A 56,653-nucleotide genomic window follows, 5' to 3' on the forward strand; every position below is an offset into this window, starting at 1 on the left:
CTGATTCCCGGAACGATCGCATAGCCGGTATGGCCGCCCCTGGCACTGTCATACATCACGCGCAGGATCGACGGGTCGGTGCCGATGTCATGCTCGCCGATGGTCAGTTCGGTCACCGGCACACCTGCCTCGACCATGGCGCGGGCCCGGTAGAAAACATCCCACCCGTCCGATCCGTCGCCGTTGAGCGTGGTGATGCGCTGTGAAAGTGCTGGAATGGAGACCTCCGAAACGTCTGCCCCCTTCTGCCCAGTCCTCGGGGCAAGGTCCAGTGCCCGCGCCCCTTGAACCTCTCCGCGCAAGAGGTCACCTTTGGTCTGAGCAGGAGGCCGCAATGCCGCATGACCACGCGCATCATCACATCGATCCGAAAGCCGGCGATGGCCGCCTGATCGGGGCGGTTGCAGTCAATCTCGGACTGACGGTCGCGCAGATCATCGGCGGCATCCTGTCCGGCTCGCTCGCGCTGATTGCCGACGCGCTGCACAACCTGTCGGACGCGGCGTCGCTGGTCATTGCCCTGATCGCGCGCAGGATCGCCCGCAAGGGGGCCACCGCGACCATGACCTATGGCTATGGACGGGCCGAGGTCGTCGCGGCGCTGGTCAACTACACCACGCTGATCCTGCTGGGGATCTACCTTTGCTACGAAGCGGTGCTGCGGCTTTTCGATCCGCACGCCGTCGATGGCTGGCTCGTGGTGATCATCGCCGGGATCGCGCTGGTGGTGGATCTGGTGACGGCGGCGCTGACCTGGGCGATGGCCAAGGACAGCGTCAACATCCGCGCGGCCTTTCTGCACAACCTCGCCGATGCGCTGGGATCGGTTGCGGTGATCGTCGCGGGCACGCTGATCCTGCTCTTTGACTGGCAGATCATCGACCCGCTCGTCACCTTCGGGATCGCAGGTTACATCCTGTGGATGTCGTTCTCCGAGATCGGCGGCGTGATCCGCATCCTGATGCTGGGCAGTCCGGCGGGCATCGACACCGACCGCCTGATCGAGGACCTGCGGACCGTGGACGGGGTGCAGGATATCCACCACGCCCACCTGTGGCAGATGCAGGAACACGAGCCCGCGCTCGAGGCGCATGTCGTCGTGGCCCCGGGCCGCTGGAGCGATGCCGACCGGATCAAGGCCGCGCTCAAGGACAGGCTGGCCGGGGCCGGGGTCAGCCATTCGACACTGGAACTGGAATGCGCGCGCCATGCCTGTACCGATTCCCAGCGCATCGGCCACTCTTGATCGGCCACTCTTGACGGATCGCCGGGGCGCCGGGTATGTCACACGCATGACCCGTATCGCAACACCCCTCTGCTGCATCATCCGCTAATCCATCTGGCGGGCCGGTCTTCTATTCCCATATCGAAGTGAAGTTGCTACTCCCGCCGCAATCCGGCCCGCGAGGAGCATCCATGACCATCCAACTGACCAACACCGCGACGCGCAAGAAAGAGCCGTTCGTCCCGCTCGATCCGGAAAACGTGCGGATGTATGTCTGCGGGCCCACCGTCTATGACCGCGCGCATCTTGGAAATGCGCGCCCCGTCATCGTGTTCGACGTGCTCTACCGTCTGCTGCGCCATGTCTACGGTGCGGATCACGTCACCTATGTCCGCAACTTCACCGATGTGGACGACCGGATCAACGAAACAGCCCAAAAGCGCCGCGCGGCAGGGGCGGATGGAACGCTTGAGGCGCTGATCCGCGAACGCTCGGACGAGACGATCAGCTGGTATCACGCCGACATGGACGCGCTTGGTGCATTGCGCCCCGATCATGAGCCCCGCGCGACCCAATATGTTGACCAGATGATCGCCTTCATCGAAGACCTGATCGCCAAGGGTCACGCCTATGCCGCCGAAGGTCATGCGCTCTTTGCGGTGGATAGCTGGCCCGAAGGTTATGGCAAACTGTCCGGCCGGTCGGTGGACGACATGATCGCCGGTGCGCGGGTCGAGGTGGCCCCCTACAAGCGCAATCCGATGGATTTTGTGCTTTGGAAACCGTCGACCGATGATCTGCCCGGATGGGACAGCCCGTGGGGCCGCGGCCGCCCCGGCTGGCACATCGAATGCTCTGCCATGGCGCATGAGTTGTTGGGCGAAACGTTTGACATCCACGGCGGCGGCAACGACCTGATGTTCCCGCACCACGAGAACGAGATCGCTCAGTCGAAATGCGCGGGCCACGGTTTTGCCCGGTACTGGCTGCACAACGAGATGTTGCAGGTCGAGGGCAAGAAGATGTCCAAGTCGCTGGGCAACTTCTTTACCGTGCGGGATTTGCTGGACCAAGGCGTGCCGGGCGAGGTGATCCGGTTCGTGTTCCTGTCGACGCATTATCGCAAGCCGATGGATTGGACGGCGGAGAAGGCTGAGCAAGCGAAGAAAACTTTGCGGCGTTGGCGCCAACTTGTGAAGGATGTCGAGCCGAGCTCTCCCGCAAAGGATGTTGTCGATTTTCTGAGCGACGATTTGAATTCTGCTGGTTCGATAAATTTCCTCCGAAACATTGGGCAGGTCTTGTTCCAAAAATCTGGAAGTTGGACCCCTTCATGTGAAACGCTTGGTGATCCCGAATGGTGCAAGTTGGCACGAGAATTCAAGGCATCAGCGCAGATGATGGGTCTGCTGACCGACAATCTCGGCGGCTGGGACAGCTTATCTGTTGATCTCGCGCCCTATGCGGAGCGGCTCGCCTCCCTGCGTGAAATGGCGATGCAGACGAAGAATTTTGTAGCCCTTGACGCGATGAAAACTGCTTTGACAGAGGCTGGGGTCGAGGTGCGTATGTCCAAAACCGGGGTGGAACTGGTTCCCGGTTCGGGGTTTGATCCGTCTAAGCTGGAGGGCGTTTAATGGCCCACTGTGTCAACGCTTCAGCCCGGCGGTACGCCGGGCAGCCCCCGACCGCCCCGTTTTGCCGAAGGCAAACCTTTGGTTTGAAGGGCGGGGGCTTCTCCCCCGCCTGCGGCCCGGTGCTGCCCTTTGAACTTTGCGTCCACGCAGGGTCGGGCGCGGCCCTCACCACAAAGGCCACCAAATGACCAAAACCCGCCTGACCCTTTACGACACCACACTGCGCGACGGGCAGCAGACCCAGGGCGTGCAATTCTCGACGCCCGAGAAACTCCGCATTGTCGAGGCGCTCGACGCGCTTGGCATCGACTATATCGAAGGCGGCTGGCCGGGGGCGAACCCCACCGACAGCGCGTTCTTCGAAGAGGTCGGCCACACCAAAGCCACCGTAACCGCCTTTGGCATGACCAAACGCGCCGGACGCTCTGCCGAAAATGACGATGTGCTGGCCGCCGTCATGAACGCCGGCACCAGCTCGGTTTGTCTCGTCGGCAAGACGCATGATTTCCACGTCACCGCCGCGCTTGGCATCACGCTTGATGAAAACACCGAGAACATCCGCGCCTCGGTGGCGCATATCGTGGCGCAGGGCCGTGAGGCGCTGTTCGATGCCGAGCATTTCTTCGATGGATACAAGGCCAACCCCGACTACGCGTTGGCAGCCCTGCACGCCGCCCATGACGCGGGCGCGCGCTGGGTCGTGTTATGTGACACCAATGGCGGCACGCTCCCCGACGAGGTATCGAGGATCACTCAAGCGGTGATCGCCTCGGGTATTCCGGGCGACCATCTGGGGATCCACACCCATAATGACACCGAAATGGCTGTTGCGGGCACCCTTGCCGCCGTCGATGCGGGCGTGCGGCAAATCCAGGGCACGTTGAACGGGCTGGGCGAACGCAGCGGCAATGCCAACCTGACGGCGCTTATCCCGACGCTGCTGCTCAAGGAACCTTACGCAAGCACCTATGACACCGGTGTGACGCTGGAGGCGCTGGCGGGGATGACCCGAATCAGCCGGATGCTCGATGAAATCCTGAACCGCGTGCCGCTGAAACAGGCGGCCTATGTCGGATCATCGGCCTTTGCCCACAAGGCCGGGCTGCACGCCAGCGCGATCCTCAAGAACCCGACCACCTACGAACATATCGACCCGGCCACCGTCGGGAACCGCCGGGTCGTCCCGATGTCGAACCAGGCGGGCCAGTCGAACCTGCGTCGCCGGCTGGCCGAGGCGGGGATCGAGGTGCCGGACAAGGACCCGGCGATGGCGCGTATCCTCGACCGGATCAAGGCGCGCGAATCCGAAGGCTATTCCTACGACACCGCGCAGGCGAGTTTCGAGCTGATCGCCCGCGACGAGCTGGGCCAATTGCCCGACTTCTTCGAGGTCAAGCGCTACCGCGTCACGGTCGAGCGGCGCAAGAACAAGTACAACCAGATGATCTCGCATTCCGAGGCGGTGGTCGTGGTCAAGGTGGACGGCGAGAAAAAGCTGTCGGTCAGCGAATCCATGGACGAGGCAGGTAACGACCGGGGTCCGGTCAACGCGCTGTCCAAGGCGCTGTCCAAGGATTTGGGACGCTACCAGAACATCATCGACGAACTGCGGCTGGTCGATTTCAAGGTGCGGATCACGCAAGGCGGGACCGAGGCCGTGACCCGCGTCATCATCGACAGCGAGGACGGCAGGGGCCGGCGCTGGTCCACGGTCGGTGTCAGCGCGAATATCATCGACGCCAGCTTCGAGGCGTTGCTGGACGCGGTACGCTGGAAACTTGTGCGTGACGTTGGGCTATTGGACTCCGCATGAGATTTGACTCCGATCTGACCGCCTGCGCGCAGCTTGTCGAACGGGGTGATCGTGATCGATTTGCCGCGGCAATGGCCGCGCCCGTGGATGCCCGGAAGGTTTTGTTCCCGATCTATGCGTTCAACATCGAAGTGTCCCGCGCGCCTTGGGTGACCCAGGAGCCGATGATCGCCGAGATGCGGTTGCAATGGTGGACCGACGCCCTGGAAGAAATCGCCACCGGCGGAGGTGTTCGCCGGCACGAGGTTGTTTCGTCTTTATCCCATGTGCTCGATGCCGCCGGGGCGCGGATGTTGCAGCGGGTGGTGACGGCGCGACTTTGGGATGTCTATCGCGATCCCTTCGAAGATCAGGCCGCATTTTCACGATATATCGAAGACACCTCGGCGACGCTGATGCTGGCCGCATCCACGGCGCTGAGCGACGCGGCACCACCGGCGTTGACGGACCTGGGATATGCGGCGGGGCTCGCGCAGTTCCTGCGCGCCGTCCCCGAACTGGAGACGCTTGGACGCCGGCCCCTGGTGGACGGTCGCCCGGAGGCCGTCCGCGAACTGGCCCGCGACGGCCTGGATCGACTGTGGCGCGCGCGCAAGGCGCGGGGCAGGGTCCCGGATCGGGCGCGTGCGGTGGCGCTTGCCGCATGGCAGGCAGAGCCGATCCTGAAACAGGCCGTGGCCGATCCGCGCCGCGTGGCGGATGGGACGCTCGGACTGTCCGAAGCGCGGCGGAAAGCGCGGTTGATGTGGGTCGCGGCGACCGGCCGCTGGTAGCGGCTCAGGCGGCGTCTTCCTGCGGGTGCAGCATCAGCCAGATCAGCGCGCCACCCGCCAGCATCAGGAAGGGCGCCATGGCCATGTTCACCGCACTCCAGCCTTCGGCGGGCGTGCCGCCCGAACAATTGAGCAAGCCGCCAGACGCCAGCGAGGCCAGCGTCACGCCACCGAAGACCAGAACATCGTTCATACCCTGCACCCGGCCGCGCTCGTGCGGTTCGTGTGCGGCGGTGAGCATGGCGGTGGCGCCGATGAACCCGAAATTCCAGCCGAAGCCCAACAGGATCAGGGCGACGTAGAAATTCGCGATATCGACGCCTTGCAGGGCCACAGCACCCGCCGCGGCCAGGATCACGAGGCCGGTTGCGACGATCTTTTCGACGCCGAAGCGCACGATCAGGTGCCCGGTGAAGAACGAGGGCGCGAACATCGCCAGCACGTGGGCCGACACGATGTCGGCGGCGTTCCCGGCAGAGTACCCGCAGCCGACAACGGCCAGCGGAGTCGAGGTCATCACGAGGTTCATCAGCGCATAGGTGACCATGGCGCAGATGATGGCCACCGCGATGCGCGGAGTTTTCAGCAATTCCAGCCGCGTGCGGCCCTTGGGGTCATCTGCATGCGGGGCTTTCGGCTTTGGGATGTCGATGAACAGGAACAGCGCGGAACCCACGATGTTCAGCACGATCACAGCGACATAGGTGCCGAGGAACGGCACGACATAGGTATCTGCGGTCGCCTTGACCAATTGCGGCCCGATGACGGCGGCGGCCAGCCCGCCTGCCATGACATAGGAAATCGCTTTGGGCCGGAACGCGTCCGTCGCTGTATCTGCGGCGGCAAACCGGTAAAACCCTTGCGCGGACATGTAGATGCCGGTCAGGAAGCTGCCCAGCAGGAAAACCGGGAAGGATGCGGTATAAAGCCCGTAGGCCCCGATCATCCCGCCCAGAGCGCCCCCGATGGCGCCCACAGTGAACCCGGCGCGACGGCCGTATTTCTGCATGAAGGACGAGATCGGAGTGGCCGTCACCATAGAGCCAAGCACGATGAGCGAGATCGGCAGCGTCGCGAAACATACGTTGGAGGCCAGGGATTGCCCTGCCAGCCCGCCAACCGTGAACAGCATCGGCATCTGCGCCCCGAGGATCGCTTGCGCCAATACAAGCACCACAACGTTGCGCTTGGCGCGACGGTTTTGTGTGGCATCGTCCGGGGCGGCATGGTCAAGTAATGTCATGCGTGCAGCCCTAGGCTTAAATTCAGAATCCTGCAAGTTTGACCTTGGCAGCGTGGCGCTTTGCCTCGTGGCGGAGCAGGGGTCAGTGGATGGCTGACGTAGCCGGACCAGAGCATCGCGGTGATGGGCGGGTTGCCATTATCGGGGGGTCTGCAGAAGCGCAGGAACTGGCATTGCGGCTTGGCCGTGACACGCGGCTCTGGCAGTCCGCACGCAATCGTCGTTCCGGGCAGGGGGTGTCCCGGTCGATCAACCTGCGGTCGATGGCCGCAGGTGCGTCAGCCTTGGTGATCGCGCCGCATCCCTGTGATCTGGACAGCCTGCGGCTCGGGCTTCGATTGGCAGAAGAGACGGGCCTGCCTCATGTCACGCTGGCACGCCGGGAATGGCAGGCCGACCGGCGTGACAGGTGGATCACGGTCCGCTCGGTGCAGCAGGCTGCGGAAGTGATCGCGCCAGCCACGCGGGTTCTTGTCACATTGGGGCGTCCGGCCCTAGGGCAGCTTCGGGCGCTGCGACAGGCGCATCTTCTGGTGCGGCAGCTGACCCGGCATGACGATCCGTTCCCGATGAGACACGGCCGGTATCTGCATGGCGACGCGCCGTTTTCGGTTCCGGACGAAGTCGCTATGATGCGCAGGGTCCGGATTGACACGGTGCTGACGTGCAATGCAGGCGGGACGGGCGGCTGGCCGAAGGTCGCGGCGGCCCGGCGATTGGGAATGCCCGTCGTGATGGTTGCGCGGCCGCGGATCACCAGTGGCCCGGTTGTGCGGTCGGTTGCGGCCGCGATTCAATGGTTGGAGGCAAGGACGTGGTTGGACGCCTGATCGAAACCGAGGCCTGCGTGGCCGAAGGCGCGGAGTGGCTGGCCCGGAATGAGCCGCGGTTCGCGTGGGCGCTCGAACAGACAGGGCCTCTTCCGCTGCGCCGCCGCCCTGACGGATTTGCCCAGCTCTTGAGCGCGATTGTCAGCCAGCAGGTCAGCGTTGCTTCGGCGCGCGCGATCTGGGGCAAGCTGGAGGCGGCGGGCGCAGTGACGCCGGAGGCGGTCTTGCGCCTTGATCAGGACGGGTTGCGCGACCTTGGGCTAAGCCGGCAAAAGGCCCGGTATGCCTGCGCGTTGGCCGATGCCGGGATAGATTATGACGCGCTGCGCACGGCCCCGGATGATGCCGTGGTCAAGACATTGACAAAAGTGACCGGGATCGGCGTCTGGACAGCTGAAATCTACGCCATGTTCTCGCTCGGGCGTGCGGATGTTTTCGCACCGGGCGATCTGGCCTTGCAGGAAAGCGCGCGGATGCTGTTCGATCTGCCCGAGCGTCCGAAGGAAAAGCCGCTGCGAACGATGGCCGAGGCCTGGAGTCCCTGGAGATCGGTTGCGGCACGGGCGCTCTGGGCCTACTACCATGTCGCAAAGGACCGAGAGGGGATCGCATGACACGGGTGTTGAACGCAGGCCGCAAGGAACCGGTATCGGGCGAGACCCGCTCTGTCGTGGTGTTCCTGCACGGCTATGGTGCGAATGGGGCCGACCTGCTGGGGCTGGCCGATCCGCTGGGCGAACATCTGCCGGACACGCTGTTCGTGGCGCCCGATGCGCCCGAGGCCTGTGCCGGCGCACCGCTTGGCTTCCAGTGGTTCCCGATCCCGTGGATCGATGGATCGTCCGAAGAGGAATCAATGGCGGGCATGTCCCGCGCGGTTGATGACCTCAACGCCTTTCTGGACGCGCTGATGGTGGACGAGGATGTGCTGCCGGAACAGGTGGTCCTGTTCGGATTCAGCCAGGGAACGATGATGGGGCTCCACGTGGCGCCGCGCCGCGAGGACCCGGTGGCGGGCATGGTTGGCTTCTCGGGCCGACTGCTTGCGCCGGATTTGCTGGTCGACGAGGTGACCAGCCGCTTCCCGATCCTGCTGGTCCATGGGGATCAGGACGACGTGGTCCCGCCGCAATCCTTGCCTGACGCGGCGGAGGCGTTGCAGAATGCGGGCTGGGAAGATGTGTTTGCGCATATCATGAAGGGCACCGCGCACGGCATCGCGCCGGACGGCCTGTCCGTTGCGCTTGCGTTCATGCGAGACAAATGCAGCCTTTAGAGTATCCGTCTTCATCAGGACGGGCGGTCGATTGGGCATGCGCTATCGCACGACACCGGCCGCATCCACCAGTTCCAGAAAAGCGGGATTGCGCTTCATCAAGGTTGCGTGCCGGTTGGGAAATCGGCGTCGGAGCCTGTCCAGATAGGTCAGGCATTCCTGCTGTTTGCCAAGCCGCCGGCTCAGCCAGATGCAGCGCGTGAGCGGCGCTGGATTGTTCGGATGCAGAACGTGTTTGCGGTGAAAGCCGTGATACATCCCGGCAATGTCGTTCTGTGCTTCGCTCAGGTGGATATAGAGATCGATCAGCCGGTCCTTGTCGCGCGCGGGCACTGAGTCCAGCGCGCGCAGCACTTCGGCCCTCACGTCCTTTGCAGAGATGTCGAAGCGGGCCCGAGTGCCTATCAGATCATCGATCAGGTTATAATACCGGGCGCGATAGGCGTCGAAGCTGTAGCCTTGAACCATGTCGCGGCACGCCGCAGCATAGCGGAGCTGGTCGGCGTGAACCTTCAAGATCGCTTGCGAGATCGCATCGAGATCGCCCGGCGCCACAAGCTCACCATTGATGCCGGGATGGATCATTTCACGCGGCCCGTAATCCACATCATAGCTGATCACCGGGCAATCGCAGGTCAGCGCCTCCAGAATGGCAAGGCCGAAACCTTCGGTCATCGTGGGGGCGAGCGATAATAGCGCGCCGCTGAAAACCCTTTCTGGCGCATCTGTATGCCCCATCAGGATCACCCGGTCTCCGCAGTTGTAATGGTCGATCAATTGCTGCAACCGCGCCTCGTCCACGCCCCTGCCATATATCAGGTAATTGCACTCGGGCACGAGGTGCATGATCCGGCGGAACGCTTCGATGCATTGGTGGATCGGCTTCCAGGTCAGATCAAGCCGCGACACCGTGCAGATATCCGCGCGGTTGTCGTGGCCCGTGGACCGGATGTCGGTGTAATGCGGGATCACGCGGATCGGGGCGGCGAGCTGCATGTCGGCCTCGACCCGGTGCTTGTGTGCCTGGGTGGCGGTGACGATGGCGTCGCCGCGAAACGTCTCGATCATGACCTTGGAGCGTGATGCAATTTTGCCTTGAGGATCGCGATGATCGCCATGCAGGAACATGACTTGTTGCGCCTGGATTGGCCCGCACAGGTGGGTCGAGGTCAGGCCATCGATAAAAACGATACAGTCTTCCGGGAAATGGGTCTCGGCTAGGGCCTGTCGATGCGCGATCTCGTCATTGAAGCGCTGGCCCAGGGTGAAATCCACGATGTCGATCAAGGCGCCGTTTTCGCGCCGGGTCCGGTAAAGTGGGACTGCGCCGGCAAATGCCGTTTTTTCCACGATGCCATCCCCGTAGGCGACGCGGCTTTCGACCAAGGTCGCGCCAAGGTATTTCAGCCGGATGTTGCGCGTGGGATCGGTCAGGATCTGACGTGTGGTCAGTGTACCGGCGGTGCTCTGGGATACCGAGTCGCGCATGACGCAAGTCTGGCCATCCAGGTAGCGGATCTGTGTTTTTTTGCCCTTGTGCCTTTTTTGCGACGTCCATCTGGGCGCTGTGGGAATTTTGCAATCCGTAACCGGCTTGGGCGGAGCGCAAAATTCATAAATCGACCGGTGGTCAATCCTTTGGTCGAGCATACCCTGCGTCACCAGATCGGAAAACGCGATCTTTTGTGCGCAATCATGTTTCATGTTCAGCAGCGTCACCGCCGTGTCCGGCCGATCCGCAAACAGGTTCATCCGTCGGAAAATCGCGTGAACCTTGCCGCCCGGCACCGTTGAGCCCAGCCTCGTCAGGATAGATACGATGTGGGTCGCGGACTGGCCGGGCAAAGATCGCTCCTCCTTACGCACCGTCAGGACCGGCGCGCAGCGGCCCGAACGAAACGGGATGTGTCAGCCGCGCCAAATCCAGCCACCACCAAGGATGCGGCTGCCGCCGGTCTCGTAGAAGACGCAGGCTTGCCCCGGTGACACCCCTTCTTCGGGGGTCAGAAGCTCCACCTCGGCCTCGGTATCCGACAGCGGGCGAAGGATTGCCTCACGAGGCGGACGCGTGGAGCGAACTTTGACCGAGACGTGCCATTCGGTCCGTGAGTTGAAGCGCGCATCCCCCAACCAGTTGATCTCGCGCACGGGCACCACGCGTGTCGACAGCATCTCTTTCGGGCCGACGATGACCCGCTTGGCGTCCACGTCCAGCTTGACCACGTAAAGCGGATCGCTCAGCCCGCCGATCCCCAGGCCCCGGCGCTGGCCGATGGTGTAGTGGATCACGCCGCTATGCTGGCCCAGCACGCGGCCATCGACATGCACGATCTCGCCCGGTTCTGCCGCACCGGGGCGCAGCTTCTCGATCACGCTGGCATAATCGCCGTTCGGCACGAAACAGATGTCCTGGCTGTCGGGCTTGTCCGCGACTTGCAGGCCGTAGCGCGCCGCAAGTTCGCGGGTCGCATCCTTGGACGGCAGGTGACCCAGCGGAAAGCGCAGGTAATCAAGCTGTTCCGGCGTGGTCGAGAACAGAAAATAGCTCTGGTCGCGGTTCGCATCCTCGGCGCTGTGCAGTTCCGGGCCATGTTCGCCCATCTTGCGCTGGATGTAATGCCCGGTTGCCATGCAATCGGCCTCCAGGTCGCGCGCGGTTTCCAGCAGGTCCTTGAACTTCACCCGTTCGTTGCAGCGGATGCAGGGCACAGGGGTCGCACCCCCGAGGTAGCTGTCGGCAAATTCGTCGATCACCGCGTCCTTGAAGACGTTTTCATAGTCGAGAACGTAATGCGGAAAGCCCATGTCCTCGGCCACGCGGCGCGCATCGTGGATGTCCAACCCGGCACAGCACGCACCCTTCTTGGCCAGAGCCGCGCCGTGATCGTAAAGTTGCAGCGTCACGCCGACGACATCATATCCCTCCTCGGCCAGTTGTGCCGCGACCACCGAGCTGTCCACGCCGCCTGACATCGCTACGACAACGCGCGTCTCGGAGGGGGGCTTGGCAAATCCAAGCGAATTGAGGTGAGGCGCATCGAGGGCCATCGGGGTGTCTCCGCTAGGTTGGGATGATCGCGCAAAATATAAGTAAATCCGGCATACTCTCAACCCTTTGCTTCATATCGAATTAAGGCGTGTCGCGCAAAGCTCTGAACACGCAAGAACTCGGGGCTTGGAAAGGGCCGGAAAATGTACCTCAAGAAAGCCAGCGGTCCGCGCACCGTCACCCTGTCGGATGGCACGGTCCTGTCGCATGCGGATTTGCCGCCACCCAATACCTATCGCTGGGTCGCGTCGCGCAAGGCGGTGGTGGTTGATGCTGTGGTGCATCGCCTGATTTCAAAGACCGAAGCTCTGACGCGCTATGAACTGAGCGAAGAAGAACTGGATGCCTGGATCGCGGCTGCCGCGCGGCACGGGCGTGACGCCCTCAAAGCGACAAGCGTGCAACGCTATAGATGATCCTTTCGTTATTGTGCAATCAGAAGTTGTATTGCCTGTGCGATCGGTGATAACCTTGGCTTAACCTTTTTTGGTCAGTGTTCCTCGTGCCGGACGTTGACATTGCGGAGAAACTGGATGCGCGTACTCTTGGTCGAAGATGACCCGACGACTTCAAAGAGCATCGAACTGATGTTGGGCAATGCCAATCTGAACGTCTACTCCACCGATCTGGGGGAAGAGGGCGTCGATCTGGCCAAGCTTTATGACTATGATTTGATGCTCTTGGACCTGAACCTGCCGGATATGAATGGATTCGATGTGCTCAGGCAACTGCGCCTTGCGCGGATCGAGACGCCAATCCTGATCCTGTCAGGCAACGACGCCAGCGAGGACAAGATCAGGGGCTTCGGCTTTGGTGCCGATGACTACCTGACCAAACCGTTCCACCGCGACGAGCTTGTTGCGCGGATTCACGCCATAATCCGGCGATCCAAGGGGCATTCCCAGTCGATCATTCGCACCGGCAAGTTCGAGGTCAATCTCGATGCCAAGACGGTGCAGGTCGGTGGCACGACCGTGCATCTGACGGGCAAGGAATATCAAATGCTGGAATTGCTAAGCTTGCGCAAGGGCACGACGCTTACGAAGGAGATGTTCCTGAATCACCTCTACGGCGGCATGGATGAACCGGAGCTGAAGATAATCGATGTGTTCATCTGCAAACTGCGCAAGAAACTGGCCGAAGCGACGGGTGACAGCAGCTATATCGAAACCGTCTGGGGGCGGGGCTATGTGCTGCGTGATCCGGAACTGGCGGAAACCGGACGTATCGCGATTGGCGCCTGAACCGATCTTTTGATCGGCGCGGCGATGCTGCGAAGCATCGTCCTTGTCTCGTCTCTTGAAACATCCCCGCACATAAACTGGCCCTTGCCGTGTTTCAAATCTGGACGCTCTGCGGTCCCGGTCCTATCACTCTGTCCAGGAACGTGGCCAAGGGGGGCATATGGCAGAGCAGGAAACACCGGTGCAGGACCTGTCCAAATACGATGCCCGTGTCGAGCTTGAACGGTTGGCCACCCAGCTGGCCAAGGCGAACCGCGCCTATCATACCGAAGACGCGCCGGACATTTCGGATGCGGACTATGACAGGCTCAAGCAGCGCAATGCCAGAATCGAGGCGGCGTTTCCCGATCTGAAGCGCGCGGACAGCCCGACCGACCAGGTCGGCGCGCCGGTGGCCGAGGGGTTTGGAAAGGTCCGGCATGAAATCCGCATGATGTCGCTCTCCAACGCGTTCGACGATTCAGAGATCATGGCTTTTGATCAAAGCATCCGTCGATATCTGGGGCTGAAAGACGACGACCCCCTGGCTTACACGGCCGAACCCAAGATTGACGGGCTTTCCTTGGCGCTGCGCTATGAAAAGGGCGCGCTTGTGCAAGCCGCCACGCGCGGCGACGGGGTGGTGGGCGAAAACGTGACCGCCAATGCGCGCACCATTGGCGATATCCCGACGCGGCTGGAAGACGCGCCCGAGATCCTCGAAGTGCGCGGCGAAGTGTATATGAGCCACGCCGATTTCGCCGATCTGAACGGACGGCAAGCCGCCAAGGGTGCGAAAACCTTTGCCAACCCGCGCAACGCCGCTGCCGGGTCGCTGCGCCAACTCGATGCGGCCATTACACGGGATCGCCCGCTGCGGTTCTTTGCCTATTCCTGGGGCGTACTCAGCGCGCCTTTGGCTGACACACAGACCGGGGCCATCCAACGCCTGCAAGACCTGGGCTTCCAGACCAACCCGTTGACCCTGCGCTGCACCGGACCGGCAGAGATGGTCGCGCATTACCAGATGATCGAGACCATGCGCGCCACGCTTGGTTACGATATCGACGGCGTGGTCTATAAAGCGGATGATCTGGACTACCAGTCGCGCCTCGGGTTCCGTTCAACCACGCCCCGCTGGGCGATCGCGCATAAATTCCCGGCTGAACTGGCCTGGACGCGGCTCGAAGCGATCGACATCCAGGTGGGTCGCACCGGGGCGCTCAGCCCCGTGGCTCGGCTGACACCGGTGACGGTGGGTGGTGTCGTCGTGTCGAACGCCACGTTGCACAACGAGGATTACATCGCCGGGCGCGACGCAAGCGGTGCGCCAATCCGGGACGGCAAGGATATCCGGGTCGGCGATTGGGTCCAGGTCTATCGCGCCGGGGACGTGATTCCGAAGGTGGCGGATGTGGATCTTGGCCAACGTCGGAAGGACGCAACGCCCTACCCGTTTCCCACGCATTGTCCTGAATGTGGCTCTGACGCGATCCGCGAAGAGGGGGACGCCGTTCGACGCTGTTCCGGCGGTCTGATCTGCCCGGCGCAGGCGGTGGAAAAGCTCAAGCATTTCGTCTCGCGCGCCGCGTTCGACATCGAGGGACTGGGCGCGAAGCAGGTCGAGCAGTTCTATACTGATGGCTGGATCGCCGAGCCTGCGGATATCTTCACGCTCAAGGATCGCTATGGCAGCGGTGTGCAGCAGCTCAAGAACCGGGAAGGCTGGGGCGAGAAATCGGCGCAGAACCTGTTCGACGCGATTGATGACAAACGCGCGATCCCGCTTGGGCGGCTGATCTTCTCGCTCGGGATCCGCCATGTGGGGGAGGTGGTCGCGAACCTGCTCGCCCGGTCTTATGGCACATGGGGTGCGTTTGTTACCGCGATAGACGCGGCGCAGGACCGGGAGAGCGAACATTGGGCCGGGCTCACAGGGATCGACGGGATCGGAACCGTGGTGGCCACTGCATTGGTGTCGAGCTTCGCACAGGAGGCGGAGCGCGCCTCGATCGACCGGCTGGTGGCGCATCTGGATGTGCAAGAGGCCGAGCGCCCGCAAACCGAAGGCAGCCCTGTGGCGGGCAAGACGGTGGTCTTCACCGGCACGCTCGACCGCATGACCCGCGCCGAAGCCAAGGCGCGCGCAGAAGCGCTGGGCGCCAAGGTGTCGGGCTCTGTATCCGCAAAGACCGATCTGCTGGTCGCCGGGCCGGGGTCCGGATCAAAAGAGACCAAGGCGCGCGATCTGGGGGTCGAGATCATCGACGAAGACGGCTGGCTCGACCTGATCGAGGGCACATGAGCGGCAGGCCGGAAATCCTGTTTCCGCTCTTTGGCGACCTGGGCGGGCTCAAGGGCATCGGCCCGAAAACGGCTGAGGCATTGCAGCACATAGGTGTCGGCTCGCCGCGCGACCTGCTTTTCACGCTGCCCCATTCCGTGGTGGATCGCCGCCTGCGGGACACGGTTCAGGGTGCCGAGCTTCCCTGCACATTGACCGTCGAGGTGCAGGTCGGCCAGCACCGCATGCCGCGCAACAAGGCAGGCGCCTATCGCGTCACGGTCGAAGATGCCAAGACCGCGTTCCAGATCGTGTTCTTTCACGCGCGCGGCGATTATGTCGCACGGATTTTGCCACCCGGCGCGCGGCGAATCGTGTCTGGCAAGGTCGAGGTCTTCGATGGCATGGCGCAGATGGTGCATCCCGATCATGTGCTGTTGCCGGATGAGGCTGATACCCTGCCAGAGTTCGAGCCGGTCTATCCGCTGACGGCAGGGATCACTCAAAAAACCATGGTCAAGGCGGCGACGGACGCTTTGGCCCGTGCGCCCGACCTTATGGAATGGGCAGATGCACAGTTGGTCGCACGTGAAGGCTGGCCCGGCTGGCAGGCCGCGCTGCACTTGGCCCATGCCCCGCAGGGATTTGGCGCGGTGTCGCTGGACAGCCCTGCGCGACGTCGGCTGGCCTATGATGAACTCTTTGCGCATCAATTGACGCTGGCCCTGGCGCGGGCGCAAAAACGCACCAAACCGGGGATTGAAACCAAGGGTCGTGGCGTTTTGCGCAACAAGGTGCTGTCGGCGCTGCCGTACAGACCCACCAGCGCACAGTCTCGCGCGATAGACGAAATCAGGGGCGATATGGCCAGTCGGTCCCGCATGAACCGTTTGCTGCAGGGGGATGTTGGGTCGGGCAAAACACTTGTGGCCTTCATGGCGCTGCTGACGGCCGTGGAGGCGGGCGGGCAGGGGGTCATGATGGCGCCGACGGAAATTCTCGCGCGGCAGCATCTGGAGGGGCTGCAACCGCTGGCCGAGGAAGCCGGAGTGGTGCTCGAACTTCTGACCGGTCGCGACAAAGGGCCCGAACGTCGGGCCAAATTGGCGGCGTTGGCGCAGGGGGATATCCAGATCCTCGTGGGCACGCACGCGGTGTTCCAGAAGGATGTGGATTTTGCTGATCTGCGACTGGCCATCATCGACGAACAGCATCGGTTCGGTGTGCGCCAGCGGTTCGAACTTGGCCGCAAGGGAGAGGCGGTCGATGTGCTCGTGATGACTGCGACACCGATTCCGCGATCCCTCGCGCTTGCGCAATATGGCGATATGGACGTCTCTGTTCTGGATGAAAAGCCGCCAGGCCGCACGCCGGTCAAGACCGCAATGTTGTCGAACGAGCAAATGGATGGCGTGGTCGAGCGTCTGCGCCAGGCCGTGGCCGAGGGGCGTCAGGCCTATTGGGTCTGCCCGCTGGTCGATGAAAGCGAAGTCTCTGACCTGACCGCGGCAGAGGACCGGTTCAAACGGCTGCGCGCTGCCTTGGGCGAAGACGTTGTCGGCCTGGTGCACGGGCAGATGCCGCCGGCCGACAAGGACGCCGCGATGGCACGCTTTGTTGCCGGGCAGACCGGTGTTCTGGTGGCCACCACCGTGATCGAAGTGGGCGTCAACGTGCCCAACGCATCCATCATGGTGATCGAGCGCGCGGAAACCTTCGGGTTGGCGCAGCTTCATCAATTGCGCGGGCGCGTCGGGCGGGGGGCGGCGGCGTCAACCTGTTTGCTGATGTACCAGCCACCGCTGGGCGAGACGGGGTTGAAACGTTTGACCACCCTGCGTGAGACAGAGGACGGGTTCCGCATATCCGAAGTCGATCTGGAGATGCGCGGCGCGGGCGATGTCCTTGGCACCGTGCAATCCGGGTTGCCGCGTTTCCAGATCGCCGATCTGGAACGGCAGGCGGGCCTGATGAAGGTGGCTCAAGATGATGCGCGCCGCCTTTTGCAAGAAGATCCGACGCTGATGTCAGAGCGCGGCACGGCGGCACGCAGCTTGCTGTACCTGATGAAACAGGATCAGGCGATTCAACTGATTTCGGTGGGCTGACCGCTTTTGTTCTCAAATGTTCTCAAAAAGTTCTTTACAGCGGAGGGGGGATATGAGAACAAAGCGGCAACAAGGAGGATATCACCATGATTCAGCGGTTCACGACCTCGTTTTACTCGACCAAGGCCCAGGGCAATACAGGGCTTCTCCAGGACGCCTTGGGGGCCATATCGTTGGTCGTGTTGTTGATCGCGGCCTTGCATCTGCCGGTGCTTGTCTGAATTTGTTGCCTTTTTCTGCCTGCGTGTTTGCCTGAACGCTCATATGCATTCTGTCCCGATAGATGCACCTGTCCCGGAAGGTTGCCTGCCTTCAGAGCCGTGACGGTCTCAACAAACGCGCACCTTGTCCGCCGCCTTCATTTTTGAAGTGCGGCGGTTTTTTTAACGGGCTACGTTTTCTAACGGGTCAGCTCAGGCTGGCTGGGTTTCCGCAAGATGTGCCGCAGCCTCGGACGCCGCGTCCAGCGTCAGAAGAATTGACGCGTGCCGGTTCTTGAATTCGGCAGCGGGCTTCAACACCTCCAGACCGTCAAAAGGCGCGGCCGGGACCGGGCCGCCGTCCTTGAGCATGGCGCGCAATTCATCCCGCGCCGTGCTGATCTGCCGGGGTGTGCAGCCGATGATCGCGCCGCCGACAACGGACGCTGCCGCCTGGCCCAAGGCGCAGGCTTTGACGTCCTGGCCAAAGCCGCTGACGGCCCCATCCTCCAGCACCAAATCCACCGTCACTGTCGATCCGCAAAGCGGCGAGCGTTTTTTCACTGTGGTGCTCGGCGCATCGAGCCGGACATGACACGGGATGTCGGCTGCCAGTTCGAGAATGCGCGCAGAATAAAGCTTTATGAGATCGGTATCGCCAGACATGGCTTTCCCCTTCGTCGTTTCCCTTCTAGATAGGTGACGATGCAATAGATGCAAAAAGGTTTTTCCGCATGACGTTTGATCCTGCGACTTTGGTCTATAATGACGCAGGCCTCATCCCGGCGGTCGCGCAGGATGCGACGTCTGGCGAGGTTCTGATGATGGCCTGGATGAATGCCGACGCGGTGACCAAGACGCTTGAAACCGGGCGCGTCACCTATTGGTCGCGGTCGCGGGCCGCGTTCTGGGTCAAGGGTGAAACGTCGGGCCATGTTCAGGAATTGGTCGCTTTGCGGGTCGATTGCGACCGGGACTGCCTGTTGCTCATCGTCAATCAGGCCGGGCCAGCCTGCCACACCAATCGGCGCTCGTGTTTTTACATCGAAATTCAGGATGGCGCGGAAGTCGAAATCATGGCGCCATTGCAGCCGTAGAATTTGCATATTTGAAAAGAGAAGAAGCTGCGGGACGGGTCTATACTCCGACCATCTGCCGCAGGTCTTGTGGTGTTGCGCCCTGTGCACGGTAGAGCGCGATGGCGCGCGCGTCGTCCCGCTTGGCAAGGCGTTTGCCCGTGTCATCACGGATCAACCGGTGGTGGTGGTAGATCGGCGTTGGCAGATCGAGCAGAATTTGCAGCAGCACATGAATGGGTGTTGCGCTGGCCAGATCAGCGCCACGGATCACATGTGTGATTGACTGCGCGGCGTCATCGATAACGACACTGAGGTGATAGGCGGCTTGTCCCGTGTCCCGACGCGCGAGAACGACATCGCCGACCTGCTCTATCATCTCGGCGCGCGTTAACCTTAATGCGGGGTGAATGCCGGTCTCGGTGTAACGCGGCAGGTTCGGGACGTGATCCAGTGCCTTGCTCATGTTCACGCGAATGGCATCGGTTGCGGTTCGATCTTTCCAGTCGCGGTGCCGGCATGTGCCGGGATAGACAAGCCCGTCGGGCCCGTGCATCGGCGCGCCTTCCTGCGGCGCGGAGGCGGCGTTGCGGATGTCGCCCCGGCTACAGGCGCAGGGGAAAAGCAGGCCGCGCGCGCCAAGATGGGCGAGGGCGCGGTCATAGGCGGCCGCGTTTTCGGATTGGCGCAGGACCGGGTCTTCCCATGTCAGGCCGAGCCATGACAGGTCTGTGTATATCTGCGCTTCGAACGCGGCGCGGCTGCGCGCGGTGTCGCTGTCCTCGATCCGGAGCAGGAAGCGACCCTGTTCGGCTTGGGCCATGTCATACGCAAGAAGCGCCGAATAGGCGTGGCCGAGATGCAAGGGCCCGGTCGGGCTGGGCGCGAAGCGGGTCGTAAACGTCATCCGACGGCCCGGTCAGCCGTCGCCGCGGCGGCGCAGCGCTGGCCACCGGGCGATGCAGGGCGTGATCGTGGTTGAGACCTTGTCGATCGGGAACGCCGCCAGTGGCGGCAGAGGACCACCTATGCAGGTCATGCCGGCTCCAGGCGCGTCTCCAGCCAATGTGACCATGCCGTCTTGGCCCGGTCCGTATACGCCTTGTAGCGATCGCGGCGCCCGCGGCGTCCTCCCCTGAGGCCGTCGACCGGCCGGAAGAGGCCGAAATTGACGTTCATGGGCTGAAAGGTCTTGGCGTCTGCGCCGCCGGTGATGTGGTGTATCAGTGCGCCATGGGCGCTGTCTTGCGGCACCTCGGGCATGGGTTGGCCAAGGATATCAGCGGCCGCCATGCGGCCCGCCAGCAAACCCATCGCGGCGGATTCGACATATCCCTCAACACCCGTGATCTGGCCGGCGAAGCGAATATTTGGTTTGGATCGCAGGCGCATCTGTTCATCGAGCAAGCTGGGACTGTTGAGAAACGTGTTGCGGTGGATGCCGCCAAGGCGCGCAAAGCTGGCATTTTCGAGGCCGGGAATCATGCGGAAAACAGAGGTTTGCGCGCCGTACTTCATCTTGGTCTGAAAGCCCACGATATTATACAGCGTGCCCAGGGCATTGTCCCGGCGCAACTGCACAACCGCCCATGGCTTCACGTCCGGTTGGTGCGGGTTGGTCAGCCCCACGGGCTTCATTGGACCATGCCGCAAGGTTTCGCGTCCGCGTTCGGACATGACTTCGATGGGCAGGCAGCCATCGAAATAGCCGGCGGTCTCACCCTCGTGAAACGCGGTCTTGTCTGCGCCGAGAAGCGAGTCGATGAAGGCCTCGTATTGGTCGCGATCCATCGGGCAGTTGATATAGGCGCGTTGTTCTTCGACGGTGTCTCCCTTGTCGTAGCGCGATTGCATCCATGCCTTGGACATGTCGATGCTGTCGAAATAGACAATGGGCGCGATGGCGTCGAAAAAGGCCAGCCGATCCGTGCCCGTTTCCGTCTGGATTGCCTGGCCCAGGGCACTGCTTGTCAGCGGGCCGGTGGCGAAAATCCAATGGCCGCTGTCAGGCAGGTCCAGGACTTCCTCGTGGCTCACCGTCACGTTCGGGTGAGCCCGGAGCCGAGCGGTGATTTCGGCGCTGAACGCATCGCGATCGACGGCCAAGGCGCCGCCTGCGGGCAGGCGGTGCTGATGGGCCGTGTTGATGATCAGACCGTTCGCCGCCTGCATTTCCCAATGCAGAAGGCCCACTGCGTTCTGTTCGTCGTCATCCGAGCGGAAGGAATTCGAACACACCATTTCACCAAGGTCGCCGGTCTTGTGCGCGAAGGTTTCGACCTTGGGGCGCATTTCATGAATCACCACGCGCACGCCCGCATTGGCAGCCTGCCAAGCGGCTTCCGATCCGGCCATGCCGCCGCCGACGATGTGAAGTTCCTGTGTCATGGGGTGGATGTAATCCTTGTTTTCGTGTTTGTCACGTCACTGATCCGGCTCGATAAGGCCCAAACCGCGCAGGTAGACGCCGATGCCGGTTTCCAGCAATTCTTCGGGGGGAAAAGGCGCGGTTGTGCCGGGAGAGTTCCGCGCGAAGAGTTCCACAACACCGTGGCTGAGCGCCCAGATATGGGCCGAGAACATCGAGGCGGGCGGCCGCTTTTCCGGCGGTATGTGCTGCGACAAGTCATTGGCGGCGCGTTCCAGCACCGAGCGCGCACGGGTCGACAGAGCGGCAAGCTCGGGTGTGCGATTGACGGAAATACCGCTTTCGAACATCGCGATGTAATGGCCGGGATGCTTGCGCGCGAAGGCGAGATAGGCGCGGCCGGTCGCTTCAAAGGCGGCAAGGGCGGAAGGCTGGCCGCTCTCGTAGGCGTATTGCATCACGTCGGCAAAGATTTCGTAGCCCTGCATCGCGGCTTCGGCGATCAGGTCCTCGCGGCCCTCGAAATGGCGGTATACGGCGGCAGGGGTCACGCCGGCCTGCTTGGCCGCTTCGGACAGGGTAAAACCTGTCGGCCCTTTTTCGGTGATCAGTTCGAGCGCCGCATCGACGAGCGCTTGGCGCAAATTGCCGTGATGATAGCCGCGTTTAGCCATCCCAGATATCCGGACCGCCGCAGACACGAGGGTCGATCCTGCCCAGGGCCTTGGTGTCTTTATGCGCGTAGTCGAGAGCCATCAGCACGCTGCGAATGGCGTTGATCCGAGCGCGACGCTTGTCGTCAGAGCGCACGATGGTCCAGGGGGCGTGATCGGTGTGGGTCTTGGCGAAGGTTTCCTCGATCGCGGCGCTGTAGGCGTCCCATCTTTTCAGACCTTCAACGTCGATCCAGGAAAGTTTCCATTGCTTGAGCGGATCGCGTTCACGTTTCAGAAAGCGGCGCAACTGTTCGGCGCGCCCGACATTGAGCCAGATCTTGAAAAGCTGAATGCCATCATCGACCAACATCTTTTCAAAATCAGGGGCTTGGCGGAAGAACTGCATGCGCTGATCCGGCGTGCAGAATTCAAACACATGTTCAACCACGGCGCGATTGTACCAGCTTCGGTCAAAGAACGTGATTTCCCCGGCGGCGGGCAGATGGTCGATATAGCGCTGGAAATACCATTGCGTCGCTTCGGTGTCAGACGGTTTGGACAGCGCCACGACATTTGTGCCACGCGGATTAAGGTTCTTGCGGAACCTTTTGATTGTGCCGCCTTTTCCTGCAGCATCCCGGCCTTCGAACACAATCACGACACGGGTCCCCGTCTCGCGGGCCCAGGTCTTCATCTTGACCAGTTCTATCTGAAGCGCGCCCAGGTCCTTCTTGTATGCCTTGCGCGGCATACGCTCATCATAGGGGTACTCAGGATTGATGAGTTCACCTTTTTCCCGGCGTTTGATGGCGTTTCGGATATCTTCGGGGGCGTCATCGTCGAAAAAGGCGCTGATTGCACCATCGAAGGGGAGGTCCATCTTCGGCTCTTTCTGTCGTCTGTTCTGAATTGAATATGGGATGTTAACGCGATTAACGCAAACCCGCGCGTGAGGCTGCCCGGTCAATGGCGCCGATGACCTCGGGTTCGGCAGCGTGGTGGGGCATGTGGCCGATTCCTTCGAGGACGGTCAGATTGGCTTCTTTAATCTGGTTGGACAAGGGGATTGAATGGATCGACAGACCCACCGTGGTGTCGGCATCGCCGTGAATGATCTCGGTCGGGACGTCTATGCTGCCGTAGCGGAGGTGGAGAGCCTCGATCTCGTCCAGCAGATTGGCGCGCTGCATCGCGTTGGCGCGCATGGACACGCGGCGCAAGGTGAGCGGCACGCCGATATAATCTGCATATTCTTCTGGCGCAGATTGCGGGCGAAATACGCCGTCTATGGCGTCCGCGACGATCGCGTTGGGTGTAAAAGCGGTGATGGCTGGCACGACAGTTGCGCTGCCAAGGTCGCTTGATGTGACCTTGTAGAAGGTGCTGATCCCGGTATCCCATGGATTTGACGCGGCAGAGACAAGCACGAGAGCCGACAGAACGTCAGGCTGTTCGACGGCCCAGGCCAAGGCTACCGCACCGCCGTATGATTGGCCCAGAACCATCGGTTTTTGCAGGCCAAGTTGTCGTGACGCGTCGGCCAGAAGATTGGCTTGCTGGATGATCGTGGTGCCATCCGGGTTGACGCGATCCGTATACCCGAGGCCGGGACGGTCGAACGCTGTCACGCGATAGCGTTCCGCCAGTTTGTCGACCAGAGAGAAGGTGAAATCGCGCAGGTTGCCGCTGGCCCCGTGGATCAGCACAAGGTCGGGGCCTTCGCCCTTTGTCACATAGTGAACACGGGTGCCATCGACGTTCAGGAAGTTGCCGATGGGCGGAAACCGGTCCTCGGCCCGCGCCTCTCGATAGGAGGCGGTGCAGGATGTTGTCACAACCAATGCGGCTGCGCATCCCAACAGCACGCCAAATCCCTTTAACGCCAATGCGACCTCCTATTTGTTGCGCAAATCGGTGCGGGACGTTCCAATCTGTTCGATATCGAACGGAGTTGTCAGGTAGATCTCTGACAACCAGTTGCCATAGAGAAGATGCGCATGGCCGCGCCAACGGTTTTGCGGTTGTTTCGAAGGATCGTCGTTTGGATAGTAATTCGCGGGCACGTTTGTCGGTGTCCCGCTGGCGACGTCGCGGTCATATTCTTCTTTCAATGTGCCGCTGTCGTATTCGAAATGGTTGAAGACATAAAGCGCACGATGATCCGGGTCCTCGATCAGGCAGGGACCGGTGTCTTCACTGTCGATCAGGATCGGAAGCCCGGCTTTTTCGACGTCCTCGCGGCGAATTTCGGTCCAGCGGCTGACCGGGACCACCATGTCGTCGGAAAAGCCCCGCAGATAGGGTGAGGCAGGAGCGAGGTTGCGGTGGCGCATGCAGCCGAATGCCTTTTTCGGCAGGCTGACCTTCCGCACGCCGTGGAAGTGATTGATCATCGCCATGCCACCCCAGCACACGCCGAAGGTGGAATGCACATGGGTCTGGGTCCAGTTCATCACCTGCAAGAGCTCGTCCCAGTAAGTCACTTCGCTAAATGGTAAATGTTCGATCGGTGCGCCGGTGATGATGAGCCCGTCAAACTTTTCGCCGCTGTCGGCCACTTCGGCGAAGGGGCGGTAAAAGCTTTCCATGTGATCGGCGGCGGTGTTCCTGGCCTGATGCTCTGTCATGCGGATCAGGCTGAATTCGATCTGCAAAGGTGTGGCCCCGATCAGCCGGGCGAACTGGTTCTCGGTCTGGATTTTCTTGGGCATCAGGTTCAAAAGCGCGATCCGCAGCGGCCGGATATCCTGTGAACTGGCCAATTCATCGGGGATCACCATCACGCCTTCGCGTCGAAGCACGTCATAGGCGGGCAGGTTGTCGGGCAGTTTGATAGGCATGGATTACAGTCTTTTTCGGTCAAGCGCGCGGCCGATCAGACCCTCGAAGGCCCGCGGCGAAGCATCGGCAATCAGGTCGGTCGCGTTTATGGTCACGCCCCAGCGTTCTGCCATTCTCTGATAGCGGGGCTGGCGATGAGCCAAGGCTTTTGCATACGTCCATCGAATGAAGTCGTCCGGGTCAACATCGGACTCTTTCTTGTTGTATTCATTCAGATATTCCGCCCATACCCTTTTCAGGAACTCGGGTTGATAGGCCATTGGTTTCGGGGCGCGATCAAAGCGTCGGATCAGCTCTTGTGTATGCGCCTCGTCCCCCTTGATCCAGACCAGAAGGGCATGTTTCGACAGCTCGGTCAGGATCGGATCCGTTGGATCGTCCGGATCGACCCATTCGCAGATCGAACCGCCGGTGTCACAAACGAAGTGCGGATACCCGTACAGGTCGATGGCGCGGTCGATGAAATAGCCGGTGTCGAGCAACGCCGATATCTCGGCGCGGCGGAACTGTTCCTGTCGCTTGTGATATTCGTCAATCGGCATGCCGCCACGTGCCGGGTCGCCCGGCTTGCCGAGATAGGTCGCGACGGGAGCGAGATTGTCAAAGCTGAGATTGGAACCGATATAGATCGAATCCGACATCAGCAGATCGCGCAGGAACGGCACCTTCATCGCTTCGCGCTTGGCATTGTCGACGATGTATTCGCCCATGTAATGGGTGCCGATGCGGTAGTCTATGGAGTAGTGGAACCACGCGCCCGTATCGCGCAGGAGGTTCGACATATGGGTCTTGCCCAGTCCGGACATGGCAAAGAGCACCACGCGTTTATGCGGCGCATTGTGCCATTCTTCTGCCGATGCGTAGATCATTGCGCCAACTCCATGCCGGAAACCGCTGCCCATGCGGGGTTAGCGATGCGGCACGGCGGCGTCAAACGGTTGTGGCGTGGCGACGCGACAGTCGGGTGTCTTGCCTCGGCGACATGGCGTCGAATTGCCGGCAGCCCTTTGGGCAGGGGCGCGTGATCCCTGCGCTGCGCATGTCATTCAAATGCCCGCCAGACAGAGCCCGACGGGGCTAGACTCTTCTACGGGACGGTTCAGAAATCGACCGTCAGGGACAGGCCGACGCCAAGGGCGGTATTGTCTTCGAACCTCGTACCGGACGCGTCCTCGGCGTCGCCGATCCAGACATATTCGAGACCCCCGCGCAACGTCATGTTGTCCATGGCATACTGACCGCCGACCCCGAGGCTCGCGAACCCGTCGCGCGGAGCAAGCCGCGATGTGGCATCGCCATTCTGTGCTTCGTAGGTGACCTGTGCAAAGCCGGAGACATCATCGGTGAAGGCACGCCCGACACCGAGCTTCCACGTGGTGCGGTCGTTGTCGAAGCCGGTCACGTTGCCGCCAGTGACCCCTTCGTATTCGGGGGTGCGCACGTCCCATTTTGACCATTCGGTCCACTTGACCTGACCATAGACCAGCGTGCCCGGCGCAACCCCGGTTTGAAAATCCAGTGTGACAACCTGTGGCATTTTCACCTTGGTGTCGCCCCCATCGGTGTCGATGTCCAAACCGGCGAGTGTTTCCGAGGTTCTGAACCTGTGGTCGATCTCGCTTTGCCAGGACAGCACGACGCGCAGCGCGATATCGGGAATCTCGTAGGCGACGCCCAGGAGGGCCCCCCAGTCGCCCACGCGGCTCCCGCTGGCGGTGTAATCCATCGAAGTGTCGACATCCTGGGCCGCGGCACCCAGCGTTTCGGCGCGTGCGCCCAACTGCTGCGCCTGCGCTCCGAGCGTTTGCGCCTCTGCGCCAAGCTGCTGTGCTGTCGCGGCATCACCGGCGCGCCCGGCTGCCTCGGCCTCTGCGCCCGATTGCTGGGCCTGAGCGCCGAGCGCTTGCGCTTCGGCGCCCAGGGTCTGCGCGTTGCGTCCCACGGAGCTGCGGACCAGCAGATCGGGTATGAGGATATCCGCCTGGCTTTCGACATAGCGCGCGCCGCCAAAGACCGAAACGCGGTCGCTGACGCTGTACTTGCCGACAAGCGCCACCTGGTCGCTGTCCCAATCGGCGGTCAGGCCCGAATACACCCCTTTGGTATATTCCGCGTTCGCGTTGTAGGGATCGTTCAGATAGAGACCGAAGGTGAAGCTCTCGGTGAACTCGTTCTTGTAGGCCAGCCCATAGCCCGTGTCATTGCCCAGCATGTTGCCGGTGTCCTCCTCGCCGCCCCCGGCCGCGGTCAGCTGAGGGGTGTATTTGCCCGACAGGTCCGGACTCAGATGTGAAAAGCTGAGTTGGAGCTGGTCGTTCGGCGTAAACAGGAAATTGTAATCATTACTGGAGTGTTCGATTCCGCCTGCCTGCGCCGCACCTGCGGCGACGGCAAGCGCAACCGCGCTTGTCATCAATCGTGTCACTGGACCCTCATCCCTAATTTTGGCTGTTCTCCTCGATCTTGCGGTACCCAACGGAATGACGCGCGGTCAATTTTGACCCAGCGTCATGCGGCGCGTTGTTCCGCAGCGTCACAATTTCGTTACGTTACCGGGGCGCGGTCCGCGTCGTGGACCAGATGTTGTAGTAATTCGCTCCGAATATCAGCGCAGCCCCCATCAGAACGAACGGGTCGAGCGGTTCTGCGTAAAGCATCACGCCAACGATCGCGATTACCGGCAAGCGCGCGAAATCGATCGGCATCACGATGGTGGCCGGGGCCAGGGACAGCGCGGTGGTCAGGCAGTAATGCGCAACCAACCCGGCCACCCCAATGATCACGACCCAAGGGATATTGGCTGCGGTGGGCAGGGCGATATCCCCGTCAAAGCCCGCAAAGGCGAGGCCCAGAAAAGCCTGCATCACGGTCAGGTAAAACAGAATGCAGGTGATGGTTTCCGTACGCGTCAGCCGGCGGGTGAATACCGCCGAACCGGCAAAGCCGATGGCCGCCAGGGCCGCTGTGACCTGACCGACGTGAAAGGTCTCGGGGCTGGGCCGGGTGACCACAAGAATGCCGATAAAGCCGACCACCGCCGCGATGCCCTGTGACTTGGTCAACCTTTCGCCAAGAACCAGCGGGGCCAGGACAATCACCCAGAGCGGTGAGGTGAACTCAAGCGCGAAGACCTGTGCCAGCGGGATTGCGGTGATGGAATAGAACCAAAGGTTCTGGCCTGCGAAATGGCTGACATTCCGGATGAAATGCAGGCCCAGTTGTTTCGTGCGGACCTGGTGCAGCGTGCTGGCCCACCCGGCGACCACCAACACGATGCCGACACCTATGACGCTGCGATACATCATGATCTCGAACGTATCGAGGTTCAGGCTCACCGCGCGCCCGGCAATCGCCATCGACGTGAAAGACACGATAGCCCCGATCATCCACAAGCAGGCCCGGACGGTTGGCGTCAGGCTCATAGAGGCAGACCGGGTTGCAAGGACAGATCAGTCGGGCGGCAGATGACAACAGCCTTTCAGAAAGCGTTGCTGGCCGGGCTTGCGCAGCTGCATGGTCACCAACCACCCGTAATCGCGGTCGCTCATCCCGTCGGTGCAGGTGGCACCTGTGATAGTCGCCTCGATCACCTCGTTGGTGTCAGCCGACGCCGTGATCAGGGCCGGGCTTCCGCGGTGTCCTTCGGCGACGTCGACAGTGTCGAGGGCGAAGTCGGTGTCGCCATCGGCGGGATGGGAATAACGCGCCTCCGCGCCATGCAGCGCCAGGGCCCAAAACGGTTCGGTGCCGCCGCAGACCAGACCGATGGGCACCGTGCTGTCCGCCAGCGTGGCAACCTTATCGCGCGCCAGGAATCGCGTCGCGATCCAGCCATCCCGCCCGTTCCGCGCGATATGGGCCCAGTTGCCCGAGGCATCGAACCCAAACACTTCGATCCGCTTTGCATCCTGCGCAAGATCACCGATATCGGCGCTTGTTGCCCGAGGCTCGGCACGGATGTTCAACACATCATCGGCAGCAACGCCGGTCACGCGGTGATAAGTCGGCTCGGCCAGAGCCGATCCGGTCACGCCAAGCACCGCCAAGCCGATGAATGCAAGGTTCATTCCCACTCGATCGTTCCCGGCGGTTTGGAGGTGATGTCATAGGTCACGCGATTGATGCCCTTCACCTCGTTGATGATGCGCGTTGCCGTTTCGCCAAGAAACTCATGGGTGAACGGGTAATAATCTGCGGTCATCCCGTCAACGGATGTGACAGCGCGCAGTGCGCAGGCATAGTCGTAGGTCCGGCCATCCCCCATGACGCCAACGGTGCGCACGGGCAGGATGGCGACGAAGGCTTGCCAAATCTCGTCATAAAGCCCGTGTTTGCGGATCTGGTCGATATAGACCGCGTCGGCCTTGCGCAGGATGTCCAGCTTGTCGCGGGTGATCTCGCCGGGGCATCGGATGGCAAGGCCGGGGCCCGGGAACGGGTGCCGTCCGATAAAGCTGTCGGGCAGCCCCAGCTCGCGCCCGAGGTCGCGCACCTCGTCCTTGAACAGCTCGCGCAGCGGTTCGACCAGCTTGAGACCCATCTTTTCGGGCAGGCCACCCACATTGTGGTGGCTCTTGATCGTGACCGATGGCCCGCCGCTGGAGCTGACGCTTTCGATCACGTCGGGGTAAAGCGTGCCCTGCGCAAGAAATTCCGCGCCGTCAATGTCGTTCGCGTATTTCTGGAACACGTCGATGAAAAGGCGGCCAATGATTTTTCTTTTTGTTTCCGGGTCGCTTACGCCGTCAAGCTCACCCAGGAACAATTCCTGTTCCTGCGCATGGATCACCTGGAGATTCATGTGATCGCGGAACATGGTCACGACCTCTTCGGCCTCGTTCAGGCGCAACAGGCCATGATCCACGAACACGCAAGTCAACTGTTCGCCGATCGCGTCGTGCAGCAGCGCCGCCGCGACTGAACTGTCGACACCGCCCGACAAGGCGCAGATCACCTTGCGGTCACCGACTTGGTCGCGAATCTTGCGGATCGCCTCGTCCTTGTAGGCGTCCATTGTCCAGTCGCCCGTGAACCCGGCAAGCTGAACGAAATTCTGGTACAGCGTCTTGCCGTTCGGCGTGTGGTGAACCTCGGGGTGAAACTGCACCGCGTAGAAGTGACGCGACCGGTCGGCCGTGATCGCGAACGGGGCGCCGGGCGACGTCCCCAGAACTTCGAAATTAGGTGCAAGATCAGACACATGGTCGCCGTGGCTCATCCAGACCTGTTCGCGGCCGGACCCGTCCATGAACCATCCATGCAAAATATCGTCGCGCTGGTCGGACGGCGTGACCCAGGCGCGGCCAAACTCGGCGGTGGCGTGCTCGCCTGCTTCGACGGTGCCGCCCAGATCCTGCATCATCACCTGCTGTCCATAGCAGATGCCCAGGATCGGCACGCCCAACTCATAAACTTTCGCGGGCGGGCGCGGGGACCCATCACGCATAACGCTGTCGGGACCACCGGAAAAGATGATCGCCTTGGGCGCAAAATCTTCCAGAAAGCGATCGGTGACGTTCTGGAACGGGTGAATCTCGCAATAGACGTTGAGTTCCCGCAGGCGGCGCGCGATCAACTGCGTCACCTGGCTGCCGAAATCAATGATCAGGAGGCGGTCATGGTCATGTGTGCTCATGGCTCCTGATAGGCAGAGCCATGGTAAATGGCAATATTCCCGATGCGTGGAAAACGCGGTTCAGGTTTCGCGAAATGCCACATGCACGATGCGCGCGCCAATGATCCAGACCAGAAAGCACAGGACAATCGATATGCCGAAGGGAATACTCAGCCCAAGCGGCAGGGTCCGACCCGAGAATCCGATCCAGGCAACGAGCAGTCCGACAATCAGGACTGCCGTCATTGCAACGGTTTTTCTTGGGGCAAAGCGCATGGTTTTCTCCTGTTCTTCCGCGAGGACAGAACCCGCCACCCCGCGAATGGTTCCCGCCGATGGACTGGAATGTCGCTTTCGCCACGCACCCGCCGCAAATTGTCCCTGTGCCCCCGTCCTCTCATATTATGGAATGTCCACTGGCACCACGCCGACCACAGAAGAAACCCGTACGGAGGGCAGTCATGGCTGAAGCAGCAACGCGCAAAAGGTCTCGGGGTGGCGGTGGCGCAGCGCGACGTGCCGAGCGCACGGCCGTCTCCACCGAAACGGCAAAATACATCCAGCGCAATATCCCGAATTTCGAGGTTCTTACCGAAGAGGCGCTGGATATCATCGAAGCCAACGCCGAAACCGTGCTGGCCGAAATCGGCGTCAACTTCGTAAACAACCCCGGCGCCCTGGACCGCTGGCGCGAGGCCGGCGCCGATGTGACCGGCGAGCGTGTCCGCATCCCGCGCGGTCTGGCCCGCACGCTGTGCAGCACGGCGCCTTCGAGCTTTACGCAACACGCGCGCAATCCGGAACGGTCGGTCGAAATCGGCGGTCGCAACCTGGTTCTGGCGCCGGTCTATGGCCCGCCCTTCGTGCACGACTCGGTGACCGGTCGGCGCTATGCGACGATGGCTGATTTCGAGAAATTCGTGAAGCTGGGATACATGTCGAAATGGCTGCATCACTCCGGCGGCACGGTGTGCGAACCCACGGATATCCCGGTGAACAAGCGCCATCTCGACATGCTGATGGCGCATATGACGCTGTCGGACAAGCCGTTCATGGGGGCGGTGACCGAACCCAGCCGCGCCCAGGACAGTGTCGAGATGTGCGAGATCCTGTTCGGCAAGGACTTCGTCCGGGACAACACGGTTTTGACATCGCTGATCAACATCAATTCCCCGATGACGTTTGACGACGTGATGATGGGCGCGCTGGAAGTCTATGCGCAGAACAACCAGGCCTGCATCGTCAGCCCCTTTATCGTCGGCGGCGCGATGGCGCCGGTATCGGTCGCGGGCACCCTGACGCAGGTCCTGGCCGAAGTGATGGCTGGCATTGCCTACAGCCAGCTTGTGCGCCCCGGCGCGCCGGTGATCTTTGGCGCCTTCGTCACCTCGATCGACATGAATTCCGGCGCGCCCACGTTCGGCACCCCCGAAGCGAGCCAGATCACCTACGGGGCAGGGCAGTTGGCCCGCCGCCTTGGCCTGCCGTTTCGGTCCGCAGGCAGTTTCAACGGGTCGAAGCTTCCCGATGCGCAGGCGGCCTATGAAACGGCCAACAGCCTGAATACCGGACTTTTGTCGGGCGTGAATTTCATGCTGCATTCTTGCGGTTGGCTGGAAGGTGGGCTGGTCGCCTCGTTCGAGAAATTCGTGATGGATGCCGACCAGCTAGGGGCGCTGCACAAGATGGCGCAGGGCGTATCGGTCGATGTGGAATCGCAGGCCATGGACGCCATTGCCGAGGTCGGCCCGGGCGGGCACTACCTTGGCTGCGCGCACACTCAGGCCAATTTCAAATCAGCCTTCTGGCGCTCCGACCTGTTCGATTTCAAACCCTATGAAACCTGGTCCGAAGAAGGCGCCCGCGACACTGTCTCGTTGGCAACCGAACGGATGCAGCGCCTTCTGGACACCTATCAGCAACCGCCGCTGGACCCATCGATCCACGCGGCGCTGACGGATTACATGACCCGGAAGAAAGCCTCGATGCCGGACGCGTTCATGTAGGCTCAGGTCACGTCGCGCGGCGCCACCTGTGCCTTGAGCAACTGCGCTTCGCCCATCACGGCGGTCAACATGTCGACATGCGCGGCGATGCTGTAGGACGCGTCGCCGCTTTTGCGTTTGTCGTTCATCTCGGCCTCGAGCGCTATCAGCGCGAGCAGGGCCGGCCCATTGCGCATCGACACGCCATACCCCAGAAGACGCGGCAGGCGCGTGTCGCGGCGATAGGATTGGGCTCCGATCCGCGCGGCGCGGATCAACAGGCGTGGGCGGCGCAGGGTGGTCAGTTGGGTCAGAAGGTCTTGCATGAAATGTCCCCCGTGGTGGTTTGTGCAGGTCGATGACCGGGGCATCATTGCACAACCCTGGGGTGTGTTGCGTGGTCAGCAGATCTGCGTGCGGTGCCATTTCCGTTTGTTTACGTTTTGGAAACAGAACTTTGTCTCAGGCTGAAAGTTAACAAATCGGAAATAAATACCCGCATAGGTTGCGTATCGTCTGTTGATAAACCTGGGGATATTTCTGACAGACTTCCAATGGGGGATTTCCATGACTGACCTGCACGACGTTCAACATCGTCCCGCTGTGGACCCGCTTCTGCCCGAAGCGGCGCGCCGCTATCTGGCCCACACCGCCGAAGGACGGCCGATCCGTGACATCGCCCGCGAGGCCGGATGCCATGCATCGACCATCCTGCGACAAGTGCGCAAACTCGAAACGCTGCGGGATGATCCTCTTGTCGATCAGGTGCTTGGCGCCAGCGACGCGCCGCCCGAGGATGTGGCGCATCTTCTGGCGCAGCTGGACAATGCGACCGTGGCCTTGCGACGGCTTTGCGAGGCGCGCGCGATGCTGCTTTACAGCCCTGATCTGCCGCAACCCGCGATCATCAAGACAGTCGGCGAAGGCGAAACGGTTGTTCTGGGCAAGGTCGATGTCGCGCTTGCAGCGGCGCTCATCCTGCGGAACTGGATCGAGCCCGTGGGCGGCACGACCGTCATGCGCTACCGGGTGACGCAAGAGGGGCGCAGTTGCCTGCCGGGGCTGATGGCCGCCCGGGATGGCCACGCCGCGCGCCCGGCAGACGCGCCCGTTTCGGTGTTTTCAGACGCAGAACCGGATCGGCGATCGCGGGATCGGTCACACTCTACCGGACCCGGCTTTGAAAGCCCGATCGCCGCGCTGTCCCGCCGCCGGGGGGCGGACGGCAAACCTTTCCTGCCGTCCGAATTCGTGGTGGCCGGGGATCGTCTTCACGAGGATTTCACGATCGCCGGTTTCGGGGCGTCGGATTTGCTGGGCTGGGAAAGCGCCGACGCGCTGCACCCGCATTATGCCACCGCGTCGTCCTTGCGGGATGCGCGGCGCAGTGATGCGATGATCCGGACGCTGGATGCGATCAGGGAACTGGGTCCGGGCCTGAGTGAAGTGGTCTTGCGCTGCTGTTGCCTGCGCGAGGGTCTGGAGGCCACCGAAAAACGACTGGGCTGGTCGGCACGCTCGGGCAAGGTCGTGCTTCGGATTGCCTTGCAACGACTGACACAGTTCTACACCCAGGACAGGACTGGAAATGGTGCTTTGATCGGCTAGCGCGTCGCCGACATGCGCTGGCCAAAGGGTGGAGCGGTCGCGGGACTTCAAATGAACGCGACACGCTCTGCCGTGCGACACATTCCAGGCTGACGCGGGGTCTGTCCGACGCTGTCGGGCGGGTTGGTGCAGGGGGGAACTCGTTAAAGAGGGAATTTGAAGCCGCAATGCAGCTATGCAACACTGGCACTGCCCCCCTGCTAAGTTATATGTTAGAGAAGTTCGCATCTGACATAGAGGGGAAAAATCGTTGCGTGACCTCAAGATACCAGAACAGCGCCATCCCGAGAAGGCGCATCGCCCGGACAATGCACAGCCGAAAAAGCCAAGCTGGATTCGTGTAAAGGCACCGGGCGGCGAGGGGTATAACGAGACGCGTCGCATCATGCGCGAGAACAACCTCGTCACGGTGTGCGAAGAGGCGGGATGTCCCAATGCTGGCGAGTGCTGGGCGCAGGGGCACGCCACCATGATGATCATGGGGGATATCTGCACGCGCGGCTGCACCTTCTGCAATATCGCAACCGGGCGTCCAGACACGCTTGACGCGTTCGAACCGGGCCGCGTGGCCGACGCCGTGCAGAAGCTGGGCTTGAACCACGTGGTCATCACGTCTGTCGACCGCGACGACCTCGCGGATGGCGGGGCGGAACATTTCGCCCAGACCATCCGCGCCGTGCGGCATCGTTCGCCCAAGACGACGATCGAGATCCTGACACCAGATTTCCTGAAATGCGCGCCGGACGCGCTGGAAACCGTTGTCGCGGCCAAACCCGATGTCTTCAACCACAACCTTGAAACCGTGCCGGGCCTGTACCCCGAAGTGCGTCCCGGCGCGCGGTATTTCCATTCCCTGCGCCTGTTGCAACGGGTCAAGGAAATCGATCCGTCGATCTTTACCAAGTCGGGGATCATGGTCGGACTGGGCGAGGGTCGCCAAGCCGTGCATCAGGTGATGGACGACATGCGCGCCGCCGATGTGGATTTCCTGACCATCGGACAATATCTGCAGCCGACGCTCAAGCACCATGCCGTTGATCGCTTTGTCACCCCCGAGGAATTCGCAAGCTATGAAAAAGCCGCCTATGGCAAGGGCTTCCTGATGGTGTCGGCAACGCCGCTCACGCGCTCCTCGTATCACGCCGGCGACGATTTCGCCCGCCTGCGCCGCAATCGAGAAGCGAAACTCGCCAACGCTTAGCAACTGTAGTCCACTCGCGTGGCCGCGACTCGCTTGCGGGATTGCGGTCACGGTTTGCAAGGATGCCGATCAGGGCAACGCCTTGAGATAGGCTGCAACCGCTTGCCGGTCGCTCTTGGGCAGCTGTGCGAAGTTCTCGATCACGGCGACCATATGCCCGCCAGCGCTGTCATACTCCGGTGTGAACCCCGATTCGAGATAATAGGCGATATCCGTGGCGCTCCAGTCCAGATCGTCTGGCACCAGCGAAGGGATCTTTCCGCGACCCGACGGGTTGTCGGCCCCCTCCAGCCAACTTGATCGCTGCATGCCACCAAGCGCGCTGCGCGCCGTGTGGCATTCGCCGCAATGCGCAAGGGCTTCCACCAAGTAGCGCCCGCGCTCTACCTCCGGTGTTTCCGGCTGCGACAGGACAAAACCGTCGGGCATGTAGATCTGCTTCCACAGGCCGATCGCGCGCCGGATATTGAACGGGAACGCCAGTTCGTGTGCGGCGTTCGCCGTCGCATCGGCTGGCAATGTCTGCCAGAAGGCCCACAGGTCAGCCACGTCCTGATCGGTCATGTGAACATAGGACGTATAGGGGAAGGCGGGAAAGTAATGCCGCCCCTCCGGAGACACGCCCCGCGTCACCGCGCTGGCGAACTCGGTCACGGTCCAGTCACCAATTCCGGCCTCCCGGTCAGGCGAGATATTCGGGGCGGCGAATGTTCCGAAATCCGTATCGAACCGCTGACCGCCAGCCAGGACGCGCTTGCCGTCGCCTTCGGCGTCGGGCGCAGCATGGCAGGAGGCACAGCCCGAGGCGATGAATACCGTTTCGCCCCGGCTCGCGTCCCCGTCGATCGAATCAAAGCGGTCCGCGTCCAACGGCGCTGCGCGCGTCAGGACGAACCCCGCCGCCGCAACAGCCGTCAGCACCAGTGCACCCGTGATGATCAGCCGTTTCATCTGTGACGGTTAATCCGCCGGGGCGCGGTGATCGTCGTGGCATGCCTTGCAGGCACCACCCACCTGTCCCATGAGCGGGCCCAATGCATCCTGTCCGGATGCGGCCGAGGCCTGCATCGCTTCGGCAGCGGAGCCGAAATCGGCCCATTTGGACTGGAAATCGTCGGTCTGCTCCCAGATCGTGGTCTGCGCGCGGGTGCCGTCTATCGACATCTCGTCCGAGCCTTCCGGCCACATCGGCGCCTGCTGGATCATCGACACCGCGACCAATGTATCCGCCGCGGCTTGTGCCGCTACGGCGTTGTACTCCGTTTCGCCCTTGGCCATGTCGCCCAGAATGCCAAGATTGATCGCCATGATCCGGAATTGGCCCTGCCGCGCCTTCAACTGGCCGGAAAAGTCATCCTGCGCGTAGGCAAGGCTGCCTGTGAACAATGTCGCGGCGGCCACGGCCGAGGTGATGAATATTTTCATGACGAAGCTCCCTGTAATAACTCGCTAGATGGTTCGGTAGCACAACCATAGCGCAGTTTGGCCTTCGATGCGACGGAAACAGTGACGTTTCGCCACACCAAATCGTGACCGCCGGGCGGTGTCCTGTCCGGGGGCATCAGTCCGCGAAACGCACCTTTCCGATGTAGGGCAGGTTCCGGTTTCGTTGTGCGAAGTCTATGCCATAACCCACGACGAATTCATCCGGAATCGAAAACCCGATCCAGTCTGCGGTGACGTCCGTTTCGCGCCGTGATGGTTTGTCCAAAAGCGCGATGGTGCGCAGCCGACCCGGATTGCGCGAGCCCAGAAGTCCGGTGACATGCTTGAGGGTGTGGCCAGTATCGACGATATCCTCGACGATCAGAACGTCTCGGCCTTCGACCCGGCCGCGCAGATCCTTGAGGATACGCACCTCGCGGCTCGATTCCATGCTGTTGCCGTAGGAGGACGCCTCCAGGAAATCGACCTCCACCGGCAGGTCCAGTTCGCGCACCAGATCCGCGATGAAGACGAAGCTTCCCCGCAAGAGTCCCACCACGACCAATTGGTCCGTGTCGTGGAATTCATCCCGGATCGACACACATAATTCCTCGATGCGCGCTGCAATCGTCTTGGCTGAGATCATTTCGTCAATGACATAAGGACGCTCTGACATAGGTTTCCCTTGATTTTTCCCGCGCAGAATACGACATCCCCCGCCACTGTCACGAGCAAAACAAAAGAGCAGATGCCCACACACTCAGAAACACGCACCCTGCCGTATTCGGCGCAGCAGATGTACGATCTGGTCGCGGATGTGGGGAATTACCCCGAATTTCTGCCATGGACGGCGGCTGCGCGCATCCGCTCGCGCGAGGATTGCGGCGATCACGAGGTCATGCTGGCCGATCTGGTAATCAGCTTCAAAGTGTTCCGCGAACGCTTCGGCAGCCGCGTGGTGTTGTGGCCGCAGGACATGAAGATCGACACCGAATACCTCGATGGCCCGTTCCGCTACATGCAGTCGAACTGGGCGTTCCGCGATGTCGAGGATGGGGTCGAAGTGACATTTTTCGTCGATTTCGAATTCAAGAACCGGATTCTTCAGGGCGCGGCGGGCATGTTCTTTTACGAAGCTATGCAACGGATCGTGCGCGCCTTCGAACGCCGGGCGGACGCGCTTTACACCTAGGGTTTAGGTGTCAGGCGTCTGGCTGCATGTCGGCAAGCGCAGTCAGGATCAGGCGGAGCGCCTCGTCTCTTGCCGCTTCACGCACCCTTGCGCGCCCCAACGCCCCGTACTCGACCGTTTGCGTGATGACGCCGTCCGTCGTGGCAAGGCCAAAGCAAACACGCCCCTCGGGTTTGTGGTCCGAGCCGCCGGGGCCGGCGATACCGGTGATCGACACCGCGATGTCCGCCGCCGCGGCGCCCCGTGCGCCTTGCGCCATTTCCCGGGCCACCGCTTCTGACACGGCGCCATGCGCGTCCAGACTGGCCTGTGTCACGCCCAGCAACTCGACCTTGGCCGCGTTGGAATAGGTGACAAACCCGCGTTCAAACAGGGCCGAGGACCCCGCCACGTCGGTGATCGCCGCCGCGACCATGCCGCCGGTGCAGCTTTCGGCGGTTGTCACCGTTACATCCAGACCTGTGGCAAGACGCACAATGCGGTCGGCCATGCGCGCGGTCACATCAACACCAGATGGAACAGGGCCGCAAAACCGATCACGCCGAGCGCCGTAAATATCCCGGCGATCACATCATCCAGCATGAGGCCCAACGCATCGCCCCGCGCGTCGGCCGCCCCGATAATCCAGGGCTTCCAGATATCGAACAGCCGGAACAGCAGGAAGGCAGCGATCCAGCCGGGATAGAGCGCAAGCAAATCGACCGACATCATCATCGCGCCGTATCCCACTGGAAACAGGGCAATCCATTGGCCCACGACTTCGTCGATGACGATGAAGGATGGATCGTGATCCTCCTGTCCTGCCGTCAGTTCGCGCGCCGCGATCCAGCCCGACATGAAGACAAAGAATGTCAGGTTCACCAAAAGCCAGAAACCGCCAAAGGACAGGACGGCATAGGCCACGGGCAGCGCGGCCAGCGATCCCCATGTGCCCGGGGCAGGGCGCAACAGCCCGACACCGAAAAACGTGGCCACCAGCATCATCATTGCGACACCAACGCGGCGGTTGCCAAGGCAGCGATCCCTTCACCGCGCCCGGTAAAGCCAAGCCGTTCCGACGTGGTCGCCTTGACCGAGATATCGCCGATCGCCAGGGCCGTGATGTCGGCCAACGCGGCGCGCATTGTGTGGGCGTGAGGACCGATCTTCGGATGTTCGCACACCAGCGTGCAATCCAAGTTGCTGATCCCGAAGCCGGCCTTCCGGGCCATCTCGACGGCGTGTTTCAGGAATATCCCGCTGGCGGCACCTTTCCACTGTGGGTCGCTGGGCGGAAAATGCGTGCCGATATCACCAACAGCAAGCGCCCCATAGATCGCATCGGTGATCGCATGCAGTGCGACATCCGCGTCAGAGTGACCTACAAGAGCCTGATCATGCGGTATTTTCACCCCGCACAAGATGACATGATCGCCCGGACCAAACCTGTGAACGTCATAGCCATTGCCGAGCCGCACCTTCATTCGCATATCTCCGTGGATTACCGGTAACCTGTCTAAGCGGTGTGCGGTGAACGTGCAATCGCTCGGGCATGTTTGCACAATAATTAGGCAAATGAGTTCCGGCGGTCTGTTTTTCAGGCTAATATCATTGAACGGCGGGCGACCTCGGCGTAGCTCAGAGCCAACCAAACAAGGATTGCTGCGGTGCACCCGTCGGTTCCAGGAAACCTCATTTCACCTCCCGTCTTGCTGGCGCCTTTGGCCGGTATCACGGATCTGCCGTTCCGGTCTCTGGTGTCGCAATTCGGCGCCGGGCGCGTGGTGTCCGAGATGATCGCGAGCGGCGAATTTCTCACCGCGCGCCCCGGAAGCCGCGAAAAGGCCGAGCTTGGCACAGGGGTCGCCAACACCTCCGTACAGCTGGCCGGGCGCGCGCCCGAGGCGATGGCCGAAGCGGCCCGCCGGGTCGAAGGAATGGGTGCGCAGGTCATCGACATCAACATGGGGTGCCCGGCGAAAAAGGTGACGGGCGGCTATTCGGGATCGGCGCTCATGCGCGATCTGGACCATGCGTGCCGGCTGATCGAGGCGGTGGTTGGCGCGGTTTCAGTCCCGGTCACTTTGAAAACCCGCCTGGGATGGGACGATGCCACCCATAACGCGGCGGATCTGGCCCGGCGGGCCGAGGCGATCGGGATCGCGATGATCGTCATCCACGGCCGCACGCGGTGTCAATTCTACAAAGGCCGCGCGGATTGGCGCGCCATCCATCAGGTAAAGGAGGCGGTGTCGATCCCGGTGATCGCGAATGGCGACATCACCGATACCGCCAGTGCCCGGACCGCGCTTGCCCAAAGCGGCGCCGATGGTGTCATGGTCGGACGCGGCGCGCAGGGGCGGCCCTGGCGGCTGGCACAGATCGCAGCGGATCTCTTTGGCAGCGAGATGCCGGATGTGCCTGCCGGCCGCGCGCTTGTGGACATGGTGGCGGGCCATTATGACGCCATGCTGTCCTTTTACGGCACCGATCTGGGCAGCCGCGTGGCGCGCAAACATCTTGGCTGGTACATGGAGGATGCCGGAACCGGCGCCGGACTACGCAAGTCGATCCTGACCGCAAGGGATCCGGAAGACGTCCTGCGCGCGCTGCCGGACGCGCTGTGTCCAGAGACGAGGCAGGCCGCATGACCCCCCCAGAGAAGCGCAACGGACCCATTGACCAGGCGGCGATCTGGTCGTCCCTGCCGGTTCCGGCCATCGTGATCGATGCGGCGGAAAACATAGTCGATATGAATCCTGCCGCCGAAGGCTTCTTGAACAATTCCGCTCGCTGGTTGCAGGGGCAACCGATCTGGGACCGGCTGACAGTCGACGCGCCGATGGAGAAAAGCCTGGCGCGGGCGCGCAAGCACGGAACGCCGTTGTTCGTGAACGATGTCGATGTCGGAACGGGCAGCCGTCCACCGCTTGTTTGCAACCTGCAATTGGCCCCGGTGCAGGGCCATGACGGCTGCATGATCCTGCTCATCAGCCCGCGTGAACTGGCCGGGCGCGTGACCCAGAGCCAAAGCGTCAAATCCGCCGCGAAATCCGCCATCGGCATGGCCGAGATGATGGCGCATGAGATCAAGAACCCCCTCGCGGGGATCACGGGGGCGGCGCAACTGCTGAGCATGAACCTCAGCGATGGCGACCTGGAACTGACCGATCTGATCGTCGCGGAAACCCGCCGCGTGGTGAAGCTGCTTGAACAGGTCGAACAATTCGGCAACCTGTCAAAGCCCGAGCGCAAAGCGGTGAACCTGCACGACGTTCTGGACCGCGCCCGACGGTCGGCCATGCTGGGCTTTGGCGCGCACATGAAAATCGTCGAGGATTACGATCCGTCGCTGCCGTTGGCGATGGGAGATTCCGACCAGTTGTTGCAGGTGGTTCTGAACCTCGTCAAGAACGCGTCCGAAGCGGCCGACCCCAAGGCTGGCGGGACGATCCGCCTGCACACCTATTACGAGCACAGCTACAGCCTGCGCCGGTCCGATGGATCGGGCCAGTCCTTGCCGTTGCAGGTCGAGGTGATCGATGATGGCCCCGGCCTGCCGCCCGATATCCAGGGCGATGTCTTCGACCCGTTCGTGTCAGGCCATGAAAACGGAACCGGGCTTGGCCTCGCTCTGGTGAGCAAGATCATCTCGGATCACGATGGCTGGGTCACGGTCGACTCCGTTCCCGGCAAAACCCGGTTCCGTATTTCTCTGCCCCAGGCACCACGCAAACAAAAGGAATCGCACTGATGGATGGCACGGTACTAGTTGCGGATGACGACCGCACGATCCGCACGGTTCTCACACAGGCGCTCACACGGGCGGGGTGCAAGGTCCACGCAACCTCGTCGCTGACGACGCTGATGCGTTGGGTCGCGGAGGGCAAGGGCGACGTGGTGATCTCGGACGTGGTCATGCCCGATGGAAACGGGCTCGAGATGCTGCCAAAGATCAGCCAGGACCGGCCCGAATTGCCGGTGATCGTCATATCCGCCCAGAACACGATCATGACCGCGATCCAGGCCGCCGAGGCCGAAGCCTATGACTACTTGCCCAAACCCTTCGATCTGCCCGATCTGATGAAACGCACGTCCAAGGCCCTGGATGCGCGGTCCCGCGCGCCACGGCCGCAGGCTGAAACGCCCCAGGTCGACACACCGGACGAGCTGCCCCTGGTGGGCAAAACTCCGGCGATGCAGGCGCTGTACCGGCTGGTCGCAAAGGTGATGAACACCGACCTGCCGGTGTTGATCTGTGGCGAATCCGGCGCCGGGAAGTCGCTGATCGCCAAGGCGCTGCACGACTTCTCCGACCGGCGGTCGCTGCCCTTTGTCACGGTAACCGGCAATGATCTGGCCGATATCGAAGGCCCGGCACGTATCCTCGCAAGGGTGCGGGGCGGCACGCTCCTGATCGATGAGCTGGCCGATGTGCCGGACGAGGTGCAGGCCCGCATCGTGCGCATGATGGACGGCCCCGGTGAACACGTGCCGCGCTTCATCGCCACGAGCCAGACGGATCCGGGACAGGGAATCGCCGAAAGCGGCGTGCGCGAGGATTTGTATTACCGGATCAGCGGGGCGACGATCGCGGTGCCATCGCTGCGCGAACGAGTGGACGATATCGCGCTGCTGTGCGAGCATTTCCTGGTCCGGTCCGAACGCGATGGCGGGGCCAAACGTTGGCTCTCGGAAGACGCGGCGGATCTGTTTCGCGCCTATAGCTGGCCCGGCAACGTGCGTCAGCTTGAAAACGTGGTGCGGCGGCTCAGCCTGACGTCGCGCGCCGACGAGATAAGCCGCGCCGAAGTGGAAAACGTGCTGGGCAATCAACCCGAAACGGGCCCGGTCCTGCGCGGTGGCGACAGCGAAAAACTCAGCGCGTCGGTGGCACGCCACCTGCGACGTTATTTCGACCTGCATGGCACGATGCTGCCGCCGCCCGGTCTTTACCCGCGAATCCTGCGCGAGATCGAAGCCCCGCTTATCGAGATCGCGCTCGAAGCGACGGGCGGAAACCAGGCAAAATGTGCTGATTTGCTCGGAATAAACCGAAATACACTCAGAAAGAAGATTACCGATCTCGATATTCAGGTGACACGGCGCCGCAAATTGATGTAAAACTGCCACATAATCGTGTTCCGGCGGCGAAGCAGTGGATCGGACGCACATGATATAGTGGAAGCCGGACTGCGCGGCACATCTAGGCGGGGGTTGGCTGTGGCCACCTGGGCACGCTCTTGGAATTGGACCCGGATGACACGGGTGCGGCGTCAGCGTCGCTATCAAAATGCCATGACCGTGGGTCTGGTGTTGCTGGCCCCGACGCTTGCCGCCGCGACCTTTCTTGTTCTCGGACCGCTCGACACCGGCGCGGGGGCGCAGTTCAACCTGCGGCTGGTGCTGCTGGCCGACCTTGTCTACATGCTCTTGCTCGCGGCACTGGTGCTGCGCCGCGTTGCCACGCTGGTCGCCGCGCGGCGGGCAAAATCTGCCGGCTCGCGCCTGCATTTGCGCCTGACCGGGGCGTTTGCGCTGATGGCGCTCTTGCCGACGATAACTGTGGCGGTGTTTGCCGTTCTGACGATCAATATCGGGCTGGAAACATGGTTCTCCGAACGCGTGCGCAACGTCGTGGGCGCGTCCCTTTCCGCGGCCGAGGCTTACGAGGAGGAACATCGCGAAGGCCTGACGCTCGATGCCCGTGCACTCGCGGCATTTCTCGACGCCAACCGTCGCGCGACCTTCATCATGGATGACGGTGAATTGCGGCAGGCGCTCAGCCAGGGACAGGCACAGATCCAGCGCGGGTTGCGCGAAGCCTATGTCGTCGACGGGGCCGGCGAAATCCGCGCCCGCGGCGAAGGATCATACCTGTTCGACTATGAACGCCCGGCGCTCGACGTGTTCTCCGATGCCGATGAGTCCGGCCTCGAAATGGTGCAGGACTGGGACAATAACGAATTGCGCGCCCTGATCCCGCTGCAAGCTTTCACCGACCGCTATCTTTACATCACCCGCGAGGTGGACGGTCAGATCCTCAACCTGCTGGATGACACCCAGGCAACCGCCCGGTTATACCAGCAGCAGGAAAAGGACCGGGGCCGTGTGCTTTTCGATTTTGCGTTGCTCTACCTCGGGTTTGCCTTCTTGCTGATCCTTGCCGCGGTCTGGCTGGGGCTGTGGTTCGCGGAACGGCTCAGCCGTCCTGTCGGGCGCCTGACAGGGGCGGCGCAGCGCGTTGGATCCGGCGATCTTGACGTGAAGGTGGTCGAGGAAGACAGCGACGACGAAATCGCCATGCTTGGGCGTTATTTCAACCAGATGACCCGCCAGCTCAAGGGCCAGCGCGAAACGCTGCTCGACAACACCCGCCAGATCGAACGACGTCAGCGGCTTTTCGATTCCGTTCTGACCTCTGTTACCTCCGGTGTTGTTGGCCTGGACAGCGACGGGCGCGTGACCTTCGTGAACCGGTCCGCCGAGCGCCTTCTGCGCTGGCAAAAAACCCAGCGCAGCGTCGAAATCTTCATGGCGGTCCCCGAGTTCGGCCCTCTGTTCGACCGTTTGCGGATGCAGGGGATCGAAACCGCGCAAGACGAAATCAAGGTGAGCCGCGAAGGGCGACTGGAAAACCTGCTGGTGCGCATGTCCACCCGCCGCCGCGAGGATGGCGGCCTTGAGGGCTATGTGATTGCCTTTGACGACGTAACCGATCTTGTCAGCGCACAGCGCCTTGCGGCCTGGGGCGACGTGGCGCGCCGCATCGCGCATGAGATCAAGAATCCGCTGACGCCGATCCAGCTGTCGGCGGAACGCATTCGCCGCAAATTTCACCGGAAGCTGGAGGATGCGGATGCCACCGACCTGGAGCAGATGACGGATGTGATCGTCCGTCAAACCACGGATTTGCGGCGCATTGTCGATGAATTCTCCAAATTCGCGCGCATGCCCGAACCCGAACGCAAGCCCGAAGACGTCCTCGATATCCTGCGCGGCGCTATCTTGCTGCAAGAGACCGGACAACCAGATGTGCGTTTCGTGATCGACTTGCCGAAAGAGGCGGTACCGGCCGAAATTGATGCGGCCATGATCGGGCAAGCCTTCACAAATCTGGTAAAGAACGCAGGCGAAGCCATTGAAACCTATAAGGAAACCGTGCCGGAGTCGGACATCCAGCCGGAAATCCGTATCACCTGCACCCGCGAGGATGATATCGCGGAAATCCGTATTTCGGACAATGGTATCGGGCTTCCCGAAGACAGTGCGCGCCTGTTCGAGCCTTATGTGACGACGCGCGAGAAAGGCACCGGTCTTGGCTTGCCGATCGTGAAAAAGATCATCGAGGAACATGGCGGTACGTTGGCGCTGGACGCCGCCGCGCCGTTTGACGAAACAGGCCGGCGCGGCGCGATGGCCGTGGTCCGGTTGCCTGTGCTTGTCGCAAAGCAGATCGATCGGACGCAGTCCGGCGCTGCTTTGGCGGAGGCTGGTTCAGTAAGTGACGATTAAATGGAGATGAAGGTGAGGCAATGAGCGATATTCTGATTGTAGACGACGAGCGCGATATTCGCGAACTGATCGGCGATATCCTTGAGGACGAAGGCTATACGACCCGGCTTTCCGGAAACTCCTCCGAGGCGATGGCCGAGATCAACGCCGAGGAACCGGCGCTCCTGATTCTGGATATCTGGCTCAAGGACAGCAAGATGGACGGGATCGACATTCTCAAGACCGTCAAGCGCGACAACCCGGATGTGCCGGTGGTGATCATTTCGGGTCACGGAAACATCGAGATCGCTGTCGCTGCGATCAAGCAGGGCGCCTATGATTTCATCGAGAAGCCGTTCAACATCGATCAGCTTCTGGTGGTGATCCGCCGCGCGATGGAAACCAGCCGTTTGCGCCGCGAGAACCAGAAGCTCAAGCGCCGGGAGGCGGATGTGGCGCAGATGGTCGGGGAGTGCGCGGCATATCGCGGGTTGGTGGCGCAGCTTGACAAGGTGACGAAATCCAATGGACGCGTCTTGTTGTCCGGGCCTGCGGGCAGCGGCAAGGAAGCGGCGGCGCGCTATATCCACAGCCATTCCAACCGCGCCGGCGCTCCGTTTGTCTGCGTCAATTGCGCCGGAGTGGCCCCCGAGATCATGGAAGACGTCCTGTTCGGCCGCGAAACACCCGAGCGCGGTGTCGAGCCGGGGCTTCTGGAACAGGCGCATGGCGGCGTGATCTATTTCGACGAGGTGGCGGATATGCCGCCCGGAACCCAGTCCAAGATCCTGCGTGTTCTGGTGGACCAGCAGTTTCAGCGCGTTGGCGGCTCCGACAATGTGCGGGTTGATCTGCGGGTGATCTCCAGCACCAACCGGGATCTGGAAGCCGAGATCGAGGCAGGCACGTTCCGCGAGGAACTCTATCACCGGCTGAACGTCGTGCCGATCGCGGTGCCGAGTCTTGAGGACCGGCGCGAGGACATTCCGATGCTGGCGGCGCATTTCATTGACCTGTTCAACCGGACCCAAGGCTTGCCCAAACGCGGGCTGAGCGGCGACGCTGTGGCGCTGCTTCAGACGATGGTCTGGCCGGGGAATGTGCGGCAGCTCAAGAACCTGATCGAGCGTGTGCTGATCCTGGGCGACGGCACCGGTGACATCGCCGCCCGCGAGTTGCCGCAGGAGACCGCACAGGCCGAGGACGAGGATGGGCGCGTGGTGCTGTCGGGGACGCTCGCGACCATGCCCCTGCGCGACGCACGCGAGGCGTTCGAGCGGGAGTACCTGCTGACGCAGATCAACCGGTTCGGTGGCAATATCAGCCGCACCGCCAGTTTCGTCGGGATGGAGCGCAGTGCGCTGCACCGAAAACTGAAATCGCTGGGAGTTGTGACCGGGTCCAAGTCGGGCAGCCGCGTGGCGTACTTGGAGGACGAGGAAGACGCTGTGCAAGCGGGATGACGCAATGGGGGTGATGATTGATGGTTGCGCGCAGCGTGGGCGGCGCTCTGGGCCTGCTGGCGCTGCTGGGCTGCACGGGATCTGACCACAGGGCGGCACCTGATCCGCTTGCGTTTGCGGCGCAGGACGCGGTCGAACCGGACGTGAAAACAGCCGAAGTGGCCAGGGCGCTGCTGGCGCTTGGGCCATCGGTCGATCCGGACGAGGCGGAGCGGGCGGCGCGGGTCGCGGTGACAGACCCGCTTGACTGGGCGAAAGCGTGGCGCATGACCGATGCGCCGCTGATCCACAATTTCAAGGTCGTCAACGGGCTGCGCGAGAAAGGCGTCTGCCAGGATTTCGCCAATGCCATGCACCGGAGCTTGCAGGCGGAAGGGTTGCGGACGTTGCAGATTCATCGGGCGCTGGCGAATGCGAACAATCTGCGGCTGGAGCATACGACGGTCGTCCTGACGGCACGTGGGCAGCCCATGACGCAGGGCATGGTGCTAGACCCGTGGCGGTTGGGGCAGGGGCGGCTCTGGCATGGCCGTGTTGCCGAGGATGATCGGTACGCGTGGAAAACGCCGGAGGCTGCCCTGGCATATCGCAACCGCCGCAGCACGGGTGGATGAGAGGCACCGGGACAGCCTTGCCGGATAGGTCCGTTTTGGCCATAATGTTTCGCGCGCGAAACATCAGGTCCGGAGCGGACCTATTAAGGGTTTGGTAACGTTGGAGGTTTCCGGTACGGGATACGTGGTTTCACGCATTTTTCGGGGGGCGGGTGGCAATCCGTGCAAGCACGCATAGGAGGGGCGTCACCCGACGCGCAATTGACCCCACTCGCGGGCTCTGCCAAACAGAAGCCTGCGCCACAGCCAAAGGGTCCGTCCGCGGGCAAAGCACATGAAAGTCATCATCTGCGGAGCAGGTCAGGTCGGTTGGCAGATCGCGCGGCACCTTTCGGGCGAGCGCAATGACGTCACGGTGGTCGACAGCAATGCCGAACTTGTTCGACGGGCGACAGATGCGCTGGACGTGCAGGGGATCACCGGCTTTGCCTCCTACCCGGACGTCCTGGACCAGGCCGGCGCGCGCGACGCGGACATGATTATCGCCGCAACCCATTCCGACGAGGTCAACATGGTGACCTGTCAGGTCGCGCATTCGGTCTTTTCCGTCCCGCGCAAGATTGCGCGGTTGCGGTCGAAATCCTACCTGACTGCGATCTATTCGGACCTGTACCGCCGCGATCACATGCCCATCGACGTGGTGATCAGCCCCGAAATGGAAGTGGCCAACGCCGCCATTCAGCGGCTCAATGCGCCGGCTGCCTTTGACACTGAAACCTTCCTGGATGGCGACGCCACGCTGATGGGGCTGACCATCGACGACGACTGCCCGATCATCAACACACCGCTCAAGCAGTTGACCGATCTGTTTTCGACCCTGCGGTCCATCGTCGTGGGCATTCGCCGTGACGGCACGCTGTTTTCCCCCGAGGCCGAGGACCAGGTTTTCGCGGGGGATGCCTGTTATATCATGGCCCATGTCGAGGATGTGCGCCGGACACAGGAGATTTTCGGCAAGACGCATCGCAAGCAGGAGCGGGTTGTCATCATCGGGGGCGGCAATGTCGGTCTCATGGTGGCCAAGGAACTGGAACAGCGCACCGACCGCGTGCGCGTCAAGATGATCGAACGCAACCGCAAAAGCGCCGAACGCGCCGCCGAAGCGCTGGAGCGGACGATTGTTCTGTACGGCGACGGGATGGACGTCTCCCTGCTGGCCGAGGCCAAGATCGAGCGCGCGGATGCCGTGCTGTGCGTGACCGATGACGACAAGACCAACATGCTGGCCAGCGTGCGGGGCAAATCCGAGGGCTGCCACATGGCGATTGCCCTGATCAATGATCCGACACTGGAGCCGCTGATGGATCCGCTGGGCATCGACGCGTATATCAATCCGCGCTCCGTGACCGTGAGCTCGATCCTGCGCCATTTCCGCCATGGCCGCGTGCGCTCGGTCTATTCGATCGGCGATGCCGAAGCCGAGGTGATCGAGGCCGAGGTTTTGTCGACCTCGCCCATGGCGGGACAGACAATACGCAATGTCGATTTCCCCGAAGGCGTTCTGATCGGCGCGGTGCGCAAAGCCGGCAAGGTGCGGCGCCCGGTTGGGTCGATGGTGATCGAAGAGGGCGACCAGGTGGTGATCTTTGCCCTGGCGAAGGATGTGCCGGAGGTCGAACGCCTGCTTCAGGTTTCGATCGATTTCTTCTGAGCCATGACGGTTCTGTATCGCCTGCCGCTGTTCTTGTTTCTGTTGGGGCTGGCGTCCGCCTCGATGATCCTGCCGGCCTGCGTCGCGCTCTGGAACGAATCGCATCAGGACGCGCGGTCGTTCTTTTATGCCGGCCTGGTCGGACTGATCTTTTGCGTGCTGGGCGGTCTGGCCTTGGCGAACCGGCCGCATAATCGCAATGCGATGCGCCAGTTGCTGGCGCTTCTGGGCTGCTTCCTCATCTTGCCCGCGGCGCTCGCGGTGCCGTTCTACGAGGCCGTGCAGACGACCACGTTCCTCAACGCCTACCTGGAAATGGTGTCGAGCCTGTCGACGACCGGCATGCCGCTTTTCGCGCCAGAGCGGTTGTCGATGTCCGAGCATCTGTGGCGGGCCCAGGTGGGCTGGATGGGCGGTCTGCTGATCTGGGTTGCCGCGGCGGCGATCCTCGCGCCGCTGAACCTCGGCGGCTTCGAGGTGACATCGCTGGGCGAACCCGGACAGGACATTATCGCCGGGGCGGCCCGGCGCGACACCGCCGATCCCGCAAGCCGCCTTGCCCGCAGCGCCGCCGTGCTTTTCCCGGCCTACGGCCTGCTGACGCTGGCGCTATGGGTGTTGCTCATGGTGGTGGGCGACACGCCCTTCATCGCGCTGACCCATGCGATGGCGGTGATGGCCACCTCCGGTATATCCCCGGTCGGCGGACCGACCGGCGCGGAAAGCGGCTTCGCCGGCGAGGCGATCATGGCGGTGTTTCTGCTGTTCGCCCTGTCCCGCATGACGTTTTCGCAGGACACTGGTTCGGCACAGAAGGCGGGCCTGCTCCACGATCCGGAGTTCCGCTTGGGGCTGGGCATTGTGCTCCTCGTGCCGCTCATGTTGTTCGCGCGGCATTTCGTGGCGGCGCTGGACCTTGGGGGGCAGGAGAATCTTGCCGCCGCGGCGCGCGCCCTGTGGGGGGCCGGGTTCACGGTCCTGTCTTTCCTGACAACGCATGGGTTTACCAGTTCCAACTGGGGCAATGCGCAGAACTGGTCGGGGCTGGAAACACCGGGTCTCATCCTGATGGGGCTTGCCCTGATCGGGGGCGGGGTGGCCACGACGGCGGGTGGTGTCAAACTGTTGCGCGTCTTTGCGCTCATCGTCAACGGCATGCGCGAGGTGGACCGGCTTGTGCACCCGTCCTCGGTGGGCCGCTCGGGCCTCGTGTCACGGCGCACTCGGCGCGAAGGTGCGTTCATTGCCTGGGTGTTCTTCATGATCTTCGCGATCACGCTGGCGGGCACCACCGTTGCGCTGGCCGCGTTCAACATCCCCTTCGAGCAATCATTGGTCATCGCCGTGGCCAGCCTGTCCAACTGCGGCCCCTTGCTGAGCGTGGTCGAAACGGGACGGTTGAGCCTGATCGACCTGGGCGCCGGGCCGAAACTGATCATTGCGATCGCGATGGTCATGGGACGGCTCGAAATGCTGGCGCTGGTGGTCATTTTGACACCGGATCTCTGGCGCGATTGAGCATTCCACCCACAGCTGCAGAAATTCCTTGTTTTTCCTCTGGAATTTACGAAACCCGCAAGACATAGTGATCCCAAATCACGAGCTTGATGCATCAAAAGCAAGAACAAAGGCAATTTTTATGGCATCTGATAGACAGAACCTTCAGGACGCGTTCCTGAACCACGTCCGCAAGACAAAGGTGCCGGTGACTGTTTTCCTGATCAACGGCGTCAAATTGCAGGGTGTTATCACGTGGTTCGACAATTTCTGCGTGTTGCTGCGACGCGACGGGCAGTCACAACTCGTGTACAAGCACGCCATTTCCACGATAATGCCATCACAGACGATCAATCTGTATGACGGCGAAGGCGAAAATTGAAGGAACACGAGACGTCTGTGACCCGCGGATGGGTCCTGCATCCTGACATCACCAGCGACCGGTCGCGCCGCCCCGCCGACCCGGCCCTTGAAGAAGCGGTGTCCCTGGCCGTGGCCCTGCCGGGCCTCGACGTTGTTGGAAGCGATGTTGTTCGCCTGCCGAAACCGCATCCTGGCGCACTCTTCGGTTCGGGCAAGATCGAAGAGCTTGCGACGCGGTTCAAAGACCACGAGATCGAGCTTGTCATTGTCGATGGCCCGGTCACGCCGGTCCAACAACGCAACCTCGAAAAGGCCTGGGGGGTCAAGCTGCTGGACCGCACCGGCCTGATCCTCGAGATCTTCAGCGACCGCGCCGCCACCCGCGAGGGTGTGTTGCAGGTCGAAATGGCCGCGCTCAGCTATCAGCGCACCCGGCTGGTGCGCGCCTGGACGCACCTGGAACGGCAACGCGGCGGGCTCGGATTCGTCGGTGGCCCCGGTGAGACCCAGATCGAGGCGGACCGCCGCGCCATCGACGATCAGCTGGTGCGCCTGCGTCGTCAGCTTGACAAGGTGGTCAAGACGCGGGGCCTGCACCGCGCCGCGCGCGCCAAGGTCCCCTATCCCATCGTGGCGCTGGTGGGCTATACAAACGCCGGAAAATCGACACTCTTCAACCGGCTGACCGGGGCCGAGGTGATGGTCAAGGACATGCTTTTCGCTACCCTGGACCCGACCATGCGCGCGGTCAAGCTGCCGGATGGCCCCGAGGTGATCCTGTCGGACACGGTGGGTTTCATCAGCGATCTGCCGACCGAACTGGTGGCCGCGTTCCGCGCGACGCTGGAAGAGGTGCTTGCAGCCGACCTGATCCTGCATGTGCGCGACATCAGCCATGATGCAACGGATGAACAGGCCGACGATGTGCGCGATATCCTCAATTCGCTGGGGGTGACCGAAACAACGCCGCTGCTGGAGGTCTGGAACAAGACCGATGCAATGGCCCCCGAAGATCGCGCGGCCGTGCTGGCGCGCGCGGATCGGGATGCGGGGGTCTTTGCCACCTCGGCGCTCACCGGCGACGGATTGGGGCCACTGCTGGCCGCCGTGAACCGCAGCCTCGAGGGGGAGCGGCGCGAAGACACGCTCCACCTGGGCTTTGACGAAGGCCGCAAGCGCGCCTGGCTGTTCGACAAGGCACTGGTCGAGGAGGAAAGCCAGGACGAGACAGGCTACACGCTCAAAGTGCGCTGGTCCGCCAAGGACGCGCGGCAATTCGAGACGCTTTGAGCGGCTCCAGTGTCCCGGCTTCTCTGGTTCAGAAATATCCCGGGGGAGTCGCCCTTGGCGACGGGGGCAGAGCCCCCTTGGCGCGCTTCGCGCGCGCCGGTCGGATGGCCGAAGGCCATCCGAAGCTTGCTAGTCCCGCACCAGCCGCGTCACGCCAACCGATGCCGCACGGGCAAGGTCTGCGTCCAGCGACATCGGTATATATTCGCCACGCCGCCAAAGCGTGCCCAGATCGTCGTAATGCCGGGACAGGAAATGACCCGACTGGCCCGTTGACAGGATAAAGACCGAACTGTCGGGATCGGCGAAATCATAGACCCCGCGATAGGCAGCGCCGTGTATGTTCTGGAACGGCGTGTCCCCGTCGCCCGATCCGCGTCCGCGCATCAAGGTGTGATCGCCGCCCGATGTGCTTTGGCGAATGTTCACGAAATAGCGCAGGACCGGGACATCCCCGAGCACCGGATGGTCGTGTGCGGCTTGATGCGCGTCGCCCCAGCGCAGCGACTCCAGGGCCGTGCCATGGTTTTCCGAGATCCAGACAAGCGCATCGTCCAGCGCCAGGCGGGCGATGTCCGAGCAGGTCTCCTTGACCGCAGACCGGATGACGTCGCACCAGGCGCTGGCGCCATCCACATCGCGGTACACCCGTTCGATGAACAGTGGCTCGACGCGTGTGAACTCGGTGGCCAGCGGCCCCAGGTCGTCCCGGATCAGCCGATCCTGCAAGGCGCGCAGCCATGCGGAATAGATCAGGGGTTCGGGCAGATGTTCGTTCATCTCGCCGTTCCAGTTGGCCAGCAGCTCGAGCGCGCGTTGGCGCAGGCGGTCGGCTGTGCCCTCGGGGGCGGCTTCGCCGGTGAACCACAGATCCGCACCGATCAACGGCAGCAATCCCCGCGCGGTGATCGACACGGTGTCCAGCTGCGCTTCGATAAAGCTGTCGCGGGTGTGGACCTCGCGACCTTGCATCAGGCCTTTCCAGCGCATCACCCGCTGGCTGTCCCCCCACTCATGGCTGACATGCAAGGGAAAGGGGCGGTCAACGATCTTGTTGTTGGTATTGCCGACGATTCCGCCCGCGGGGTTGCGAAAGACCGGGTTCGCGTCGTTCGGGAAAATCCCCTGCCAGCGATTTTCGGCGCGCCAGCCAAAGGAGGGCAATCGCCCCTTGCTTTGATGCGCGGCATCGCGGCGGGGCATGGCGCCGATCATCTTCATGGCGATGCTGTCGCCGTCGATCACGGTCAGGTTTTGCGACGGTGCGACGTAATCCCGCGACGCGTCCAGTGCCTCGTCCACCGATTGCGCATGCATCAGTGCGATGGCCGCAGATAACGACGTGTCCTGCGGGCTGAGCGCTGTCCAGGACAGGGCCGCCACGTGATCCGGCGGTGTGACGGCGTTCAGATCGAATTGCGTGCCCGGCAGCACCGGGCCATTGTCGGTCCAGCGCAGGGTGAGCGTGACTGGGGCGGATTCCTTGATGTTGATGATCGACCGGCGGGTTTCGAAGCGCTTGTACCCGTCCGGGGTGCGGTATTCCTCGCGGTTGTCTGGGTTAAGCTCTTCGAGAAACAGGTCCTGATCGTCCAGATAGGACGAGGTCAGCCCCCAGGCGATCGCGTCTGACCGTCCCGCCATGATCGCCGGGATGCCGGGGATCGATGCGCCGATGACCCCGCCGGAAGACAGTTGCATGCGCGCGAGATACCAGGTCGCGGGGGCAGAGAATTTCAGGTGCGGGTCATTGGCCATCAGGGTCGAGCCCGTCGCCGACCGCGAGGCATCGGCCGCCCATGCGTTCGATGCGCCGGCGAGGCCGCGTCGGGCCACCGGCCAGAACAGGGGGTCCGGACCGTTGTCGGCGAATTGGGTCTGCGGTGGCAGCTCGGGCATCAGGGACGCGTACTCGGGAAGTGCAGCAACACCTTGGCCGGGGATGTCGGGCAGCAGGTCGGCCAAGCGGGTCTCATCGGGCAGGAACAGGGCCAGGCGCGCGCGCAGCACCTCTTCGTTGATGTGACTGGACAGCTGCAACGCCATCAGTTTCACCAAGGCAATCGAATCTGCCGGTTGCCACTGGGCAAGCGGGGCGTTGAAGACAAAGAACTCGGGAGCTCCGCGGCCAAGGCTGTCGCGGTTGATCTCGGTGATGCGGGCATTCACGCCGGCGGAATAGGCGTCCAGAGCGTCGCGCGTGCGCGCGTCCTGCGCATCCACCGACCGGACCGCCTGCGTATGGATATCCAGCCTGCGCAGCAGCTTGTCCGTCTCCACCGTGCGGGAGCCGAAGATTTCTGACAGCCGTCCCTGCGCGGTGCGGCGCAGCAGCGTCATTTGCCAAAGACGGTCCTGCGCATGGGCATAGCCAAGCGCGAAGAACGCGTCGCGGTCCGAGGCGGGAAAGATGTGCGGCACGCCCGAGTTGTCGCGCACGATTTCGACGTCGGCGGTCACGCCGGAGACCGTAACTGTCTTGTCGTATTCGGGCAGGGACCGCGACGCGAGATAGTAGACCGTCAGAACGCCGAGGGTGCCCAGAACAAGGGCTGCGGTGGTCAGCCACACCAATGCTCTGAAGATCACGGCCACGTCGTCTTTACCTTTCAAACCGGGACACAGGCCCGCTTGCACCGTCCTGCGAAGGGCCTACAGAACACGCAGCCCCTTGCCAAGGGGGCGGCGCGGCGTCAGGTAAAGACCGCAAGAGTTTACCACGCAAGACACCAGGGAAAAGGGAGCACGCGACATGGCAAAGCTGGCATTTTTGGGATTGGGGGTCATGGGGTATCCAATGGCGGGACACCTTGTGAAAGCGGGCCATGACGTGACAGTGTTCAACCGAACGACGTCCAAGGCCGAGGCCTGGGTCGACGCACATGGTGGCGCGCACGAAGTGACACCGCGCAAGGCGGCCCAGGGGTGCGATTTCGTGATGTCCTGTGTCGGCAATGACGGCGACCTGCGCAGCGTCTGTCTGGGCGAGGAGGGTGCCTTTGCCGGAATGCCCGATGGCAGTGTCTTTGTTGATCACACCACGGTGTCTGCCAAGGTCACCCGAGAGCTGTTCGATGCGGCGGCGGCCAAGGGCATTGCCTTTGTCGATGCGCCGATCTCGGGCGGCCAGGCCGGCGCGGAGAACGGTGCGTTGTCGGTCATGTGTGGCGGCGAACAGGATGCCTATGACAGGGCGGAGCCGGTCATCGGCGCCTATGCGCGGATTTGCCGGCGTATTGGCGACAGCGGTGCCGGGCAGATGACCAAGATGTGCAACCAGATCGCGATCGCCGGTCTGGTTCAGGGCCTGAGCGAATCACTGCATTTTGCCGAAAAAGCGGGGCTTGACGGCCGTGCCGTGGTCGAGGTGATCAGCCAGGGTGCGGCCGGGTCCTGGCAGATGCAGAACCGCCATGAGACGATGCTGGAGGACGCGTTCGAGCACGGGTTTGCCGTTGACTGGATGCGCAAGGATCTGGGTATTTGCCTTGATGCAGGCGACGAGGTCGGCGCGTCCTTGCCTGTGACGGCGCTTGTCGATCAGTTCTACAAGGATGTGCAAAAACTTGGCGGCGGTCGCTGGGACACATCGAGCCTGATCAAGCGCCTGCGCGCGATGGGCTGATGCCGGGTGGTGGATGCGTCGGTGCATCCACCGTTTCCGGTGACGGAAACGGGCCCGCTATTCGGTATCGGTGCCGCGCAGCGCGAGGATCGCCATGATGCCGATCCCGCACAGCCCAACCACCGCGATATTGATGGGGGCCGTGTTGGCCACGATCACGCCAACCAGGGCCCAGATGACGGTGATGCCGTATTCCGGAGCCCGGTGCAGGCGATACTGGGCGACAAGCGCGATCACCAGTCCCACCGACAGCGCGACAATGGCCGACCATGTGCCGCTGAGCAGGCCATAGCCCCCCAGCAAGAGGCCGATGGAGACCGAGGAGGCGGCTGTCAGCCAACCGGCATAGATGGCCACCGGTGTTTGCTGGAGCCAACGGTCGGTGTCACCGACGCGAAACAGGCTGACAAAGGCCGCAGCCAGCATGATCCAGATCAGCACGGTCGCCATGACGGGTGACAGCGTGGCCACTGGCAGCCAGGTTGCCCCGACAGCCAGGCTCAGCACCAGCGGCGGGCGCATTGCGGCCCAGTCGGGATCGTCCGAGCGTCTGAGCAACCCGAACGCCGCCCCGACAATAAGCCAGAGATAGATCAGCCCCCAGATCGAGAAGGCATAGCCGGCGGGCTGCACCGGTGGATCATCCTGCGGCACGGGGAACTGGTCGGGTTCAAAGCCATTGAACCCGGAGGTAAACCACGGGGATGCCGCGAAACACAGTGCCGCGAGAAGAACCAATCCTGCCCAGACGCGTGTCATAGCTACTCCATTCTACCATCTGCCGAGATCCGGGTCTTGCCCCCGAGCCACGGATGCAGGGCCTCCGGCAAAGTCACCGAGCCGTCGGCCTCTTGTCCATTTTCCAGAACCGCGATCAGGCAGCGCCCGACGGCAAGCCCCGATCCGTTGAGCGTGTGGACGAAATCCGGCTTGCCGCCGCCGGACGGCTTGAAGCGGGCATTCATGCGCCGCGCCTGGAAGTCGCCACAGACCGAGACCGAGCTGATCTCGCGGTAGGCGTTCTGACCGGGCAGCCAGACCTCGATGTCA

General features: G+C 62.2%; 53 protein-coding genes and 2 pseudogenes (1 of these 55 cut by a window edge). 28 read left to right on the top strand and 27 right to left on the bottom strand.

The window, feature by feature from the left end; genetic code table 11:
* Positions 1-218 (bottom strand): annotated as a pseudogene (locus LCF59_RS09690) (pyridoxal phosphate-dependent aminotransferase); the annotation flags it as partial.
* A 116-nt stretch (positions 219-334) separates the two neighbouring features.
* Between LCF59_RS09690 and LCF59_RS09695 the strand changes: the two are divergent.
* The 4 genes from LCF59_RS09695 (at position 335) to LCF59_RS09710 (ending at position 5,448) form a co-directional block, all read left to right on the top strand.
* Complete coding sequence (locus tag LCF59_RS09695; protein ID WP_292287266.1) at positions 335-1,246, top strand: cation diffusion facilitator family transporter; 912 nt, start codon at positions 335-337, stop codon at positions 1,244-1,246.
* A gap of 170 nt (positions 1,247-1,416) precedes the next feature.
* A complete protein-coding gene (gene cysS / locus LCF59_RS09700; RefSeq protein WP_292287267.1) occupies positions 1,417-2,862 on the top strand; it encodes a cysteine--tRNA ligase in 1,446 nt (481 codons plus the stop codon).
* A gap of 184 nt (positions 2,863-3,046) precedes the next feature.
* Complete coding sequence (cimA, locus tag LCF59_RS09705) at positions 3,047-4,675, top strand: citramalate synthase (RefSeq protein WP_292287268.1); 1,629 nt, start codon at positions 3,047-3,049, stop codon at positions 4,673-4,675.
* Positions 4,672-5,448, top strand: a complete 777-nt coding sequence (locus LCF59_RS09710) for a squalene/phytoene synthase family protein (RefSeq protein ID WP_292287269.1) — start codon at positions 4,672-4,674, stop codon at positions 5,446-5,448. The genes cimA and LCF59_RS09710 overlap by 4 nt, the downstream gene beginning before the upstream one ends.
* A 4-nt stretch (positions 5,449-5,452) precedes the next feature.
* Here the strand turns inward: LCF59_RS09710 and LCF59_RS09715 are convergent, their stop codons facing one another.
* On the bottom strand, positions 5,453-6,691 hold the full coding sequence (locus LCF59_RS09715) for an MFS transporter (protein WP_292287270.1): 1,239 nt from the start codon (positions 6,689-6,691) through the stop codon (positions 5,453-5,455).
* An 89-nt stretch (positions 6,692-6,780) separates the two neighbouring features.
* Here LCF59_RS09715 and LCF59_RS09720 point away from each other — a divergent pair, with 89 nt between their 5' ends.
* The 3 genes from LCF59_RS09720 to LCF59_RS09730 are packed head-to-tail and all read left to right on the top strand — an operon-like array spanning position 6,781 to position 8,797.
* Positions 6,781-7,521 (top strand): precorrin-6A/cobalt-precorrin-6A reductase, encoded by a 741-nt coding sequence (locus tag LCF59_RS09720; protein ID WP_292287271.1) that lies wholly within the window; start codon positions 6,781-6,783, stop codon positions 7,519-7,521.
* Positions 7,488-8,135 carry a DNA-3-methyladenine glycosylase 2 family protein gene (locus LCF59_RS09725; protein ID WP_292287272.1) on the top strand — a complete coding sequence of 216 codons (648 nt, stop codon included), beginning with the start codon at positions 7,488-7,490 and terminating at the stop codon, positions 8,133-8,135. The genes LCF59_RS09720 and LCF59_RS09725 overlap by 34 nt, the downstream gene beginning before the upstream one ends.
* Positions 8,132-8,797 (top strand): alpha/beta fold hydrolase, encoded by a 666-nt coding sequence (locus tag LCF59_RS09730; protein ID WP_292287273.1) that lies wholly within the window; start codon positions 8,132-8,134, stop codon positions 8,795-8,797. The genes LCF59_RS09725 and LCF59_RS09730 overlap by 4 nt, the downstream gene beginning before the upstream one ends.
* A gap of 42 nt (positions 8,798-8,839) precedes the next feature.
* Here the strand turns inward: LCF59_RS09730 and LCF59_RS09735 are convergent, their stop codons facing one another.
* Both LCF59_RS09735 and mnmA read right to left on the bottom strand, forming a co-directional pair.
* Positions 8,840-10,285: a glycosyltransferase gene (locus LCF59_RS09735; protein ID WP_292287274.1), complete on the bottom strand. Its 1,446-nt coding sequence runs from the start codon at positions 10,283-10,285 to the stop codon at positions 8,840-8,842.
* 420 nt (positions 10,286-10,705) lie between these two features.
* On the bottom strand, positions 10,706-11,845 hold the full coding sequence (mnmA, locus tag LCF59_RS09740) for a tRNA 2-thiouridine(34) synthase MnmA (RefSeq protein WP_292287275.1): 1,140 nt from the start codon (positions 11,843-11,845) through the stop codon (positions 10,706-10,708).
* 144 nt (positions 11,846-11,989) lie between these two features.
* Here mnmA and LCF59_RS09745 point away from each other — a divergent pair, with 144 nt between their 5' ends.
* From LCF59_RS09745 to LCF59_RS09765, 5 genes are all read left to right on the top strand, one after another.
* On the top strand, positions 11,990-12,262 hold the full coding sequence (locus LCF59_RS09745) for a DUF1153 domain-containing protein (RefSeq protein WP_292287276.1): 273 nt from the start codon (positions 11,990-11,992) through the stop codon (positions 12,260-12,262).
* A 117-nt stretch (positions 12,263-12,379) separates the two neighbouring features.
* Positions 12,380-13,090: a response regulator transcription factor CtrA gene (ctrA, locus tag LCF59_RS09750; RefSeq protein WP_292287277.1), complete on the top strand. Its 711-nt coding sequence runs from the start codon at positions 12,380-12,382 to the stop codon at positions 13,088-13,090.
* 160 nt (positions 13,091-13,250) lie between these two features.
* Positions 13,251-15,374 carry an NAD-dependent DNA ligase LigA gene (ligA, locus tag LCF59_RS09755; RefSeq protein ID WP_292287278.1) on the top strand — a complete coding sequence of 708 codons (2,124 nt, stop codon included), beginning with the start codon at positions 13,251-13,253 and terminating at the stop codon, positions 15,372-15,374.
* A complete protein-coding gene (recG, locus tag LCF59_RS09760) occupies positions 15,371-17,461 on the top strand; it encodes an ATP-dependent DNA helicase RecG (RefSeq protein ID WP_292287279.1) in 2,091 nt (696 codons plus the stop codon). The genes ligA and recG overlap by 4 nt, the downstream gene beginning before the upstream one ends.
* Positions 17,462-17,547: 86 nt before the next feature.
* On the top strand, positions 17,548-17,682 hold the full coding sequence (locus LCF59_RS09765) for a hypothetical protein (protein WP_292287280.1): 135 nt from the start codon (positions 17,548-17,550) through the stop codon (positions 17,680-17,682).
* 192 nt (positions 17,683-17,874) lie between these two features.
* On the opposite strand, the gene LCF59_RS09770 is transcribed toward LCF59_RS09765, so the two are convergent.
* Entirely contained in the window at positions 17,875-18,327 is a 453-nt protein-coding gene (locus LCF59_RS09770; RefSeq protein WP_292287281.1) for an iron-sulfur cluster assembly scaffold protein, read from the bottom strand.
* A gap of 68 nt (positions 18,328-18,395) precedes the next feature.
* Between LCF59_RS09770 and hisI the strand changes: the two genes are divergently transcribed.
* The gene (gene hisI, locus LCF59_RS09775; RefSeq protein WP_292287282.1) at positions 18,396-18,758 is read left to right on the top strand and encodes a phosphoribosyl-AMP cyclohydrolase; all 363 of its coding nucleotides are present in this window, start codon (positions 18,396-18,398) and stop codon (positions 18,756-18,758) included.
* A 40-nt stretch (positions 18,759-18,798) separates the two neighbouring features.
* On the opposite strand, the gene gluQRS is transcribed toward hisI, so the two are convergent.
* The 12 genes from gluQRS to LCF59_RS09835 all read right to left on the bottom strand — a co-directional run bounded on the left by gluQRS (position 18,799) and on the right by LCF59_RS09835 (position 30,492).
* A complete protein-coding gene (gluQRS, locus tag LCF59_RS09780) occupies positions 18,799-19,644 on the bottom strand; it encodes a tRNA glutamyl-Q(34) synthetase GluQRS (RefSeq protein WP_292287283.1) in 846 nt (281 codons plus the stop codon).
* Positions 19,645-19,772: 128 nt separating this feature from the next.
* Positions 19,773-21,125: a methylenetetrahydrofolate--tRNA-(uracil(54)-C(5))-methyltransferase (FADH(2)-oxidizing) TrmFO gene (gene trmFO, locus LCF59_RS09785; RefSeq protein WP_292287284.1), complete on the bottom strand. Its 1,353-nt coding sequence runs from the start codon at positions 21,123-21,125 to the stop codon at positions 19,773-19,775.
* A 36-nt stretch (positions 21,126-21,161) separates the two neighbouring features.
* On the bottom strand, positions 21,162-21,779 hold the full coding sequence (locus LCF59_RS09790; RefSeq protein WP_292287285.1) for a TetR/AcrR family transcriptional regulator: 618 nt from the start codon (positions 21,777-21,779) through the stop codon (positions 21,162-21,164).
* Positions 21,772-22,641: a polyphosphate kinase 2 gene (gene ppk2, locus LCF59_RS09795; RefSeq protein ID WP_292287286.1), complete on the bottom strand. Its 870-nt coding sequence runs from the start codon at positions 22,639-22,641 to the stop codon at positions 21,772-21,774. Before ppk2 ends, LCF59_RS09790 begins: the two co-directional genes overlap by 8 nt.
* 52 nt (positions 22,642-22,693) lie before the next feature.
* Positions 22,694-23,647 (bottom strand): alpha/beta hydrolase, encoded by a 954-nt coding sequence (locus LCF59_RS09800; protein ID WP_292287287.1) that lies wholly within the window; start codon positions 23,645-23,647, stop codon positions 22,694-22,696.
* Between the two features lie 9 nt (positions 23,648-23,656).
* Entirely contained in the window at positions 23,657-24,601 is a 945-nt protein-coding gene (metA, locus tag LCF59_RS09805; RefSeq protein ID WP_292287288.1) for a homoserine O-succinyltransferase, read from the bottom strand.
* Positions 24,602-24,604: 3 nt separating this feature from the next.
* Positions 24,605-25,471, bottom strand: coding sequence for an ATPase (locus LCF59_RS09810; RefSeq protein ID WP_292287289.1), 867 nt, complete (start codon positions 25,469-25,471; stop codon positions 24,605-24,607).
* Between the two features lie 230 nt (positions 25,472-25,701).
* Positions 25,702-27,027 (bottom strand): outer membrane protein transport protein, encoded by a 1,326-nt coding sequence (locus LCF59_RS09815; protein ID WP_292287290.1) that lies wholly within the window; start codon positions 27,025-27,027, stop codon positions 25,702-25,704.
* A 124-nt stretch (positions 27,028-27,151) separates the two neighbouring features.
* Positions 27,152-28,024: a DMT family transporter gene (locus LCF59_RS09820; protein WP_292287291.1), complete on the bottom strand. Its 873-nt coding sequence runs from the start codon at positions 28,022-28,024 to the stop codon at positions 27,152-27,154.
* Positions 28,025-28,051: 27 nt separating this feature from the next.
* Positions 28,052-28,669, bottom strand: a complete 618-nt coding sequence (locus LCF59_RS09825) for an SH3 domain-containing protein (RefSeq protein WP_292287292.1) — start codon at positions 28,667-28,669, stop codon at positions 28,052-28,054.
* Positions 28,666-30,237 (bottom strand): glutamine-hydrolyzing GMP synthase, encoded by a 1,572-nt coding sequence (gene guaA, locus LCF59_RS09830; RefSeq protein ID WP_292287293.1) that lies wholly within the window; start codon positions 30,235-30,237, stop codon positions 28,666-28,668. Before guaA ends, LCF59_RS09825 begins: the two co-directional genes overlap by 4 nt.
* Before the next feature lie 60 nt (positions 30,238-30,297).
* Positions 30,298-30,492, bottom strand: coding sequence for a hypothetical protein (locus tag LCF59_RS09835; protein WP_292287294.1), 195 nt, complete (start codon positions 30,490-30,492; stop codon positions 30,298-30,300).
* Between the two features lie 185 nt (positions 30,493-30,677).
* On the opposite strand from LCF59_RS09835, the gene LCF59_RS09840 reads away from it, so the two are divergent.
* Positions 30,678-32,222 carry a trimethylamine methyltransferase family protein gene (locus LCF59_RS09840; RefSeq protein WP_292287295.1) on the top strand — a complete coding sequence of 515 codons (1,545 nt, stop codon included), beginning with the start codon at positions 30,678-30,680 and terminating at the stop codon, positions 32,220-32,222.
* Positions 32,223-32,224: 2 nt separating this feature from the next.
* Here the strand turns inward: LCF59_RS09840 and LCF59_RS09845 are convergent, their stop codons facing one another.
* Positions 32,225-32,527, bottom strand: coding sequence for a DUF6477 family protein (locus tag LCF59_RS09845; protein ID WP_292287296.1), 303 nt, complete (start codon positions 32,525-32,527; stop codon positions 32,225-32,227).
* A gap of 241 nt (positions 32,528-32,768) precedes the next feature.
* On the opposite strand from LCF59_RS09845, the gene LCF59_RS09850 reads away from it, so the two are divergent.
* Together LCF59_RS09850 and lipA are read left to right on the top strand one after the other, a co-directional pair.
* Entirely contained in the window at positions 32,769-33,809 is a 1,041-nt protein-coding gene (locus tag LCF59_RS09850; RefSeq protein ID WP_292287297.1) for a DUF6456 domain-containing protein, read from the top strand.
* Positions 33,810-34,059: 250 nt separating this feature from the next.
* Entirely contained in the window at positions 34,060-35,010 is a 951-nt protein-coding gene (lipA, locus tag LCF59_RS09855; protein ID WP_292287298.1) for a lipoyl synthase, read from the top strand.
* Positions 35,011-35,079: 69 nt separating this feature from the next.
* Here the strand turns inward: lipA and LCF59_RS09860 are convergent, their stop codons facing one another.
* The 3 genes from LCF59_RS09860 to hpt form a co-directional block, all read right to left on the bottom strand.
* On the bottom strand, positions 35,080-35,961 hold the full coding sequence (locus LCF59_RS09860; protein WP_292287299.1) for a cytochrome c: 882 nt from the start codon (positions 35,959-35,961) through the stop codon (positions 35,080-35,082).
* Positions 35,962-35,970: 9 nt separating this feature from the next.
* Positions 35,971-36,435, bottom strand: a complete 465-nt coding sequence (locus LCF59_RS09865) for a cytochrome c (RefSeq protein WP_292287300.1) — start codon at positions 36,433-36,435, stop codon at positions 35,971-35,973.
* A 136-nt stretch (positions 36,436-36,571) separates the two neighbouring features.
* The gene (gene hpt / locus LCF59_RS09870) at positions 36,572-37,111 is read right to left on the bottom strand and encodes a hypoxanthine phosphoribosyltransferase (RefSeq protein ID WP_292287301.1); all 540 of its coding nucleotides are present in this window, start codon (positions 37,109-37,111) and stop codon (positions 36,572-36,574) included.
* A 72-nt stretch (positions 37,112-37,183) separates the two neighbouring features.
* On the opposite strand from hpt, the gene LCF59_RS09875 reads away from it, so the two are divergent.
* A complete protein-coding gene (locus LCF59_RS09875) occupies positions 37,184-37,627 on the top strand; it encodes a type II toxin-antitoxin system RatA family toxin (RefSeq protein WP_292287302.1) in 444 nt (147 codons plus the stop codon).
* A gap of 10 nt (positions 37,628-37,637) precedes the next feature.
* Here LCF59_RS09875 and LCF59_RS09880 read toward each other — a convergent pair whose 3' ends face one another.
* The 3 genes and pseudogenes from LCF59_RS09880 to ispF all read right to left on the bottom strand — a co-directional run.
* Entirely contained in the window at positions 37,638-38,117 is a 480-nt protein-coding gene (locus tag LCF59_RS09880) for a CinA family protein (protein WP_292287303.1), read from the bottom strand.
* A gap of 8 nt (positions 38,118-38,125) precedes the next feature.
* Positions 38,126-38,611, bottom strand: a complete 486-nt coding sequence (locus LCF59_RS09885; protein WP_292287362.1) for a phosphatidylglycerophosphatase A — start codon at positions 38,609-38,611, stop codon at positions 38,126-38,128.
* Positions 38,611-39,084, bottom strand: a pseudogene (gene ispF / locus LCF59_RS09890) (2-C-methyl-D-erythritol 2,4-cyclodiphosphate synthase); the annotation flags it as partial. The gene LCF59_RS09885 and the pseudogene ispF, both read right to left, overlap by 1 nt.
* Before the next feature lie 189 nt (positions 39,085-39,273).
* Between ispF and dusB the strand changes: the two are divergent.
* The 10 genes from dusB to hflX all read left to right on the top strand — a co-directional run bounded on the left by dusB (position 39,274) and on the right by hflX (position 51,978).
* Entirely contained in the window at positions 39,274-40,257 is a 984-nt protein-coding gene (gene dusB, locus LCF59_RS09895; RefSeq protein ID WP_292287304.1) for a tRNA dihydrouridine synthase DusB, read from the top strand.
* Complete coding sequence (locus LCF59_RS09900; protein WP_292287305.1) at positions 40,254-41,360, top strand: ATP-binding protein; 1,107 nt, start codon at positions 40,254-40,256, stop codon at positions 41,358-41,360. Before dusB ends, LCF59_RS09900 begins: the two co-directional genes overlap by 4 nt.
* On the top strand, positions 41,360-42,730 hold the full coding sequence (locus tag LCF59_RS09905; protein WP_292287306.1) for a response regulator: 1,371 nt from the start codon (positions 41,360-41,362) through the stop codon (positions 42,728-42,730). The genes LCF59_RS09900 and LCF59_RS09905 overlap by 1 nt, the downstream gene beginning before the upstream one ends.
* A gap of 174 nt (positions 42,731-42,904) precedes the next feature.
* Positions 42,905-45,121: a PAS domain-containing sensor histidine kinase gene (locus LCF59_RS09910; RefSeq protein ID WP_292287307.1), complete on the top strand. Its 2,217-nt coding sequence runs from the start codon at positions 42,905-42,907 to the stop codon at positions 45,119-45,121.
* 20 nt (positions 45,122-45,141) lie between these two features.
* A complete protein-coding gene (locus LCF59_RS09915) occupies positions 45,142-46,563 on the top strand; it encodes a sigma-54 dependent transcriptional regulator (protein WP_292287308.1) in 1,422 nt (473 codons plus the stop codon).
* Positions 46,564-46,583: 20 nt separating this feature from the next.
* On the top strand, positions 46,584-47,177 hold the full coding sequence (locus tag LCF59_RS09920; protein WP_292287309.1) for a hypothetical protein: 594 nt from the start codon (positions 46,584-46,586) through the stop codon (positions 47,175-47,177).
* Between the two features lie 274 nt (positions 47,178-47,451).
* Positions 47,452-48,828: a Trk system potassium transporter TrkA gene (gene trkA / locus LCF59_RS09925; protein ID WP_292287310.1), complete on the top strand. Its 1,377-nt coding sequence runs from the start codon at positions 47,452-47,454 to the stop codon at positions 48,826-48,828.
* Positions 48,829-48,831: 3 nt separating this feature from the next.
* Positions 48,832-50,346 carry a potassium transporter TrkG gene (locus LCF59_RS09930; RefSeq protein ID WP_292287311.1) on the top strand — a complete coding sequence of 505 codons (1,515 nt, stop codon included), beginning with the start codon at positions 48,832-48,834 and terminating at the stop codon, positions 50,344-50,346.
* A gap of 121 nt (positions 50,347-50,467) precedes the next feature.
* A complete protein-coding gene (hfq, locus tag LCF59_RS09935) occupies positions 50,468-50,707 on the top strand; it encodes an RNA chaperone Hfq (protein ID WP_292287312.1) in 240 nt (79 codons plus the stop codon).
* A 17-nt stretch (positions 50,708-50,724) separates the two neighbouring features.
* Positions 50,725-51,978: a GTPase HflX gene (gene hflX, locus LCF59_RS09940; protein ID WP_292287313.1), complete on the top strand. Its 1,254-nt coding sequence runs from the start codon at positions 50,725-50,727 to the stop codon at positions 51,976-51,978.
* A 129-nt stretch (positions 51,979-52,107) separates the two neighbouring features.
* On the opposite strand, the gene LCF59_RS09945 is transcribed toward hflX, so the two are convergent.
* The gene (locus LCF59_RS09945; protein ID WP_292287363.1) at positions 52,108-54,573 is read right to left on the bottom strand and encodes a penicillin acylase family protein; all 2,466 of its coding nucleotides are present in this window, start codon (positions 54,571-54,573) and stop codon (positions 52,108-52,110) included.
* 157 nt (positions 54,574-54,730) lie between these two features.
* Here LCF59_RS09945 and LCF59_RS09950 point away from each other — a divergent pair, with 157 nt between their 5' ends.
* Positions 54,731-55,603: an NAD(P)-dependent oxidoreductase gene (locus LCF59_RS09950; RefSeq protein WP_292287314.1), complete on the top strand. Its 873-nt coding sequence runs from the start codon at positions 54,731-54,733 to the stop codon at positions 55,601-55,603.
* Between the two features lie 57 nt (positions 55,604-55,660).
* Here the strand turns inward: LCF59_RS09950 and LCF59_RS09955 are convergent, their stop codons facing one another.
* Together LCF59_RS09955 and serS are read right to left on the bottom strand one after the other, a co-directional pair.
* Positions 55,661-56,362, bottom strand: a complete 702-nt coding sequence (locus LCF59_RS09955) for a hypothetical protein (RefSeq protein ID WP_292287315.1) — start codon at positions 56,360-56,362, stop codon at positions 55,661-55,663.
* A gap of 2 nt (positions 56,363-56,364) precedes the next feature.
* Positions 56,365-56,653, bottom strand: the 3' end of a protein-coding gene (serS, locus tag LCF59_RS09960; RefSeq protein WP_292287316.1) for a serine--tRNA ligase. Its footprint extends 1,004 nt past the window's final position; only the last 289 of its 1,293 coding nucleotides appear in the window; its start codon lies off the right edge, out of view; the stop codon is at positions 56,365-56,367.

Source organism: Marivita sp. (assembly GCF_020055675.1).
Taxonomy (GTDB): Bacteria; Pseudomonadota; Alphaproteobacteria; order Rhodobacterales; family Rhodobacteraceae; genus Marivita.

Excerpts from the sequence above, each read along its gene's own strand:
- LCF59_RS09695 (WP_292287266.1), top strand. The coding sequence starts at position 335 with ATGCCGCATGACCACGCGCATCATCACATCGATCCGAAAGCCGGCGAT.
- cysS (WP_292287267.1), top strand. The coding sequence starts at position 1,417 with ATGACCATCCAACTGACCAACACCGCGACGCGCAAGAAAGAGCCGTTC.
- cimA (WP_292287268.1), top strand. The coding sequence starts at position 3,047 with ATGACCAAAACCCGCCTGACCCTTTACGACACCACACTGCGCGACGGG.
- LCF59_RS09710 (WP_292287269.1), top strand. The coding sequence starts at position 4,672 with ATGAGATTTGACTCCGATCTGACCGCCTGCGCGCAGCTTGTCGAACGG.
- LCF59_RS09715 (WP_292287270.1), bottom strand. The coding sequence starts at position 6,691 with ATGACATTACTTGACCATGCCGCCCCGGACGATGCCACACAAAACCGT.
- LCF59_RS09720 (WP_292287271.1), top strand. The coding sequence starts at position 6,781 with ATGGCTGACGTAGCCGGACCAGAGCATCGCGGTGATGGGCGGGTTGCC.
- LCF59_RS09725 (WP_292287272.1), top strand. The coding sequence starts at position 7,488 with ATGGTTGGAGGCAAGGACGTGGTTGGACGCCTGATCGAAACCGAGGCC.
- LCF59_RS09730 (WP_292287273.1), top strand. The coding sequence starts at position 8,132 with ATGACACGGGTGTTGAACGCAGGCCGCAAGGAACCGGTATCGGGCGAG.
- LCF59_RS09735 (WP_292287274.1), bottom strand. The coding sequence starts at position 10,285 with ATGCGCGACTCGGTATCCCAGAGCACCGCCGGTACACTGACCACACGT.
- mnmA (WP_292287275.1), bottom strand. The coding sequence starts at position 11,845 with ATGGCCCTCGATGCGCCTCACCTCAATTCGCTTGGATTTGCCAAGCCC.
- LCF59_RS09745 (WP_292287276.1), top strand. The coding sequence starts at position 11,990 with ATGTACCTCAAGAAAGCCAGCGGTCCGCGCACCGTCACCCTGTCGGAT.
- ctrA (WP_292287277.1), top strand. The coding sequence starts at position 12,380 with ATGCGCGTACTCTTGGTCGAAGATGACCCGACGACTTCAAAGAGCATC.
- ligA (WP_292287278.1), top strand. The coding sequence starts at position 13,251 with ATGGCAGAGCAGGAAACACCGGTGCAGGACCTGTCCAAATACGATGCC.
- recG (WP_292287279.1), top strand. The coding sequence starts at position 15,371 with ATGAGCGGCAGGCCGGAAATCCTGTTTCCGCTCTTTGGCGACCTGGGC.
- LCF59_RS09765 (WP_292287280.1), top strand. The coding sequence starts at position 17,548 with ATGATTCAGCGGTTCACGACCTCGTTTTACTCGACCAAGGCCCAGGGC.
- LCF59_RS09770 (WP_292287281.1), bottom strand. The coding sequence starts at position 18,327 with ATGTCTGGCGATACCGATCTCATAAAGCTTTATTCTGCGCGCATTCTC.
- hisI (WP_292287282.1), top strand. The coding sequence starts at position 18,396 with ATGACGTTTGATCCTGCGACTTTGGTCTATAATGACGCAGGCCTCATC.
- gluQRS (WP_292287283.1), bottom strand. The coding sequence starts at position 19,644 with ATGACGTTTACGACCCGCTTCGCGCCCAGCCCGACCGGGCCCTTGCAT.
- trmFO (WP_292287284.1), bottom strand. The coding sequence starts at position 21,125 with ATGACACAGGAACTTCACATCGTCGGCGGCGGCATGGCCGGATCGGAA.
- LCF59_RS09790 (WP_292287285.1), bottom strand. The coding sequence starts at position 21,779 with ATGGCTAAACGCGGCTATCATCACGGCAATTTGCGCCAAGCGCTCGTC.
- ppk2 (WP_292287286.1), bottom strand. The coding sequence starts at position 22,641 with ATGGACCTCCCCTTCGATGGTGCAATCAGCGCCTTTTTCGACGATGAC.
- metA (WP_292287288.1), bottom strand. The coding sequence starts at position 24,601 with ATGCCTATCAAACTGCCCGACAACCTGCCCGCCTATGACGTGCTTCGA.
- LCF59_RS09810 (WP_292287289.1), bottom strand. The coding sequence starts at position 25,471 with ATGATCTACGCATCGGCAGAAGAATGGCACAATGCGCCGCATAAACGC.
- LCF59_RS09820 (WP_292287291.1), bottom strand. The coding sequence starts at position 28,024 with ATGAGCCTGACGCCAACCGTCCGGGCCTGCTTGTGGATGATCGGGGCT.
- LCF59_RS09825 (WP_292287292.1), bottom strand. The coding sequence starts at position 28,669 with ATGAACCTTGCATTCATCGGCTTGGCGGTGCTTGGCGTGACCGGATCG.
- guaA (WP_292287293.1), bottom strand. The coding sequence starts at position 30,237 with ATGAGCACACATGACCATGACCGCCTCCTGATCATTGATTTCGGCAGC.
- LCF59_RS09835 (WP_292287294.1), bottom strand. The coding sequence starts at position 30,492 with ATGCGCTTTGCCCCAAGAAAAACCGTTGCAATGACGGCAGTCCTGATT.
- LCF59_RS09840 (WP_292287295.1), top strand. The coding sequence starts at position 30,678 with ATGGCTGAAGCAGCAACGCGCAAAAGGTCTCGGGGTGGCGGTGGCGCA.
- LCF59_RS09845 (WP_292287296.1), bottom strand. The coding sequence starts at position 32,527 with ATGCAAGACCTTCTGACCCAACTGACCACCCTGCGCCGCCCACGCCTG.
- LCF59_RS09850 (WP_292287297.1), top strand. The coding sequence starts at position 32,769 with ATGACTGACCTGCACGACGTTCAACATCGTCCCGCTGTGGACCCGCTT.
- LCF59_RS09860 (WP_292287299.1), bottom strand. The coding sequence starts at position 35,961 with ATGAAACGGCTGATCATCACGGGTGCACTGGTGCTGACGGCTGTTGCG.
- LCF59_RS09865 (WP_292287300.1), bottom strand. The coding sequence starts at position 36,435 with ATGAAAATATTCATCACCTCGGCCGTGGCCGCCGCGACATTGTTCACA.
- hpt (WP_292287301.1), bottom strand. The coding sequence starts at position 37,111 with ATGTCAGAGCGTCCTTATGTCATTGACGAAATGATCTCAGCCAAGACG.
- LCF59_RS09875 (WP_292287302.1), top strand. The coding sequence starts at position 37,184 with ATGCCCACACACTCAGAAACACGCACCCTGCCGTATTCGGCGCAGCAG.
- LCF59_RS09880 (WP_292287303.1), bottom strand. The coding sequence starts at position 38,117 with ATGGCCGACCGCATTGTGCGTCTTGCCACAGGTCTGGATGTAACGGTG.
- LCF59_RS09885 (WP_292287362.1), bottom strand. The coding sequence starts at position 38,611 with ATGATGCTGGTGGCCACGTTTTTCGGTGTCGGGCTGTTGCGCCCTGCC.
- LCF59_RS09900 (WP_292287305.1), top strand. The coding sequence starts at position 40,254 with ATGACCCCCCCAGAGAAGCGCAACGGACCCATTGACCAGGCGGCGATC.
- LCF59_RS09905 (WP_292287306.1), top strand. The coding sequence starts at position 41,360 with ATGGATGGCACGGTACTAGTTGCGGATGACGACCGCACGATCCGCACG.
- LCF59_RS09910 (WP_292287307.1), top strand. The coding sequence starts at position 42,905 with ATGACCGTGGGTCTGGTGTTGCTGGCCCCGACGCTTGCCGCCGCGACC.
- LCF59_RS09915 (WP_292287308.1), top strand. The coding sequence starts at position 45,142 with ATGAGCGATATTCTGATTGTAGACGACGAGCGCGATATTCGCGAACTG.
- LCF59_RS09920 (WP_292287309.1), top strand. The coding sequence starts at position 46,584 with ATGGTTGCGCGCAGCGTGGGCGGCGCTCTGGGCCTGCTGGCGCTGCTG.
- trkA (WP_292287310.1), top strand. The coding sequence starts at position 47,452 with ATGAAAGTCATCATCTGCGGAGCAGGTCAGGTCGGTTGGCAGATCGCG.
- LCF59_RS09930 (WP_292287311.1), top strand. The coding sequence starts at position 48,832 with ATGACGGTTCTGTATCGCCTGCCGCTGTTCTTGTTTCTGTTGGGGCTG.
- hfq (WP_292287312.1), top strand. The coding sequence starts at position 50,468 with ATGGCATCTGATAGACAGAACCTTCAGGACGCGTTCCTGAACCACGTC.
- LCF59_RS09950 (WP_292287314.1), top strand. The coding sequence starts at position 54,731 with ATGGCAAAGCTGGCATTTTTGGGATTGGGGGTCATGGGGTATCCAATG.
- LCF59_RS09955 (WP_292287315.1), bottom strand. The coding sequence starts at position 56,362 with ATGACACGCGTCTGGGCAGGATTGGTTCTTCTCGCGGCACTGTGTTTC.